Origin of the sequence: Streptomyces sp. NPDC050535 (assembly GCF_044457665.1) — a bacterium.
Taxonomy (GTDB): Bacteria; Actinomycetota; Actinomycetes; order Streptomycetales; family Streptomycetaceae; genus Streptomyces.
On record NZ_JBITHE010000001.1, the window covers coordinates 230,686 to 288,356 of the forward strand.

The 57,671-nt window shown below is 70.1% G+C and carries 47 protein-coding genes (2 of these 47 only partly in view); 21 read left to right on the plus strand and 26 right to left on the minus strand.

Translation table 11 applies throughout. The features are described 5' to 3' along the window. Nucleotides 1-3,155 carry the 3' portion of a GH92 family glycosyl hydrolase gene (locus ACIBLC_RS00955; RefSeq protein WP_399208448.1) on the plus strand. The gene continues 121 nt to the left of window position 1, outside the view, so the window shows 3,155 of its 3,276 coding nt (coding positions 122-3,276); its start codon lies off the left edge, out of view; it ends in the stop codon at nucleotides 3,153-3,155. 76 nt (nucleotides 3,156-3,231) lie between these two features. On the opposite strand, the gene ACIBLC_RS00960 is transcribed toward ACIBLC_RS00955, so the two are convergent. Beyond that, complete coding sequence (locus tag ACIBLC_RS00960) at nucleotides 3,232-7,056, minus strand: GH92 family glycosyl hydrolase (RefSeq protein WP_399208449.1); 3,825 nt, start codon at nucleotides 7,054-7,056, stop codon at nucleotides 3,232-3,234. 486 nt (nucleotides 7,057-7,542) lie between these two features. Here ACIBLC_RS00960 and ngcE point away from each other — a divergent pair, with 486 nt between their 5' ends. The 10 genes from ngcE to ACIBLC_RS01010 all read left to right on the plus strand — a co-directional run bounded on the left by ngcE (nucleotide 7,543) and on the right by ACIBLC_RS01010 (nucleotide 21,206). After that, complete coding sequence (gene ngcE / locus ACIBLC_RS00965) at nucleotides 7,543-8,988, plus strand: N-acetylglucosamine/diacetylchitobiose ABC transporter substrate-binding protein (protein ID WP_399208450.1); 1,446 nt, start codon at nucleotides 7,543-7,545, stop codon at nucleotides 8,986-8,988. A gap of 33 nt (nucleotides 8,989-9,021) precedes the next feature. Next, the gene (locus ACIBLC_RS00970; RefSeq protein WP_399208451.1) at nucleotides 9,022-9,954 is read left to right on the plus strand and encodes a carbohydrate ABC transporter permease; all 933 of its coding nucleotides are present in this window, start codon (nucleotides 9,022-9,024) and stop codon (nucleotides 9,952-9,954) included. Between the two features lie 14 nt (nucleotides 9,955-9,968). Continuing rightward, nucleotides 9,969-10,907: a carbohydrate ABC transporter permease gene (locus tag ACIBLC_RS00975; RefSeq protein ID WP_399208452.1), complete on the plus strand. Its 939-nt coding sequence runs from the start codon at nucleotides 9,969-9,971 to the stop codon at nucleotides 10,905-10,907. Nucleotides 10,908-11,148: 241 nt separating this feature from the next. After that, nucleotides 11,149-12,348 (plus strand): ROK family protein, encoded by a 1,200-nt coding sequence (locus tag ACIBLC_RS00980; RefSeq protein ID WP_399208454.1) that lies wholly within the window; start codon nucleotides 11,149-11,151, stop codon nucleotides 12,346-12,348. A gap of 133 nt (nucleotides 12,349-12,481) precedes the next feature. Further along, entirely contained in the window at nucleotides 12,482-13,579 is a 1,098-nt protein-coding gene (locus ACIBLC_RS00985) for a sugar ABC transporter substrate-binding protein (protein WP_383681513.1), read from the plus strand. 182 nt (nucleotides 13,580-13,761) lie between these two features. After that, entirely contained in the window at nucleotides 13,762-14,556 is a 795-nt protein-coding gene (locus ACIBLC_RS00990; RefSeq protein WP_399208455.1) for an ATP-binding cassette domain-containing protein, read from the plus strand. Then, nucleotides 14,553-15,845: a sugar ABC transporter permease gene (locus tag ACIBLC_RS00995; protein ID WP_399208456.1), complete on the plus strand. Its 1,293-nt coding sequence runs from the start codon at nucleotides 14,553-14,555 to the stop codon at nucleotides 15,843-15,845. Before ACIBLC_RS00990 ends, ACIBLC_RS00995 begins: the two co-directional genes overlap by 4 nt. Nucleotides 15,846-16,069: 224 nt before the next feature. Then, on the plus strand, nucleotides 16,070-18,001 hold the full coding sequence (dxs, locus tag ACIBLC_RS01000; RefSeq protein ID WP_399208457.1) for a 1-deoxy-D-xylulose-5-phosphate synthase: 1,932 nt from the start codon (nucleotides 16,070-16,072) through the stop codon (nucleotides 17,999-18,001). Nucleotides 18,002-18,143: 142 nt separating this feature from the next. Next, nucleotides 18,144-19,667: an amino acid permease gene (locus tag ACIBLC_RS01005; protein WP_399208458.1), complete on the plus strand. Its 1,524-nt coding sequence runs from the start codon at nucleotides 18,144-18,146 to the stop codon at nucleotides 19,665-19,667. 81 nt (nucleotides 19,668-19,748) lie between these two features. Next, the gene (locus ACIBLC_RS01010; protein WP_399208459.1) at nucleotides 19,749-21,206 is read left to right on the plus strand and encodes an ArnT family glycosyltransferase; all 1,458 of its coding nucleotides are present in this window, start codon (nucleotides 19,749-19,751) and stop codon (nucleotides 21,204-21,206) included. Nucleotides 21,207-21,319: 113 nt separating this feature from the next. Here the strand turns inward: ACIBLC_RS01010 and ACIBLC_RS01015 are convergent, their stop codons facing one another. The 4 genes from ACIBLC_RS01015 to ACIBLC_RS01030 all read right to left on the minus strand — a co-directional run bounded on the left by ACIBLC_RS01015 (nucleotide 21,320) and on the right by ACIBLC_RS01030 (nucleotide 26,753). Continuing rightward, entirely contained in the window at nucleotides 21,320-21,685 is a 366-nt protein-coding gene (locus ACIBLC_RS01015) for an NTP pyrophosphohydrolase (RefSeq protein ID WP_399208460.1), read from the minus strand. Nucleotides 21,686-21,773: 88 nt separating this feature from the next. Then, complete coding sequence (locus tag ACIBLC_RS01020; protein ID WP_399208461.1) at nucleotides 21,774-23,900, minus strand: 3-hydroxyacyl-CoA dehydrogenase NAD-binding domain-containing protein; 2,127 nt, start codon at nucleotides 23,898-23,900, stop codon at nucleotides 21,774-21,776. Further along, nucleotides 23,897-25,123: a thiolase family protein gene (locus ACIBLC_RS01025; RefSeq protein ID WP_399208463.1), complete on the minus strand. Its 1,227-nt coding sequence runs from the start codon at nucleotides 25,121-25,123 to the stop codon at nucleotides 23,897-23,899. Before ACIBLC_RS01025 ends, ACIBLC_RS01020 begins: the two co-directional genes overlap by 4 nt. Before the next feature lie 352 nt (nucleotides 25,124-25,475). Beyond that, nucleotides 25,476-26,753 (minus strand): HRDC domain-containing protein, encoded by a 1,278-nt coding sequence (locus ACIBLC_RS01030; protein ID WP_399208464.1) that lies wholly within the window; start codon nucleotides 26,751-26,753, stop codon nucleotides 25,476-25,478. 359 nt (nucleotides 26,754-27,112) lie between these two features. Here ACIBLC_RS01030 and ACIBLC_RS01035 point away from each other — a divergent pair, with 359 nt between their 5' ends. After that, nucleotides 27,113-28,351 (plus strand): exo-alpha-sialidase, encoded by a 1,239-nt coding sequence (locus ACIBLC_RS01035; protein ID WP_399209240.1) that lies wholly within the window; start codon nucleotides 27,113-27,115, stop codon nucleotides 28,349-28,351. A gap of 75 nt (nucleotides 28,352-28,426) precedes the next feature. Here ACIBLC_RS01035 and ACIBLC_RS01040 read toward each other — a convergent pair whose 3' ends face one another. Together ACIBLC_RS01040 and ACIBLC_RS01045 are read right to left on the minus strand one after the other, a co-directional pair. Beyond that, entirely contained in the window at nucleotides 28,427-29,089 is a 663-nt protein-coding gene (locus ACIBLC_RS01040; protein WP_385735459.1) for a LuxR C-terminal-related transcriptional regulator, read from the minus strand. 273 nt (nucleotides 29,090-29,362) lie between these two features. Then, nucleotides 29,363-30,031 (minus strand): DUF3000 domain-containing protein, encoded by a 669-nt coding sequence (locus ACIBLC_RS01045; protein WP_399208465.1) that lies wholly within the window; start codon nucleotides 30,029-30,031, stop codon nucleotides 29,363-29,365. 203 nt (nucleotides 30,032-30,234) lie between these two features. Here ACIBLC_RS01045 and hemE point away from each other — a divergent pair, with 203 nt between their 5' ends. Further along, nucleotides 30,235-31,302 (plus strand): uroporphyrinogen decarboxylase, encoded by a 1,068-nt coding sequence (hemE, locus tag ACIBLC_RS01050; RefSeq protein WP_399208466.1) that lies wholly within the window; start codon nucleotides 30,235-30,237, stop codon nucleotides 31,300-31,302. Between the two features lie 10 nt (nucleotides 31,303-31,312). Here the strand turns inward: hemE and ACIBLC_RS01055 are convergent, their stop codons facing one another. Then, nucleotides 31,313-32,128 (minus strand): rhomboid family intramembrane serine protease, encoded by an 816-nt coding sequence (locus ACIBLC_RS01055; RefSeq protein WP_399209241.1) that lies wholly within the window; start codon nucleotides 32,126-32,128, stop codon nucleotides 31,313-31,315. A gap of 267 nt (nucleotides 32,129-32,395) precedes the next feature. Here ACIBLC_RS01055 and ACIBLC_RS01060 point away from each other — a divergent pair, with 267 nt between their 5' ends. Beyond that, a complete protein-coding gene (locus tag ACIBLC_RS01060; protein WP_399208467.1) occupies nucleotides 32,396-32,737 on the plus strand; it encodes a hypothetical protein in 342 nt (113 codons plus the stop codon). Nucleotides 32,738-32,785: 48 nt separating this feature from the next. On the opposite strand, the gene ACIBLC_RS01065 is transcribed toward ACIBLC_RS01060, so the two are convergent. Both ACIBLC_RS01065 and ACIBLC_RS01070 read right to left on the minus strand, forming a co-directional pair. Beyond that, complete coding sequence (locus tag ACIBLC_RS01065) at nucleotides 32,786-34,198, minus strand: FAD-dependent oxidoreductase (RefSeq protein ID WP_399208469.1); 1,413 nt, start codon at nucleotides 34,196-34,198, stop codon at nucleotides 32,786-32,788. Nucleotides 34,199-34,225: 27 nt separating this feature from the next. Then, nucleotides 34,226-35,209: a DUF4349 domain-containing protein gene (locus ACIBLC_RS01070; protein WP_399208472.1), complete on the minus strand. Its 984-nt coding sequence runs from the start codon at nucleotides 35,207-35,209 to the stop codon at nucleotides 34,226-34,228. A 159-nt stretch (nucleotides 35,210-35,368) separates the two neighbouring features. Between ACIBLC_RS01070 and hemG the strand changes: the two genes are divergently transcribed. Together hemG and hemQ are read left to right on the plus strand one after the other, a co-directional pair. Next, nucleotides 35,369-36,880 carry a protoporphyrinogen oxidase gene (gene hemG / locus ACIBLC_RS01075; protein ID WP_399208473.1) on the plus strand — a complete coding sequence of 504 codons (1,512 nt, stop codon included), beginning with the start codon at nucleotides 35,369-35,371 and terminating at the stop codon, nucleotides 36,878-36,880. A 4-nt stretch (nucleotides 36,881-36,884) separates the two neighbouring features. After that, nucleotides 36,885-37,604: a hydrogen peroxide-dependent heme synthase gene (hemQ, locus tag ACIBLC_RS01080; protein WP_399208474.1), complete on the plus strand. Its 720-nt coding sequence runs from the start codon at nucleotides 36,885-36,887 to the stop codon at nucleotides 37,602-37,604. Nucleotides 37,605-37,628: 24 nt separating this feature from the next. Here the strand turns inward: hemQ and ACIBLC_RS01085 are convergent, their stop codons facing one another. The 6 genes from ACIBLC_RS01085 to ACIBLC_RS01110 all read right to left on the minus strand — a co-directional run bounded on the left by ACIBLC_RS01085 (nucleotide 37,629) and on the right by ACIBLC_RS01110 (nucleotide 45,049). Then, on the minus strand, nucleotides 37,629-39,302 hold the full coding sequence (locus tag ACIBLC_RS01085) for an alpha/beta hydrolase (RefSeq protein ID WP_399208477.1): 1,674 nt from the start codon (nucleotides 39,300-39,302) through the stop codon (nucleotides 37,629-37,631). Between the two features lie 120 nt (nucleotides 39,303-39,422). Further along, nucleotides 39,423-40,211: a TIGR04222 domain-containing membrane protein gene (locus ACIBLC_RS01090; RefSeq protein ID WP_399208478.1), complete on the minus strand. Its 789-nt coding sequence runs from the start codon at nucleotides 40,209-40,211 to the stop codon at nucleotides 39,423-39,425. 99 nt (nucleotides 40,212-40,310) lie between these two features. Next, on the minus strand, nucleotides 40,311-41,078 hold the full coding sequence (locus ACIBLC_RS01095; protein ID WP_399208479.1) for a DUF4142 domain-containing protein: 768 nt from the start codon (nucleotides 41,076-41,078) through the stop codon (nucleotides 40,311-40,313). A 249-nt stretch (nucleotides 41,079-41,327) separates the two neighbouring features. Next, nucleotides 41,328-42,755 (minus strand): DUF692 domain-containing protein, encoded by a 1,428-nt coding sequence (locus ACIBLC_RS01100; RefSeq protein ID WP_399208480.1) that lies wholly within the window; start codon nucleotides 42,753-42,755, stop codon nucleotides 41,328-41,330. A 186-nt stretch (nucleotides 42,756-42,941) separates the two neighbouring features. Next, complete coding sequence (locus tag ACIBLC_RS01105) at nucleotides 42,942-43,730, minus strand: DUF4142 domain-containing protein (RefSeq protein WP_399208481.1); 789 nt, start codon at nucleotides 43,728-43,730, stop codon at nucleotides 42,942-42,944. A 371-nt stretch (nucleotides 43,731-44,101) separates the two neighbouring features. Beyond that, complete coding sequence (locus ACIBLC_RS01110) at nucleotides 44,102-45,049, minus strand: LysR family transcriptional regulator (RefSeq protein WP_399208482.1); 948 nt, start codon at nucleotides 45,047-45,049, stop codon at nucleotides 44,102-44,104. A gap of 113 nt (nucleotides 45,050-45,162) precedes the next feature. Here ACIBLC_RS01110 and ACIBLC_RS01115 point away from each other — a divergent pair, with 113 nt between their 5' ends. Further along, nucleotides 45,163-46,056, plus strand: coding sequence for an NAD(P)H-binding protein (locus ACIBLC_RS01115; RefSeq protein ID WP_399208483.1), 894 nt, complete (start codon nucleotides 45,163-45,165; stop codon nucleotides 46,054-46,056). Nucleotides 46,057-46,164: 108 nt separating this feature from the next. Further along, the gene (locus tag ACIBLC_RS01120) at nucleotides 46,165-46,530 is read left to right on the plus strand and encodes a darcynin family protein (protein WP_399208484.1); all 366 of its coding nucleotides are present in this window, start codon (nucleotides 46,165-46,167) and stop codon (nucleotides 46,528-46,530) included. A 39-nt stretch (nucleotides 46,531-46,569) separates the two neighbouring features. Here the strand turns inward: ACIBLC_RS01120 and ACIBLC_RS01125 are convergent, their stop codons facing one another. The 10 genes from ACIBLC_RS01125 to zapE all read right to left on the minus strand — a co-directional run bounded on the left by ACIBLC_RS01125 (nucleotide 46,570) and on the right by zapE (nucleotide 55,838). After that, nucleotides 46,570-47,325: a peptidyl-tRNA hydrolase gene (locus ACIBLC_RS01125; RefSeq protein ID WP_399208485.1), complete on the minus strand. Its 756-nt coding sequence runs from the start codon at nucleotides 47,323-47,325 to the stop codon at nucleotides 46,570-46,572. A gap of 112 nt (nucleotides 47,326-47,437) precedes the next feature. Next, on the minus strand, nucleotides 47,438-47,614 hold the full coding sequence (locus ACIBLC_RS01130) for a hypothetical protein (protein ID WP_399208486.1): 177 nt from the start codon (nucleotides 47,612-47,614) through the stop codon (nucleotides 47,438-47,440). Between the two features lie 31 nt (nucleotides 47,615-47,645). Further along, nucleotides 47,646-48,491 carry a polysaccharide deacetylase family protein gene (locus ACIBLC_RS01135; protein ID WP_399208487.1) on the minus strand — a complete coding sequence of 282 codons (846 nt, stop codon included), beginning with the start codon at nucleotides 48,489-48,491 and terminating at the stop codon, nucleotides 47,646-47,648. Between the two features lie 74 nt (nucleotides 48,492-48,565). Next, on the minus strand, nucleotides 48,566-49,507 hold the full coding sequence (locus ACIBLC_RS01140; RefSeq protein WP_399208488.1) for a PPK2 family polyphosphate kinase: 942 nt from the start codon (nucleotides 49,505-49,507) through the stop codon (nucleotides 48,566-48,568). 86 nt (nucleotides 49,508-49,593) lie between these two features. Next, nucleotides 49,594-50,997, minus strand: a complete 1,404-nt coding sequence (locus tag ACIBLC_RS01145; RefSeq protein WP_399208489.1) for a PhoX family protein — start codon at nucleotides 50,995-50,997, stop codon at nucleotides 49,594-49,596. Between the two features lie 109 nt (nucleotides 50,998-51,106). Next, a complete protein-coding gene (locus ACIBLC_RS01150) occupies nucleotides 51,107-51,967 on the minus strand; it encodes a slipin family protein (protein WP_399208490.1) in 861 nt (286 codons plus the stop codon). A gap of 112 nt (nucleotides 51,968-52,079) precedes the next feature. After that, entirely contained in the window at nucleotides 52,080-53,546 is a 1,467-nt protein-coding gene (locus ACIBLC_RS01155; protein ID WP_399208491.1) for a SulP family inorganic anion transporter, read from the minus strand. Then, nucleotides 53,543-54,121, minus strand: a complete 579-nt coding sequence (locus ACIBLC_RS01160; protein ID WP_399208492.1) for a carbonic anhydrase — start codon at nucleotides 54,119-54,121, stop codon at nucleotides 53,543-53,545. The genes ACIBLC_RS01155 and ACIBLC_RS01160 overlap by 4 nt, the downstream gene beginning before the upstream one ends. 73 nt (nucleotides 54,122-54,194) lie before the next feature. Then, the gene (locus tag ACIBLC_RS01165) at nucleotides 54,195-54,542 is read right to left on the minus strand and encodes a hypothetical protein (protein WP_399208493.1); all 348 of its coding nucleotides are present in this window, start codon (nucleotides 54,540-54,542) and stop codon (nucleotides 54,195-54,197) included. Nucleotides 54,543-54,698: 156 nt separating this feature from the next. Then, entirely contained in the window at nucleotides 54,699-55,838 is a 1,140-nt protein-coding gene (gene zapE / locus ACIBLC_RS01170) for a cell division protein ZapE (RefSeq protein ID WP_399208494.1), read from the minus strand. On the opposite strand from zapE, the gene ACIBLC_RS01175 reads away from it, so the two are divergent. From ACIBLC_RS01175 to murC, 3 genes are all read left to right on the plus strand, one after another. Beyond that, a complete protein-coding gene (locus tag ACIBLC_RS01175; RefSeq protein WP_399208495.1) occupies nucleotides 55,837-56,631 on the plus strand; it encodes a pyrimidine reductase family protein in 795 nt (264 codons plus the stop codon). The genes zapE and ACIBLC_RS01175 overlap by 2 nt on opposite strands. Nucleotides 56,632-56,764: 133 nt before the next feature. Beyond that, nucleotides 56,765-57,238: an indole-3-glycerol phosphate synthase gene (locus ACIBLC_RS01180; protein WP_399208496.1), complete on the plus strand. Its 474-nt coding sequence runs from the start codon at nucleotides 56,765-56,767 to the stop codon at nucleotides 57,236-57,238. A gap of 222 nt (nucleotides 57,239-57,460) precedes the next feature. Further along, nucleotides 57,461-57,671 carry the 5' portion of a UDP-N-acetylmuramate--L-alanine ligase gene (gene murC, locus ACIBLC_RS01185; RefSeq protein WP_399208497.1) on the plus strand. Its footprint extends 1,184 nt past the window's final position, so 211 of the gene's 1,395 nt are visible here — the first part of the coding sequence; the start codon lies at nucleotides 57,461-57,463; its stop codon lies beyond the right edge, outside the window.

The window sequence follows — 57,671 nt, forward strand, 5'->3', positions numbered from 1 at the left end:
ACCCGCTCATCGGCACCAGGAACGGCGGCAATGTCTTCCCCGGCGCCGTCGTGCCGTTCGGCATGCTCTCCTGGAGCCCCGAGAACACCCGCGGCAACGCCACCAGCACGGCCGCGCCCGGCGGTTACCAGTACGACGCCACCCGCGTCCGGGGCTTCAGCCTCACCCACATGTCCGGCACGGGCTGCGCGGGCGGCAGCGGGGACATCCCGTTCTTCCCGTACGCCGGTGAGGTCACCTCCTCCCCGGCGAGCGACACCAAGGACGCGGTGTACGCCGCCGACTTCGCACACGCCGACGAGAGCGCGGAGCCCGGCCACTACAAGGTGGGCCTCGCCTCCGGTGTGACCGCCGACCTCACCGCGACCACGCGCACGGGCTCCGGCCGCTTCACCTACCCCGCCGACAAGCCCGCCTCGCTGCTGATCCGTACCGCCAACTCCGAGGTGGGCTCGACGACTTCGGACGTCAGCATCGACCCGGCGACCCGTACGGTCTCCGGTTCCGTCACCTCCGGGAACTTCTGCGGATACCTCGACCCGGAAGGACAACGCGCTTACTACACCCTCTACTTCACCGCCAGCTTCGACCGTGACTTCAAGGCGACCGGCACCTGGCAGGACGACAGGCTGAGCCCGGGGTCCACGGAGGCGAGCGGTGGCACCGGCGGATTCGCCACCGGCGGCCGTCCCGTCGCGGGCAAGGGCGCCGGCGGCTATGTGGAGTTCGAGCCCGGTAGCGGCCCCGTCAACGTCAAGGTCGGTATCTCCTACGTCAGTCGGGCGGGCGCCGAGGCCAACCTCGCGGCCGAGAACCCGCCGTCCCGCTCCTTCGCCTCGGTTCAGGACGCCGCCCACCGGGCCTGGCGCGACCGGCTCGACGCGATCAGGGTCGGCGGCGGCACGGACACCGACCGCACCACCTTCTACACCGCGCTCTACCACGCCCTCCTGCACCCGAACGTCATCAGCGACGCCGACCGCAGATACCGGGGCAGCGACGACAAGGTCCACACCGTGAGCCGGGGCCACCGGGCCCAGTACGGCACCTTCTCCGGCTGGGACGTCTACCGCTCCCAGGTCCAGCTGCTGACCCTGCTCAGCCCGGACACCGGCTCCGACATCGCGCAGTCGCTGCTCGAACTGGCCCGGCAGAACGGCGGAGTCTGGGACCGCTGGCTGCACGGCGCGAGCGGCACGCACGTCATGAACGGCGATCCCTCACCGGCCGCGCTCGCCGGCATCCGCGCCTTCGGCGGCACGGACTTCGACCTGCGCGGTGCCCTCGACTCGCTGGTCCGGGCGGCGACGGTACCCACCGAGCAGGATCTCTCGTCGGCGGGCAAGCCGGTGCTGTCGGTGGGCCAGCGCCCGTCGCTGGACAAATACCTGGAACAGCACTACATGCCGTCCGTGTCCAACGCCTGGGGCGGCGCCGCCGAGACCCTGGAGATGTCCGGCGCCGACTTCGCGATCTCCCAACTGGCGTCGGCGGCAGGGCGGAAGAAGACCGCGGCCGACTTCGCCACCCGCTCCCAGTGGTGGCAGAACAACTTCAACATCGCCGCCGATCCGACCGGCGGCTACATCGCCAACCGCAAGGCTGACGGCAGTTGGGTCACCGGCTTCACCCCGGCGACCGGCAACGGCTTCGTGGAGGGCACGGCGGCCCAGTACACCTGGATGGTGCAGCACAACCCCGCCGGCCTCTTCGCGGCCATGGGCGGCCGGGACAAGGCCCTGGACCGCCTGGACACCTTCTTCCACAACGCGGACGGCAGCTGGGCGTTCACGGGCAGCGGCGGCGACAAGTCGGAACTCGACAACGAGCCGTCGACCAACGTGCCGTACCTGTACGCCTACGCGGGCGCGCCCTACAAGACGCAGGAGACGGTCCGCGCGGCCATGAACCAGCTCTGGTCGACCCAGCCGGGCGGCATCCCCGGCAACGACGACCTCGGCGCCATGTCGTCCTGGTACGTCTTCTCGGCGCTCGGCATGTACCCCCAGGTGCCCTCCCGCGCCGAACTCACTCTGTCCTCCCCGCTGTTCCCGAGGGTCGAGATCGACCGCCCGGGCCGCGCCGACATCAGGATCCGCGCGACGGGCGCGTCCGCCGACACTCCGTACGTCCAGTCGCTGAAGGTCAACGGCCGCGCGAGCGACCGCGCCTGGCTCCCGGCGTCCTTCGTCCGCGACGGCGGCACGCTCGACTACACACTCGGTGCCGCCCCCGACAAGCGGTGGGGCAGCGGTGCGGCCGCCGCCCCGCCGTCCTTCCGCCAGGGCGAGCAGCCCTACCAGATCGGAGTGGGTCCCACCACGGCCACTCTCGCGCCCGGCGGCAGCACGAAGCTCGACATCCGTGCCCTCGCCCTGAGCGGCGGCGCCGGACCCGAGGTGCGCTTCCACGTCGACGTGCCGGAAGGAGTGACGGCGACCCCTGCCGAGGGCACGGTGGTCGACGGCACCCAGTCGATCACCTTGACCGCCGCCCCGGACGCCAGGCAGGGCTTCTACGACGTCAAGGTCACAGTGACCTCGGCCGACACGTCCTACGAACAGCCGGTGTCCCTCACCGTCGCCGCTCCAGGCTCCCTCCTCGCCGCGTACAACAACACCGGTGTCTCGGACGACGTCGGCGACCACGACGAGGCCGACTACGACGGCGGCGGCTGGAGCTACTCCCGGCAGGCCCTCGCCGCCGCCGGGCTGCCCCCCGGCCACCAGGGCACCCTGTCCGGCGGTCTCGCCTACACCTGGCCCGACTCGCCGTCCGGCCGTCCCGACAACGCCACCGCGACCGGTCAGACCATCGAACTCGCCGAGCCCGCGCAGCGGTTGTCCTTCATCGGCAGCGCGGTCAACGGCAACCAGCAGACCAGGGCGACCGTCACCTACGCCGACGGAAGCACCGACGCCGTCGACCTCGCCTTCACCGACTGGACCGTCGGCGGCGGGGGCGGCACCGTCCAGTACGGCAACGAGACCGTCGCCGTGGCCGCGTACCGCAACGTCGCGGGCGCCGACAAGGACCCGGTGAAGACGTACGTCTTCGCCACCAAGCCCTTCGAGGCTCCCTCGGGCAAGACCGTCACGAGCGTGAAGCTGCCCGACAACGCGGACCTCCACGTCTTCACCCTCGCGGTGAACTGACCCCGGGAGAAGGGGAAACACGGCGGGCGGGCGTGGAGTCGAACTCCACGCCCGCCCTTTCCCATGGGGGTGTCCGTCAGGACAGCAGCTCCACCTCCGCCAGCGTCGCCTCACCGCTGAGGACCAGGCGGTAGTGCGCGTACGAGCCCGGCTTCGCCACGGAGAACGCCCGGGTCTGCTTGTCCCAGGTGAAGGACTCGCCGGAGCGTTTGTCCAGGTCGGTCCAGCGTGTGCCGTCGGACGAGCCCTGGAGGACCCAGCCGGTCGGCGCCGTCGTGTGGTCCGACGACGTCAGCGTGTACTGGACTCCCTTGGTGGCCGCCGACGTCGGCAGCTCGACCGACGCCACGCTCGCCGCTGTCGCCGACGTGTTGTCGAACAGCGCGCCGGCACCCTTCAGGGTGTCCGTGCGCGGCGTGGCCACCTTGTCGTCCTGTGTGATGGACACGGGCGCCGCCTTCTTGCCCGTGCCCCAGCCGGACGGCTTCGGACCCATGTCGAACTCCAGCACCGCGCCCTTGGAGATGAGCGAGTGGGGGAGCGAAGTCGACGTCCACTTCTTGCCGTTGACCTTCAGCCCCTGCACGTACACGTTCTTCGTGCTGTTCTTCGGGGCCTTGACGACGAGGTCCCTGCCGTTCTCCAGGTGGACCGTCGCCTTGGTGAACAGCGGGGAGCCGACGGCGTATTCACCGCTGCCCATCACCAGCGGGTAGAAGCCGAGCGAGGAGAAGAGGTACCAGGCCGACTGCTCGCCGTTGTCCTCGTCGCCGTGGTAGCCCTGCCCGATGTCGCTGCCCGTGTAGAGGCGTGAGAGGACCTCACGCACGTTCTTCTGCGTCTTCCAGGGCTGGCCGGCCGCGTCGTACATGTAGTTCACGTGGTGGGCCACCTGGTTGGAGTGCCCGTACATGCCCATCCGTACGTCACGGGCCTCCGTCATCTCGTGGATGACCCCGCCGTAGGAGCCCACGAATTCCGGCCCGGCCGTCTCGGGTGTCGCGAAGTACGTGTCGAGCTTCTCCGCGAGGCCGCTCCGTCCGCCGTACAGGTTGGCGAGACCACGTGAGTCCTGCGGCGCGGTGAAGGCGTACCCCCAGCCGTTGGTCTCGGTGTAGTCGTAACCCCACACGCGCGGGTCGTACTGCGACGACTCGACGCGCCAGTCGCCGCCCGCGTCCTTGCCCTGGAAGAAGCCGGCCTGCGAGTCGAACAGGTTCACGTAGTCCTGCGCCCGGTTGAGGAAGTACGCGGCCTCCTCCTTGTAGCGCTTCTTGCCGGTCTCCCTGTAGAGGGCCTCGCCCATCTTCGCGATGCCGTAGTCGTTGAGATAGCCCTCCAGGGCCCACGAAAGGCCCTCGTGCGTGTCGGTGCTCGTGTAGCCGAGGAAGGGCGAGGTGGTCATGCCCTTGCGGCCCACACCGGAGGACGGCGGGACGACGGTGGCGTTCTTGACCGCCGCGTCGTACGCCGACTTCGCGTCGAAGTCGACACCCTTCACGTACGCGTCCGCGAACGCCACGTCCGAGGACGTGCCGGTCATCAGATCCGCGTACCCGGGCGAGGACCAGCGCGAGGTCCAGCCGCCGTCCTTGTACTGCTGCACGAACCCGTCGACCATCTCGCCCGCCTGACTTGGAGTCAGGAGCGAATAGGCGGGCCAGGTCGTCCGATAGGTGTCCCAGAAGCCGTTGTTGACGTACACCTTGCCGTCGACGATCTTCGCGCCGGTGTGCGTCGGGGTGTCCGGGTTCGGCATCGGCGAGAACGGCGAGGCGTACTGGTACTTCGAACCGACCTTCTCGAAGCCGGAGTTGGGGTACAGGTACAGCCGGTACATGCTGGAGTACAGCGTGGTCAGCTGGTCCGGCGTGGCGCCCTGCACCTCGACCGTGCCGAGGATGTCGTCCCACTGCTGCTGTGCCCGCGCCTTGACCTTCCCGAAGGAGGTGCCCTCGGGGATCTCCTGGCGGAGGTTGTCCTTGGCCTGGTCGACGCTGATCAGCGAGGTGGCGAGACGCAGGGTGACCGTGCGGTCGTCGCCGGCGTCGAACTTCAGGTAGCCCTTGACCCCGGCCGAGGACCCCTCCGTCACCGGCGCGTCGAACACCCCGTACACGAAGAGCCGCGTCGCCCCCGTGGACAGCCCGGACTTCACGTCCGAGTACCCGGTGACGATCCCGTTCTCCTTGTCGAGCGTCAGCCCGGCCTGGTCGGTGACGTTGTCGAAGACCACGCTCGCGTCGTCACCGGGATAGGTGAACCGCAGCGCCGCCGCGTGGTCCGTGGGCGCCATCTCGGCCTTGAGGCCGTTCTCGAAGGTGACGCCGTAGTAGTAGGGGCGCGCGGTCTCGTTCTTGTGCTCGAAGGCGAGTTCGCGGGCGTCGCGGCCGGTGTCGGGGGTGCCGGACGCCGCCGAGGGCATCACCTGGAAGGTCTGCCGGTCACCCATCCACGGGCTCGGCTCATGGCTCGCGCTGAACGCCTGGATGGTGGGCAGGTTGTCCGCGTTGTTCGCCCGCGCGTAGTCGTAGAGCCAGCTCAGCGAACCCGCGTTGGTCACCGGCGTCCAGAAGTTGAAGCCGTGCGGGACGGCCGTCGCCGGGAAGTTGTTGCCACGAGAGAAGCCGCCGCTTGAGTTGGTGCCGCGGATGGTCGAGGCGTAGTCGGACAGGTGCGACTTCGGCTTCTCGGGCGCGACGCTCTTCAGCGTCACGTCGTCGAGCCAGCCGCGGAACTTCGCCGGCCCCTTCGGGGAGTCGTACCCGACCAGGATCCGGTCCACGGTCTTGCCCGCCGCGACCGAACCGATCCGCGAGGCGACGCTGTTCCACTGGTTGACGTAAAGGATCTTGGAAGCGCCCTGCCCCTGCGGTGTCAGCGCGAACCCGTGCTGGTCCAGGGCCTTGAGGCCGCTCAGATAGGTGCCGTCCGTGAAGACGAGGTCCACGGCCACGTTCGTGGCGTCGTAGTCCAGATCGCCGTCCGCCATCGACGGGAAGATCTTGTACGACAGCTGCGTGTCGCGGCCGACGGCCACGTTCACGTCGAAGACCTTGTTGTACGAGTACGCGCGGCCGTCGGGCTTGTGCGTACCGGCGTACCGCAGCGCCCGCTTGCCGCTGAAGCCCGCGCCCGCCTTCGCGGTCGGGGAGCCGCTCGGACCGCGGTCCACCAGCGAGAGCATGTCCTGGGGCGTCGGCTCGTCGACGGCACCGGTGGAGAACTGCACGTCGGCGAGCTGAAGGATGTCGCCGCCGTTGTTCTTGGTGATGTCGAGCCGGAAGTGCTGGTACTCGACGGGACTCGTGATGTCGTACGACTTCGTCTGGAAACGCTCGCCGAAGGACTCGCCGGAGCGGGTGTCGAGGGTCTTCCAGTCCTTGCCGTCCGTGGAGCCCTGAAGGGTCCAGGCCTGCGGGTCGCGCTCGTCGTGGTCGTTGGCCGAGGTGAGCGCGTACGTCACCACCTTGACCGGGGCGTCCAGGTCGAACTCCGCCCAGGCGGTGGGCTCGAACACCAGCCACTTGGTGCTCGACTCGCCGTCGACGAGGTTCTCCTTCACCTCGCCCCCGCCGGTGTTCTCGCCACTGGCCCGGACATCCGAGACGTGGTCGGTCACATTGCCGGGGATTCCCGTGGTGTAGCCGCCGTCCACCCCGGACGATCGTTTCGTCCCCTGAGGTGTCGTATCAACCGTGTTCAGCCAGGTCGGTACGGGATCGCCCGACTCGAACGAGGAGGCGAACTCCCTGTCGGCGGCGGCCGCCTGGGCGGGCAGGGCGACCGCGGCGCCCTGTGCGGCGACCAGCAGGCAGAGGGCTGAGACCCCCACCGTCGTGGCACGGCCCCAGCTGTACCTAGTCGAGGAACTCCGTCTGTATCGAGCTCTCTGCTGCATGCGCGAGCACCCTCCCAGCGTCCGGACAACGTTGTCAAATTCGCTGCGCAAAGACCAGTAGGGAGTCAAGTTGTGAGCGATGTCAAGGGTGTTGAATGTGGCGTCCGGGGCGAATGCCGCGCGACAAGCCGCGCATTACTCCCATCGTGGGAGGTTGGCACCTTGTGGATCTTCTTCGGGGTAACGCGTGGTCCCACCATATTTCCGCGAGGTCTCAACTCGGAAAAGACCGACTGCCAAACCTGCATTCGATCTTGCTCCATTGGCGGGAAGTGGACTATACCTGTCGGCGTCTGCCCAGCCGTTCTACGGCTGTGTACAGGCGCGACCCGGGGGGAAAATCTGGAGGCGGCGGACCGTGTCATATACACAGACCACCGCGTCGTTCCACTGAAACCCTCACGTACGACCCCAGCTTGACCCAACCGCGGTGCCGGGGAGGATCCGGTTCACCGCCTGAGTCCTGAAGAAGGCGAGGACTTGAGCATGGGATCCACTTCCGCCGAGAACAGCAACACCGAGGGTGTCGGACGCCGCGCTCTGATGAAGCGGTCGGCAGCACTTGCCCTGATTTCCGTACCGACGATGAGCTTCCTGTCGGCCTGTGCCAGCGGCGGGGGCGACGACAGTTCGGACGATACGAACAAGGGCGAGACGAGCGCGGAGAACCCCTTCGGGGTGGCGAAGAGCAGCGCGCTCGACGTCGTCATCTTCAAGGGCGGTTACGGCGACGACTACGCCAAGGCCTGGGAGGCCGCCTTCGACAAGAAGTGGGGCACCAAGAGTGCCCACACGGGCACCCAGGAGATCACCGGCAAACTCCAGCCGCGCTTCAACAACAACACCCCGCCGGACGTCGTCGACGACTCGGGCGCCCAGCAGATCAAGCTGGACGTGCTCTACAAGAACGGCCAGCTCCTCGACCTGGCCGCGGTGCTCGACGCGCCTTCGCTCGACGACCCGAGCAAGAAGGTCCGCGACACCCTGATCCCCGGCACCCTCGACCCGGGCCTCCAGGGCGGCAAGAACGTCGCCCTGCCGTACGTCTACACGGTGTGGGGCCTCTGGTACTCGGGCAAGCTCTTCGCGGACAAGGGCTGGGAGGCGCCGAAGACCTGGGACGAGTTCCTGGCCGTGTGCAAGGCGGCGAAGGCCGACGGCATCGGGGGCCTGGCGCACCAGGGCAAGTTCCCGTACTACATCAACGTCGCCATCATGGACCTGATCGCCAAGAAGGGCGGTCTCGAGGCCATGAAGGCGATCGACAACCTCGACCCGAAGGCGTTCGTCGGCAACGACGCCGCCGCGGCGGCCATCGAGGCGATCTACGAGGTCGTGGAGAAGGGCTACCTGATGGCCGGCACCAACGGCCTGACCCACACCGAGTCACAGACCCGCTGGAACCAGTACAAGGCCGCTTTCATCACCTCCGGCTCGTGGCTGGAGAACGAGCAGCTCAAGCAGACCCCGGACGACTTCGACATGAAGTTCCTGCCGATGCCGAACCTGCCGGACAGCCAGCTCCCGTTCGAGGCGATCCGGGCCGGCTCGGGTGAGCCCTTCATCATCCCGGCGAAGGCCAAGAACCTGGCCGGAGCACAGGAGTTCCTGCGCTCCATGCTCTCCAAGGAGTGGTCGACGCTCTTCGCCCAGCAGGCGAACTCGCTGAGCATCCTCAAGGACGGCGTCGACTCCGGCGTCGAACTGCGCCCCGGCACCCAGTCCACGGTCGAGGCGTCGAAGGCCGCGGGCGACAACACCTTCAACTTCCTGTACCCGAACTGGTACAGCGAGATGGACGTCTCGATCCAGAACGCTTCGAACGAACTGATGGCCAAACGAATTCAGCCCGCGGAATGGCTGAAGCGCGCCCAGGCGGCAGTCGACAAGGCGGCCAAGGACCCGGAGTCCAAGAAGAACCACCGCGACTGACCGAGCATTTCGGAACACCAGGGGCAGGATGCCATGCGAAAAGGGCAGTACCGGTTTGTCGCGGGGTTTCTCCTCGCACCATTGGCTCTGTATCTGATCTTCGTGATCTGGCCGTACATACAGACCATCGGATACTCCTTCACCGACTGGCAGGGGCAGTCGCAGACATTCAGTTTCGTCGGCCTGGACAACTACAAGGAGTTGTTCCAGGACGACATCTTCCTGGGTGCGATCTGGCACAACGCCCTGTTCCTGGTGTTCATCCCGGTGCTCACCATCCTGCTCGCCCTGTTCTTCGCCTTCATGGTGAACGCGGGCGGGCGGGGCGGCGCCGGCGGTGTGCAGGGCGTCTCGGGTTCGGGCTTCTACAAGATCGTCTACTTCTTTCCGCAGGTGCTTTCGCTGGCGATCCTCGCGGTGCTCTTCGGGGCGGTCTACCGGAGCGACGAGGGCGGTCTGCTCAACGGGGTCCTGGTCAAACTCGGCCTGGTGGACGCGAACAGCCCGATCGAGTGGATGAACGAGCCCAACATGGTCCTGTGGTGCCTGATGGCGGTGGTCGTCTGGCACGGCGTCGGCTTCTACCTGGTGCTGTTCTCGGCGGCGATGCAGTCCGTCCCCAGGGACATCTACGAGGCCGCGCTGCTCGACGGCGCGGGCCGCTCGCAGACCTTCTTCCGGGTGACCCTGCCGCTGCTGTGGGACACCGTGCAGACCGCCTGGGTCTATCTCGGCATCATCGCGATGGACATGTTCGTCCTGGTCTCCACCATGACCTCGGGCACCGGCTACGGCGGCGGCCCCGACCACCACAGCGACGTCATGGCGAACGTGATGATGCGCAACTTCCTCTACTTCGGAAAGAGCGGCTACGCCTGCGCGATGGGCGTGATCATGCTGCTCCTCACCCTGATCCTGTCCGTGGTCACGCTGCGCGCCACCCGCCGCGAGCGCATCGAGTTCTGAGGCGGAGACAGAAAATGAGCGCACCCATCAAGGAGCCGACGCGGACCGGCGACGGCATCCCCGCCCAGCGATCGGCCGACAAGGCCCCACCACGTCCGGGTGGCGCCGGCCGCGGTGAGGGCGTCACCCTCAACGTCTTCTCGCACGCCTTCCTCGTCCTGTGGGCCGTGCTGATCGTCCTGCCGCTGCTCTGGCTGGTTCTGAGCTCCTTCAAGACCGACGCGCAGATCGGCGGTTCGGCCCTGAGCTGGCCCTCGAACTGGCAGCTCGACGTCTTCAGCAGGGCCTGGGACAAGGGCATCGGCGACTACTTCACGAACACGATCATCGTGCTCGTCTTCTCGGTGCCGCTGACCATGCTCCTCGGCTCGATGGCGGCGTACGTGCTGGCCCGCTACGAGTTCCCGGGCAACCGCCTCATCTACTACTTCTTCGTCGGCGGGGCGATGTTCCCCGTGTTCCTCGCCCTGGTGCCGCTGTTCTTCATGGTCAAGCGTCTCGAGATGTTGAACACGTACCAGGGTCTGATCCTGGTCTACGTCGCCTACTCGATGCCGTTCACCGTGTTCTTCATGCACGCCTTCTTCCGGACGCTGCCGACGGCGGTCTTCGAGGCGGCGGTGCTCGACGGCGCCTCGCACACCCGGGCGTTCTTCCAGGTCATGCTGCCGATGGCCAAGCCCGGCCTGCTGAGCGTCGGCATCTTCAACGTGCTCGGCCAGTGGAACCAGTACATCCTTCCGTCCGTCCTGATGCAGCCACAGAAGGGCGGCGATCCGGAGCGATATGTCCTGACCCAGGGCCTCATCCAGCTTCAGCAGCAGCAGGGTTACGCCACCGATCTCCCCGTCCTCTTCGCCGGCGTGACCATCGCGATGATTCCCATGCTCGTGGTGTACCTCTCCTTCCAGCGCCAGGTCCAGGGAGGCCTCACCTCGGCCACGCTCAAGTAGCGCCCGACCTCGCCGACGGAAGTCGCCGGCCCGCACCCGGGGTGACGGTCGCGTGTCCGCGGGGTGACGGAAACGGAACGCGCCCGAAGCCTCCGATTTTTCGTCAAGGACTTGACTGCGGTAACCCGTTCAGCGGAGCTTGGAGTTCACAACTTGTAAGTGACCCGGGTTCCGCTGCTGTGACCCGGGTCACATGGGCGGCATCGGGGCCGTCCGGCTGAGGGCAGGAGTGGATGAGTCGATGGAGACTCCGGGGTCGCAGTCTTCGCTGCACCGAGCCAATCTGGAGCGCGTCGTACGTGCGGTGCGCCTCGCAGGTTCGCTCACGCAGGCGGAGATCGCGCGCACGACGGGCCTGTCCGCCGCGACCGTTTCCAATATCGTCCGGGAGCTCAAGGACGGGGGAACGGTCGAGGTCACACCCACTTCGGCGGGGGGCCGCAGGGCCCGCAGCGTCAGTCTGAGCGGGGACGCGGGCATCGTCATCGGGGTCGACTTCGGGCATACGCATCTGCGTGTCGCCATCGGGAACCTCGCCCATCAGGTGCTCGCCGAGGAGTCCGAGCCGCTCGACGTGGACGCCTCCGCGGCGCAGGGCTTCGACCGGGCGGAAGAGCTGGTCAGCCGTTTGATCGCGGCCACAGGGGTGGACCGGTCGAAGATCGCGGGGGTGGGCCTCGGGGTGCCGGGGCCGATCGACGTCGAGTCGGGAACCCTCGGCTCGACCGCGATCCTGCCGGGCTGGACCGGTACGAAGCCCGCGGAGGAGCTGGGCGGGCGGCTCGGGGTGCCCGTGCAGGTGGACAACGACGCCAATCTGGGCGCGCTCGGGGAGATGGTCTGGGGGAGCGGGCGCGGGGCCAGGGACCTGGCGTACATCAAGGTCGCGAGCGGTGTCGGCGCGGGTCTGGTGATCAACGGCAAGATCTACCGCGGCCCAGGTGGCACAGCGGGAGAAATCGGGCATATTACTCTTGATGAATCCGGCCCCGTCTGCCGCTGTGGCAACCGGGGCTGCCTGGAGACCTTCACCGCCGCGCGCTATGTCCTGCCACTCCTTCAGTCCAGTCACGGCACGGATCTGACCATGGAGGGCGTCGTCAGGCTGGCGCGGGACGGTGACCCGGGCTGTCGTCGGGTGATCGCCGACGTCGGCCGACACATCGGCAGTGGAGTCGCGAATCTCTGCAATCTGCTCAACCCGAGCCGGGTGGTCCTCGGCGGCGATCTCGCCGAGGCCGGAGAGCTGGTTCTCGGGCCCATAAGGGAGTCTGTCGGCCGTTACGCGATCCCCAGCGCGGCGCGTCAACTCTCGGTGTTGCCAGGGGCCCTTGGCGGCCGTGCGGAGGTTCTCGGAGCACTCGCTCTCGCGCTCAGCGAGATGGGTGATTCGACCCTTTTGGACGGATCGCTGACTGCCGCGAGTCCCGCCTTCACTTAGAGAACGCACGACGCCGTTGCCATCTCGTTAAGTATTTACTTCTTGACGTCGCACGTACGGCCGAGTTGACTTCGAGCCACCTCGGCCGCAACGACGCGGCCTCGTCAGGGAGGTTTGTTTAGTGAACACGCGTATGCGTCGTGCTGCTTTCGCCGTTGCCGCTGGTGCGATGGCCGTTTCGCTGGCCGCTTGTGGCAGTGCCGCGGAGTCCAAGGACAGCGACGAGAGCTCGGCCGCTGCCAAGGGTGACGACATCAAGGTCGGTCTGCTTCTCCCCGAGAACCAGACCGCGCGGTACGAGAACTTCGACAAGCCCTTGATCGAGAAGAAGGTCAAGGAGCTCACGAACAACAAGGGCGAGGTCATCTACGCCAACGCCAAGCAGGACGCCAGTACGCAGAACCAGCAGGTCGACACGATGATCACCAACAAGGTGGACGTGCTGATCGTGGACGCTGTGGACTCCGCGGCCATCAAGAGCTCGGTCCAGAAGGCCAAGGACGCCGGCATCCCGGTCGTGGCCTACGACCGTCTGGCGGAAGGCCCGATCGACGCCTACATCTCCTTCGACAACGAAGAGGTCGGCCGGGTCCAGGGCGAGGCCCTGCTCAAGGCTCTCGGCGACAAGGCTTCCAAGGGCGACATCGTCATGATGAACGGGTCGTCCACCGACCCGAACGCCGCACTCTTCAAGAAGGGCGCGCACTCCGTCCTCGACGGCAAGGTGACCGTCGGTAAGGAGTACGACACCAAGGAGTGGAAGCCGGAGAACGCCAACGCCAACATGGAGGGCGCCATCTCCGCCCTCGGCAAGAGCAAGATCGTCGGCGTCTACTCCGCCAATGACGGCATGGCCGGCGGTATCATCACCGCCCTCAAGGCCGCCGGCATCGACAACATCCCGGTCACCGGCCAGGACGCGGAGCTCGCGGGTGTGCAGCGCATCGTCGCCGGTGAGCAGTACATGAGCGTCTACAAGCCCTACCCGCAGGAAGCCAACGTCACGGCCGAGATCGCCGTCGCGCTCGCGCAGGGCAAGTCGCTCGACTCCCTCGCCAAGACCAAGGTCGACAGCCCCACCACCAAGGGTGTCCCGTCGGTCCTCGTCCCGGTCGTCTCGCTGACCAAGGACAACATCAACGACACCGTCCTCAAGGACGGCATCTACACCGTCGCCGACATCTGCACGAGCGCCTACAAGGCCGACTGCGACTCGCTCGGTCTCAAGTAGGTCTCCGCAAGTCTCTTTCCACGTACGGGAATTCGTCACTGAATTCCCGTACGGACTTGCGTACTCCAAAGCCTCTCCGGCGCTCCGCATCCATCAGCCCCGCAAGCTAGGGCGGGGCGCCGGAAGGAACCCCCCTCCGCATCTTTCTGCACAACCTCCCGCCGGGTCAGGCGGCGAAGGAGATGATTAACGTGTCCGCTACGCCTGTTCTGGCGTTGCGCGGGGTCTCCAAGCGATTCGGTGCCGTCCAGGCGCTCACCGATGTTGAGCTTGAGGTCCACGCCGGCGAAGTGGTCGCCCTGGTGGGCGACAACGGCGCCGGCAAGTCCACGCTGGTGAAGACGATCGCCGGCGTGCACCCCATCGATGAGGGCGTCATCGAGTGGGACGGCAAGGCCGTCCAGATCAACAAGCCGCACGACGCGCAGGCCCTCGGGGTCGCGACCGTCTACCAGGACCTCGCGCTCTGCGACAACATCGACGTGGTGGGCAACCTCTACCTCGGTCGCGAGCTGAAGAAGCGCGGCATCCTCGACGAGGTCGAGATGGAGCGCCGTTCCCGCGAGCTGCTGGACACCCTGTCCATCCGCATCCCCAGCGTCCGTATCCCGATCGCCTCGCTCTCCGGCGGTCAGCGCCAGACGGTGGCGATCGCCCGTTCGATGCTCGGCGAGCCCAAGCTCGTCATCCTCGACGAGCCCACCGCGGCCCTCGGTGTCGAGCAGACCGCCCAGGTCCTCGACCTGGTCGAGCGGCTGCGCGAGCGCGGCCACGCGGTGCTCCTCATCAGCCACAACATGGCTGATGTGAAGGCCGTGGCCGACAAGGTCGCCGTCCTGCGCCTGGGGCGCAACAACGGCATCTTCGAGGTCAAGTCGACCTCTCAGGAAGAGATCATCTCCGCCATCACGGGTGCCACGGAGAACGCCGTGACCCGTCGTGCGGCGCGCAGCAGCAATGGGGAGGCTCAGAAGTGAGCATCGACAAGACCTCCGCGACCCCCGAGGACCACGCGGTGGCGAACCCCGAGGCCGCCGCCGCGGCGAGCACCGTGGTCGACCCCCGGCTCCTCGTCCGCGAGCAGGGCCTCGCGGGCTACGCCTCCGAGTTCAAGCGCAAGATGAAGGCGGGTGACCTGGGTTCCATCCCGGTCGTCCTCGGCCTCGTCATCATCTGGATCATCTTCCAGAGCCTGAACTCGAACTTCCTCACCGCGGGCAACCTGTCCGACATCTCCGTCGCCATGGTCGGCACGGGCATGATCGCGGTCGGCATCGTCTTCGTGCTGCTGCTCGGTGAGATCGACCTGTCGGTCGGTTCGGTCTCCGGTGTCGCCGGCGCCGCCTTCGCGGTGCTGAACGTCACGCACGGCATGAACCAGTGGCTGGCCTTCATCCTGGCCATCCTCACCGGCACGGCCGCGGGCGCGATCCACGGCTTCGTCTTCGCGCGCATCGGCGTGCCCGCCTTCGCCGTCACCCTGGCCGGTCTGCTGTTCTGGAACGGCTTCATGCTCCAGATCCTGGGTGACAACGGCACCATCAACCTGGATAGCGAAGGCATCGTCGCCAAGCTGACCAGCTACTACTTCACCGATGTGGCCGCCGCCTACGCGCTGGCGATCGTCGTGACCGCCGGGTTCTTCGTCAGCTCCTTCTACGGCAACCGCCGGCGCGAGGCCGCCGGTGTCCCGTCGCAGCCGCTGAGCGAGACCATCCTGCGGACGGCGCTCCTGGGCATCCTCGCCTTCGCCGTCGCGATCGTCTACAACCAGTACAAGGGCCTGCCGCTGGCCGTGGTGATCTTCATCGCGGTACTGCTGCTCACGGACTTCGTGCTGCGCCGTACCGCCTACGGCCGGAAGATCTTCGCGCTCGGCGGCAGCGTCGAGGCCTCCCGGCGTGCCGGTATCAACGTGGAGATGGTCCGGATCTCGGTCTTCGCGATCGCCGGTACCTTCGCCGCGATCGGCGGTCTGTTCATCGCCTCGAAGATCGCCTCCGCCAACCAGGGCGCCGGCGCCGGTGACCTGCTGATGAACGCCATCGCGGCGGCCGTCATCGGTGGCACCAGCCTCTTCGGTGGCCGTGGCCGCACCTGGAACGCGCTGCTCGGTGTGCTGGTCATCGTCTCGATCCAGTACGGGCTCGCCCTCCAGGGCATCGCCTCGCCGATCCAGTACATGATCACCGGTGGTGTTCTGCTCGCGACGGTCGTCATCGACGCCGTCACCCGCAAGACCCAGAAGACGGCGGGCCGCGCCTAGCGAACCCGGCCCCTTCAGGCCATTGGACGAAGTGCCCGGTACCGACGGAGGTACCGGGCACTTCCATGTCCAGGAGACAAATCCGGTAAGGGAACAAGCGTGCGGATTATTTACAGCCGTTCGCGTGATGTACGACGCACAACCCGGACGCCGCCCCGAAAGACGGAACATTAGACTCGACAGACCCGGCAAAGCTCGAACAGCTCTATCGCAAGGAGGCACGGGTGCCGCTGCTGACCCGCATCAGGGGACCGCGCGATCTGGACCGGCTCAGCCTGGAGCAGCTCGACCAGCTGGCCGGTGAGATCAGGACCTTTCTCGTCGACGCGGTCTCCAAGACCGGCGGCCACCTCGGCCCGAACCTCGGCGTCGTGGAGCTCACCCTCGCTCTGCACCGCGTCTTCGAGTCGCCCAAGGACAGGGTGCTGTGGGACACGGGCCACCAGTCCTACGTCCACAAGCTGCTCACCGGCCGTCAGGACTTCTCGAAGCTGAAGATGAAGGGCGGCCTCTCCGGCTACCCCTCACAGGCCGAGTCCGAGCACGACGTCATCGAGAACTCGCACGCCTCCACGGTCCTCGGCTGGGCCGACGGCCTGGCGAAGGCGAACCAGGTCCTGGAGCGCGATGACCACGTGGTCGCGGTCATCGGCGACGGCGCCCTCACCGGCGGCATGGCCTGGGAGGCGCTGAACAACATCGCCGACGCCAAGGACCGCCCCCTGGTGATCGTCGTCAACGACAACGAGCGCTCGTACGCCCCCACCATCGGCGGCCTCGCGAACCACCTGGCGACCCTGCGCACCACCGACGGCTACGAGCGCTTCCTGGCCCGCGGCAAGGACCTCCTGGAGCGCACCCCGGTCGTCGGCAGGCCTCTCTACGAGACCCTGCACGGCGCCAAGAAGGGTCTCAAGGACTTCATCGCCCCGCAGGGCATGTTCGAGGACCTCGGCCTCAAGTACGTCGGCCCGATCGACGGCCACGACATCGAGGCCCTGGAGTCGGCCCTGATCCGTGCCAAGCGCTTCGGCGGCCCGGTCATCGTGCACTGCCTCACCGAGAAGGGCCGCGGCTACCAGCCCGCCCTCCAGGACGAGGCTGACCGCTTCCACGCCGTCGGCAAGATCCACCCCGACACGGGCCTGCCGATCGCCTCCTCCGGCGCCGACTGGACCTCCGTCTTCGGCGAGGAGATGGTCAAGCTCGGCGAGGAGCGCAAGGACATCGTCGCCATCACCGCCGCGATGCTCCAGCCGGTCGGCCTCGACAAGTTCGCCAAGGCCTTCCCCAAACGGGTGTACGACGTCGGAATCGCCGAGCAGCACGCCGCCGTCTCCGCGGCCGGCCTCGCCACCGGCGGACTGCACCCCGTCTTCGCCGTCTACGCGACCTTCCTCAACCGGGCCTTCGACCAGGTCCTGATGGACGTGGCCCTGCACAAGTGCGGTGTCACCTTCGTCCTCGACCGCGCGGGCGTCACAGGCACCGACGGCGCCTCGCACAACGGCATGTGGGACATGTCGATCCTCCAGGTCGTGCCGACCCTGCGGCTGGCCGCGCCGCGCGACGCGGACCAGGTCCGTGCCCAGTTGCGCGAGGCCGTCGAGGTCACCGACGCGCCGACCGTGGTCCGCTTCTCCAAGGGCGCGGTCGGCCCCGCCGTACCCGCCGTGGGCCGGGTCGGCGGCATGGACGTGCTGCGTGAGCCGGGCACCGACACCCCGGACGTGCTGCTCGTCTCGGTAGGCGCCCTCGCGCCGATGTGCCTGGAGATCGCCGGCCTCCTCGACAAGCAGGGCATCTCCACGACCGTCGTCGACCCGCGCTGGGTCAAGCCCGTCGACGAGGCCATGGCCCCGCTCGCCGAGCAGCACCGCGTGGTCGTCACCGTCGAGGACAACTCCCGTGTCGGCGGCGTCGGTTCGACCATCGCGCAGGCGCTGCGGGACGCGGGCGTCGACGTACCGCTGCGCGACTTCGGCATCCCGCCGCGCTTCCTCGACCATGCCTCCCGCAAGGAGGTCATGACGGAGATCGGCCTGACCGCGCCGGACATCGCCCGCCAGGTCACCGGCCTGGTGTCCCGGCTCGACGGACGGTTCGAACGCACCACCGCGGCGGCCATGGACGCGGTGGAGCCCGCCCGCGACTGACGTACCCAGGTCCGCCGGGCCGGTTTCTTCACTCTGAAGGGGTGGCGGAACCGGCCCATTCGCGTGAACCTGTCCGCGCCGGGGCATGCGCAGCACACGCCCCCTCGATCATGTCGAGGACGTCAAGCGTGGAGGTACACCCGTGAGTAGCACTCTCTTCAGAACGAAGAAGGTCGAACAGTCGATCTCGGACACTGAGGAGCCGGAGCACGCACTCAAGAAGTCGCTGTCCGCTCTGGATCTCACCGTCTTCGGCGTCGGAGTGATCATCGGCACCGGCATCTTCGTGCTCACCGGCACGGTCGCCAAGAACAACGCCGGACCCGCCGTCGCCCTCGCCTTCGTGGTGGCCGGGGTCGTCTGCGCGCTTGCCGCGATCTGTTATGCCGAGTTCGCGTCGACGGTCCCGGTGGCGGGCTCGGCCTACACCTTCTCGTACGCCTCGCTCGGTGAGCTGCCCGCCTGGATCATCGGCTGGGACCTCGTACTGGAGTTCGCGCTTGGCACGGCGGTGGTCGCCGTCGGCTGGTCCGGGTACGTCGCCTCGCTGCTCGACAACGCGGGCTGGCACCTGCCGGAGGCGCTCAGCGGGAGGGAAGGGGCCGACGGCTTCGGCTTCGACATCCTGGCCGCCGGCCTGGTGCTGGTGCTCACCGGCATCCTCGTGCTCGGCATGAAGCTCTCCGCGCGGATCACCTCGCTCGTCGTCGCCATCAAGGTGGTCGTCGTCCTCGTCGTGATCGTCGCGGGCGCCTTCTTCATCAAGGGCGACAACTACGACCCGTTCATCCCGAAGGCGCAGCCCGTGGAAGCCGGCGCCGGTCTCCACTCCCCGCTGATCCAGCTGATGTTCGGCTGGGCGCCCTCCAACTTCGGCGTGCTGGGCATCTTCACCGCAGCCTCCGTCGTCTTCTTCGCCTTCATCGGTTTCGACGTCGTGGCCACGGCCGCCGAGGAGACGAAGAACCCGCAGCGCGACATGCCCCGCGGCATCCTGGGCTCCCTGATCATCTGCACCACCCTCTACGTCGCCGTGTCGATCGTCGTGACCGGCATGCAGCACTACACCAAGCTCTCCGTGGACGCCCCGCTCGCCGACGCCTTCAAGGCCACCGGGCATCCCTGGTACGCGGGCTTCATCAGCTTCGGCGCCGCCGTCGGCCTGACCACGGTCTGCATGATCCTGCTCCTCGGCCAGACCCGGGTCTTCTTCGCGATGAGCCGCGACGGACTGCTGCCCCGCTTCTTCTCGCGTGTCCACCCGCGCTTCAAGACCCCGCACCGGCCGACCATCCTGCTCGGTGTGATCATCGCGATCCTCGCGGGCTTCACCAGCCTGAGTGAACTCGCCGAACTGGTGAACATCGGCACCCTGTTCGCCTTCGTCGTCGTCGCGATCGGTGTGGTCATCCTGCGCCGCACCCGCCCCGATCTGCCCCGTACCTTCCGCACCCCGCTGGTGCCCTACCTCCCCATCGTCTCCGTCCTGGCCTCGCTGTGGCTGATGCTGAACCTGCCCGCCGAGACCTGGCTGCGGTTCGGTATCTGGATGGTGATCGGCGTCGTCATCTACTTCCTGTACGGGCGTTCGCACAGCCGTCTCGGCCTTCAGTCGGAGGCGACGGCGGGCGGAGTGCCGAGGCCGCAGGGTGGCGACACCAAGTAGCCGCCTTCCCCGACCCGTTGATGATCCGGCCCCGTATGTCCCGTTTCGGCGGAGACTGCGGGGCCGGATAGCGTGCACCGTATGCTCGCCGAGCTCCTGGAATCACCTCGCTCCACAGCCGAGCCGCGAGGATCGGACCGCGGCTACTGGAGACGGCTCCTGCCCGTGCTGGCGCTGCTCGCCTGCGTCACCCGGGCCCCCTCCTTCCTGCACCCGCTGTGGAACCCGGACGAGGGCTATCTCGCCGTACAGGCCCGCATACTGGCGAACGGGGGAGAGCTCTACGAGACGGTCGTGGACCGCAAGCCACCGCTCGTGCCGTGGCTGTACGAGGCGGCCTTCGAGGTGTCCGGCTCCGGCTCGCTGACCTCGGTCAGGGTTCTCGCGGTGGTGGCCCAGCTGTCGACCGCCGTCCTGCTCGCGTCGCTGGCCCGGCGCCGCTGGGACGACCGGGCGGGGCGCACGGCGGGCGTGCTGTATCTGCTGGTCTCCGTCGGGCTCAACCCCGAGGACGCGCAGGCCGCCACCTTCGAGGTGTTCATACTGCCGTGCACGGCCGCGGCGATGTGGTGCGCGGACAGGCGCCGTTGGGGCGCGGCCGGGGCGGCCGTCGCGTGCGCCTTCCTGGTGAAGCAGACGGGCGGAGCGGTGCTGGTGCCGGTGGTGTGGCTGCTGTACCGGCACGGCGCACCGCGAACGGACCTGGTAAGACTGGCAGTCGGAGCGGCCCTGCCCGTCCTCTGTGCCGCGCTGCTCACCGACCCGGCGGGCTTCCTGTTCTGGACGGTCACCGGATCAGGCGCGTACGCCTCCTTCACCGGATCCGAACTCCATGTCCTCGGCAGGGGGTTGGCCAACAGCGCGATCCTGACGGTGGCCTGCGCGGGCCTGATCCCTCCGGTGGTACGGGTCCTGCGCATCGCCCGTACGGGTTCGGCGGAGCTCTGGCTCTGGCTGGCCTCCTCGGCGGCCGCGGTACTCCTCGGCTTCCACTTCTTCGGCCACTACTACCTGCAACTCATCCCGCCCATCGCCCTGTTGGCGACGGCCGCACTCCAGATCCTGCCCGGCGAACGGCTGGCGAGGGCCGTACTCACCTCCGCCTGCTGCTGCACCCTGTTCCTCGCCTGGGGCCTGCTCGCGCCGCGCCCCGACCTCGCACACGCCCAGCGCCTGGCGGCCGCGGTGGCCCACCGCACGGAGCCAGGCGACCGGGTCCTGGTGTGGGGCATACACCCCGAGATCTACTGGCTGGCCGACCGCACCCCAGCCAGTCGCTTCCTCACCGCCGGCCTGCTCACCAACTACAGCGGCGGCCGCAACGGCCCCCAGGTGGGCGAGAAGTACGCCGTGGCCGGAGCCTGGCCGGCGTTCCGCGCGGAGACGGCGGCCCATCCGCCGGCACTCGTCGTCGACGACTCCCGCGACAAGCCGTACGCGCCACGGCGAGTGCCGTCGCTGCGGCGGCTGTTGGCGGGGGGATACGAGGAGGCGGGAACGGTGGACGGGGCGGTGCTGTACGTGAGGGAACGAGGCTGATCGCTTTCAGCCCGTCCGGCGCTTGAGGACGAGCGCGTCAGCGCGACAGGGGGGTCCGGGGGCGCAGCCCCCAGGAACGGGACGGGAAGGGGCGGAGGGGGCGAGAACCATCCTCAGGCGTCCCCCCGTACCGCCCGAGGCCCCGCCACCTCCGCTCCGAACGCACTCACCCTGCGCCGGAGTTCACGGTCCGCCGTCACGACGAGACACGGCTGCCCGGCCGCGGCGGCGGCCAGTTCGGCGATCCGGTCGTCCCCACTGCCGGGTGCCGACTCCACCCGTACACCCGGCACGGACTCCACACCCCGGGCGGCCCCCTCGACCACGAGGACGATTTCCACGGGACCCTCGCGCCCGGGGACGCCGTCGGCGGCGAGCCGGTCCCGCAGCCGCTCCGCGGCCCCCCGCCGGTCGCGCCACCAGCCGTCGGGGACGGAGCCGACGACGTTGGCGGCGTCGATGATCACGAGTGTCGTCACGGCGATTCCTCCCGGTGTCCTGGGCCGACTGAAGCACGAAGAGGGCCCCCGCCGCGGCGGAGGCCCTCACACGCGCTCAGGAAGACGGTTACGCGGGGACCGAAGCCACCCCGGCCGCCAGGAACCGCTTCCCGTTCACCCGCTCGGAGACACCCTCACGGTCCAGGTAGGGAGTGATCCCGCCCAGGTGGAAGGGCCAGCCGGCACCGGTGATCAGGCAGAGGTCGATGTCCTGCGCCTCGGCGACGACACCCTCGTCGAGCATGAGCCCGATCTCCTGGGCGACGGCGTCGAGGACCCGGTCGCGGGTCTGCTCCTCGGTCAGGACGACGTCGCCCTGCTTCAGGAGCGCGGCGACCTCGGGGTCCAGCTCCGGCTTCCCGCTGTCGTACACGTAGAAGCCGCGCTTGCCCGCCTTGACGACGGCCGCGAGGTTCGGGGAGACCGTGAAGCGGTCGGGGAAGGCCCGGTTGAGGGTCTCCGAGACGTGCAGACCGATCGCGGGGCCGACCAGCTCCAGGAGCACCAGCGGCGACATCGGCAGGCCCAGCGGCTCGACCGCCTTCTCGGCGACCTCGACCGGCGTGCCCTCGTCGATTACGTTCTGGATCTCGCCCATGAAGCGGGTGAGGATGCGGTTGACGACGAACGCCGGGGCGTCCTTCACCAGGACCGCCGTCTTCTTCAGCTTCTTGGCGACACCGAAGGCCGTGGCCAGGGCCGCGTCGTCGGTCTGCTCGCCACGGACGATCTCGAGCAGCGGGAGGATCGCGACAGGGTTGAAGAAGTGGAAGCCGACGACCCGCTCGGGGTTCTTCAGCTTCGACGCCATCTCCGTCACCGACAGCGAGGAGGTGTTGGTGGCGAGGATCGCGTGCGCCGGAGCGACCGCCTCGACCTCCGCGAACACCTGCTGCTTGACGCCGATCTCCTCGAAGACGGCCTCGATGATGAAGTCGGCGTCGGAGAAGCCCTCGGCCTTGTCGAGCACGCCGGTGACCAGGGCCTTGAGACGGTTGGCCCTGTCCTGGTTGACGCGCCCCTTGAGCAGCAGCTTGTCGATCTCGGCGTGGACGTAGCCCACACCCTTGTCGACGCGCTCCTGGTCGATGTCGGTCAGCACGACCGGCACCTCCAGGCGGCGCAGGAAGAGCAGGGCGAGCTGCGAGGCCATCAGGCCCGCGCCGACGACGCCCACCTTGGTGACCGGACGCGCGAGGGACTTGTCCGGGGCACCCGCCGGACGCTTGCCGCGCTTCTGGATCAGGTTGAAGGCGTAGATACCGGAGCGCACCTCGCCGCCCATGATCAGGTCGGCGAGCGCCAGGTCCTCGGCGTCGTACCCCTTCTGGAGGTCGCCGTCCTTCGCCCCGGCGATGATCTCCAGCGCGCGGTAGGCGGCCGGGGCGGCCCCGTGCACCTTGCTGTCGGCGATGAACCGGCCGCGCGCGACGGCCTGGTCCCAGGCCTCGCCACGGTCGATCTCCGGACGCTCGACGACGATCTCGCCCTTGAGGACGGCGGCCGTCCACACCAGCGACTGCTCCAGGAAGTCCGCGCCCTCGAAGAGCGCGTCGGCGATCCCGAGGTCGTAGACCTGGCCGCCCTTGAGCTGCTTGTTCTGGTTGAGCGAGTTCTCGATGATCACCGAGACGGCCTTGTCGGCGCCGATCAGGTTCGGCAGGATCGTGCAGCCGCCCCAGCCGGGGACCAGACCGAGGAAGACCTCGGGCAGCGAGAAGGCGGGCAGGGACGCGGAGACGGTCCGGTACGCGCAGTGCAGACCGACCTCGACGCCACCGCCCATCGCCGCGCCGTTGTAGTACGCGAAGGTCGGGACCGCCAGGGCCGCGAGCCGCTTGAAGACCTCGTGGCCTCCCTTGCCGATGGCGAGCGCGTCCTCGTGGTTCTTCAGGAGCTCGACGCCCTTGAGGTCCGCGCCGACCGCGAAGATGAACGGCTTGCCGGTGACACCGACACCGACGATCTCGCCGGCCGCTGCCTCCGCCTCCACCTGGTCGATGGCCGCGTCGAGCTTCGCCAGCGAGGCCGGGCCGAAGGTCGTCGGCCTGGTGTGGTCGAAGCCGTTGTCGAGGGTGACGAGCGCGAAGCGCCCGGCGCCGAGGGGCAGGTCGAGGTGGCGTACGTTCGCGGACGTCACGACCTCGTCGGGGAACAGCTCGGCCGCGCCCTTCAGGAGTTCAGCGGTGGTCACTTGTCGCCTCCGGCGTCCTTGTGGTGCGGGTTCTCCCAGATCACCGTGGCGCCCATGCCGAAGCCGACGCACATGGTGGTGAGGCCGTAGCGGACCTCGGGCTGCTCCTCGAACTGGCGGGCGAGCTGAGTCATCAGACGGACACCGGAGGAAGCGAGGGGGTGGCCGTAGGCGATGGCGCCGCCGTACTGGTTGACGCGCGCGTCGTCGTCGGCGATGCCGTAGTGGTCGAGGAAGGCCAGGACCTGGATCGCGAAGGCCTCGTTGATCTCGAAGAGGTTGATGTCCTCGATCGACAGGCCGGCCTTGGCGAGGGCCTTCTCGGTCGCCGGGATCGGGCCGTAGCCCATCACCTCGGGCTCGACGCCCACGAAGGCGTAGGAGACCAGGCGCATCTTCACGGGCAGGTCGTGCTCGCGCGCGAATTCCTCGGAAGCGATGATCGACGCGGTGGCGCCGTCGTTCAGACCGGCCGCGTTGCCTGCGGTGACCCGGCCGTGCACACGGAACGGCGTCTTCAGACCGGCCAGGTTCTCCAGCGTGGTCCCCGGGCGCATCGGCTCGTCGGCGGTGACCAGGCCCCAGCCCGTCTCGCCGACCTCCGCGTTGGTGTTGCGTACCGAGATCGGCACCAGGTCCTGCTGGATCTTGCCGTTGGCGTACGCCTTGGCGGCCTTCTCCTGCGAGCGCACGGCGTACTCGTCGGCGCGCAGCTTGGTGATGTGCGGGTAGCGGTCGTGCAGGTTCTCCGCGGTCATGCCCATGAACAGGGCGGACTCGTCGACCAGCTTCTCGCTGACGAAGCGCGGGTTCGGGTCCACGCCCTCGCCCATCGGGTGGCGGCCCATGTGCTCGACACCACCGGCGATGACGGCGTCGTACGCGCCGAACGCGATCGAACCGGCCGTCGTGGTGACGGCGGTCAGCGCGCCCGCGCACATGCGGTCGATGGAGTAGCCCGGAACCGACTGGGGGAGACCGGCGAGGATGCCGGCCGTGCGGCCGAGGGTCAGACCCTGGTCACCGATCTGGGTGGTCGCGGCGATGGCGACCTCGTCGATCTTCTTGGGATCGAGACCGGGATTGCGGCGCAGCAGCTCCCGGATGGCCTTCACGACGAGATCGTCGGCCCGGGTCTCGTGGTAGATGCCCTTCGGGCCCGCCTTGCCGAACGGGGTGCGGACGCCGTCGACGAAGACGACGTCCCTGACGGTACGAGGCACGATGGCTCTCCTCCAGATGCGGGATGGCACTGCTGCGCGACACACACGCCTGAGCGCGCGCTCACTTCTCATGCTACTTGCGGGTAACCATGCTGCCCAGTCCCGTGGGCGGGAGCGGCGAAGGTCACACCCGGGATCAGCCGCTGAAGGCCGCGGTCCGTACCGGCCGCTGCCCCGTTCCCTCTGCTGATCTTGGCCTGATCTCGCCGGTGTGGTGCCACCGCGGACGGCGGAGACGGTTCCGGCCGGCACGGCGGGTGCCGTTCGCGCGGCCTTGACCGTCCCCTCCACCGAAGCCGCCGAGGTCCTCGAAGCGCCGAAGCCGCGGAAGCCGCCGAGGTCCTCGAAGCCGTCAGGCCTTGGCCGGGGTGAGTGCCGAGACGAGCACCGGGGTGACCTGCTCGACCTGCCAGGGCCGTGCCCCGTACCCGGTGAGCGCCGCGGCCACGGACTCCGTGTCCGGCACGGTCGGCGGCTCCCAGCACACCCGCCGCACGGTGTCCGGGGTGATCAGGTTCTCCTGGGGCATGTTCAGCTCTTCGGCGAGCGCCGAGACCGCGGCACGCGCGGCGGAGAGCCGGGCCGCGGCGGCCGGGTCCTTGTCGGCCCAGGCACGCGGCGGCGGGGGACCGGTCACCGGCTGGCCCGGCTGCGGCAGCTCGGCGTCCGGCAGCGCCTTCGCGCGGTCGACGCAGGCCTGCCACTGATCCAGCTGACGGCGTCCCATGCGGTGCCCGAAGCCGTTCAGCGCGGACAGGGCGTGCACATTCGCCGGCAGGGCCAGCGCCGCCTCGACGATCGCCGCGTCGCCGAGCACCTTGCCCGGCGAGATGTCCCGGCGCTGCGCGATCCGGTCTCGGGCCTCCCACAGCTCCCGTACGACGGCCATCTGCCGACGCCGGCGCACCTTGTGCATCCCGGACGTGCGCCGCCAGGGGTCCTTGCGCGGCGGCGCGGGATCGGCCTGCGCGATCGCGTCGAACTCCTGCCGGGCCCACTCCAGCTTGCCCTGCCGGTCCAGCTCCTTCTCCAGCGCGTCGCGCAGGTCGACCAGGAGCTCGACGTCCAGCGCCGCGTACCGCAGCCACGGCTCGGGCAGCGGGCGTGTCGACCAGTCGACCGCCGAGTGCCCCTTCTCCAGTACGAAGCCGAGCACGCTCTCGACCATGGCGCCGAGGCCCACCCGGGGGAACCCGGCGAGCCGTCCGGCCAGCTCGGTGTCGAAGAGGCGGGAGGGGATCATGCCTATCTCGCGGAGACAGGGCAGGTCCTGGGTGGCGGCGTGCAGCACCCACTCCACGTCGGAGATCGCCTCGCCGAACCCGGAGAGGTCGGGACAGGCCACGGGGTCGATCAGTGCGGTGCCCGCGCCGTCGCGGCGCAGTTGCACCAGGTAGGCGCGCTGGCCGTACCGGTATCCGGACGCGCGTTCGGCGTCGACGGCGACGGGGCCCGAACCCGCGGCGAAGGCGGCGATCACCTCGGCGAGCGAGGCGTCGTCGGTGACGACGGGCGGAATTCCGTCGCGGGGCTCAAGCAAAGGGATCGGCGCCGGTTCGACGTCGTCCGGAGGGGCGCCTCCGGTGGTTCGCAGTGAGCTGTCTTCTGCGGTCTCTTGGGCGTCGGTCACCTGTCAAGGGTATCGGGATGTTCGAGCGGCTGACCTGCATCTTCCAGTCATTGGTCGGTTCACCTGCGAAAACACCGCTCAAGTGGATCTCGTGGCCGCCAGGTGCCTCCCGGCCGAATGCCGTACGCGCCGCGATCACGCTTCCGCGCCGCCCGTGATGACCTGATTACCGGCCTGGCCGGGAGCCCGCGAGCACCGCGGAGAGGCCGGTTCCGGATCCCGGTGGGCCTGTCGCCCTTTCACCGGGCTTTTGCCCCAAGGGAGTTGCCGCGCCCCGGGGACGCCTCTAGGTTCACGTGGGTTGTCCCAGGTCGGCCGCCGCCGATCCTCCTCCACGCCGGGGAAAGACCTTGAACCGTATGTTCCTGAACCGCCGCGTCACCGCTCTCGGCACCGCCGCGGTCGTCGTCGCCGCACTGGTGGTGGCCGCCCGGCCCTGGGCGGACGAGGCCGACAGCGCGAACGCGGATGCGAAGCACGGCTGCGCCTCGTCGGTTCCGTACGTGTCGGGCACCGGTGGTTATGCCACCTACCGCATACCCGCCCTCGTCCGGACCCGGGCAGGCACCCTGCTGGCCTTCGCCGAAGGACGGGTCGGCGGCAGGCACGACAGCGGCGACATCGACGTCGTGCTCAGACGGTCGCTCGACGGCGGCTGCACCTGGGGCCCGCTGCGGGTCGTCACGGCGGGCAAGGGCGATACCCGGGGGAACCCGGCGCCGGTCGTCGATCCCGGGACGGGACACGTCGTGCTGGTGACCTCGTACAACAGCGGCGACGTCACCGAGGCGCAGATCCTGCGCGGCGAGGCCACCGAGGAGCAGGGCAGGCGGGTGTTCGTGCAGCGGAGCCGGGACGACGGACTGTCCTTCTCGGCACCGACGGAGATCACCTCGGCGGTGAAGCGGCCCGGCTGGCGCTGGTACGCGACGGGGCCGGGCCACGCCATCGCCCTGACCCGCGGTGAGCACCCGGGCCGGCTGGTCGTCCCCGCCAACCACTCGGCCGCCCCGCCCGAGGGCTCCACGGACACCGGACAGGAACCGAGGTACTTCGGGGCCCACGCGATCTACAGCGACGACGGCGGCCGGTCCTGGCAGCTCGGTTTCGCGGACGACGCCTACGAGGGCGTGCACAACGCGAATGAGTCGACCGTCGCCCAACTGCCCGACGGGCGGCTGTACTTCAGCTCGCGTAATCAGAAGGGCACGAGCGTCGGAAACCGCCTCGACGCGTATTCCAGCGACGGCGGCAGCACGCTCGACCAGGACTACGACGAACAGCACTCACTCGACGACGTACCCCTGGTGCAGGGCACCCTGCTGCAACTCACCGGCGATCAGGGGGAGTTGCTGTTCTCGGCGCCTTCGGTGCCCACCGACCGCGCGGCGATGGCGATCTGGGGAAGTACGGACGGAGGCCGCGCCTTCCGGAAGGTGCTGACCCTCTCCGAGGCCAAGGCCGCCTATTCGGATCTGGTGCAGACCGACGCCCGGACGGTGGGGATCCTGTACGAGACGGGAGCCGAAACGGCTTACGAGGAGATCGAGTTCCGCCGGATCCCGCTGCGCGAGCTGTGGAAAGCGCCCGCCGACTGAGGTTCGGTCGACGGGCGCCGGAGTCGTGAACCAGCCAGCTCGGGAAGTCGCTGGTTCAGGGGTGAGCGGTGGGGGTCAGTGGATGATTCCCGTGCGCAGGGCCACCGCCACCATCCCGGCGCGGTCGCCCGTGCCGAGCTTGCGGGCGATACGGGCGAGGTGGCTCTTGACGGTCAGTGCGGACAGGCCCATCGAGACGCCGATGGCCTTGTTCGACTGGCCCTCCGCGACCAGCCGAAGCACCTCGACCTCTCGTCCGGAGAGCTCGCGGTAGCCACCCGGGTGGCTCGGGGAACCCGGGGGGCGGCGGTGCATACGGGCGGCGGCCGAACCGATCGGCGCGACGCCGGGCCGGGTGGGGAGCCCGACGTTGTTACGGGTGCCGGTGACGACGTAGCCCTTGACGCCGCCCGCGAGGGCGTTGCGCACGGCGCCGATGTCGTCGGCTGCGGAGAGGGCGAGGCCGTTGGGCCAGCCCGCGGCACGGGTCTCGGACAGCAGGGTGAGCCCGCTGCCGTCGGGAAGATGGACATCGGCCACGCAGATGTCGCGTGGACTGCCGATTCTGGGACGTGCCTCCGCGACGGACGACGCCTCGATGACGTCGCGCACTCCGAGCGCCCACAGGTGGCGGGTGACGGTCGAGCGGACCCGGGGGTCGGCCACGACCACCATGGCAGTCGGCTTGTTCGGGCGGTAGGCGACCAGGCTTGCGGGCTGCTCGAGGAGAACGGACACCAGGCCTCCTGGGGGGTGCGTGACGGTGCCGGCTCTGGGGATGAAGCCGGGACGAACCGTCTTTCAAGGTCACAGACGTCTTCGGCATCAAACCCGTCGGCCTTTAGAGAATGATCACGATTTGGTGAGTAACAATCCGTGCAATTCGGACACGCGATCGATCATCCGAAGATCGAACCGAGTCGCTCGGCGTCATTCCGCGTCAATACGCGGCCGAAAGTTGGCGTATCGACAAAGAAGCATCGTGAACTGTGCCTTGCGCGGACCGCTTGCTCAGCGGGACTGCGGCCCCCGGCGCTGCGGCAGGCTGACCACCGACGCCTCGCCCGGCGTCACCGGCGGCAGCCCGGCGACCTGGCACAGCAGATCGCACCAGGCGGCGAGATGCGTGGCCGAGTCCGGCACACCGCCCAGGCCCTCCCGCGGCGTCCACGAGGCCCGGATCTCGATCTGGGAGGCGGAAGGGCGCTCCGTGAGACCGCCGAAGTAGTGCGAACTGGCGCGCGTCACGGTGCCGCTCGGTTCGCCGTACGACAGACCGCGGGCCTGGAGCGCGCCGGTCAGCCACGACCAGCAGACCTCGGGAAGCAGCGGGTCGGCGGCCATCTCCGGCTCGAGCTCCGCGCGGACCAGGGTCACCAGACGGAAGGTGCCCTGCCAGGCGTCGTGCCCCGCCGGGTCGTGCAGCAGCACGAGACGGCCGTCGGCCAGATCCTCGTCGTTCGCGACGACCGCCGCTTCCAGCGCGTGCGCGTACGGGGCCAGGCGCTTGGGCGCGGGCGTCGGGTCGATCTCGATCTCCGGCCGCAGCCGCGCGCCCTTCAGCGCGTCGACGGCGGCCCGGAAGGGTGGCGGAGCCGTCGCCATCGCATCTCGGTTCCCCTCCTTCGCGTCATCCGTTCCGCCAGCGCCGTCCGACAGTCGTCCCTGAGCCGCAGCCATGCCGGGAAGATTAAGGGGAACAGAGCCTCCGCGCAGGGAGAGACACCCGTGCGTGGGGCCACTGTCCGGATCGTGCCGATTGATCGCGCCGGTGACCGCCCCGCGCGAACGCCGACGCCGAGGGCTCCGCGGGGCTCCCGGAGCCTGTCCGGCTCCGGGAGCCCGGGACTTGGCGGGCGCCGGGCCGTGCGAGACTTTCCGTCGTGAGTGCCAACGACCGCCCCGACGGGCAGCAGCCGCCAGCCACCTACGAATCCGCCTTCCTCAAGGCGTGCAGGCGTGAGCCCGTGCCGCACACGCCGGTGTGGTTCATGCGGCAGGCGGGCCGCTCGCTGCCGGAGTACCTCAAGGTGCGCGAGGGCATCGCCATGCTCGACTCCTGTACACGGCCCGAGCTGGTGGCCGAGATCACCCTCCAGCCGGTGCGCAGGCACAACGTGGACGCGGCGATCTACTTCAGCGACATCGTCGTACCGCTGAAGGCCATCGGTATCGACCTCGACATCAAGCCGGGCGTCGGTCCGGTCGTCGAGAACCCGATCCGCACCCGCGCCGACCTGGCCCAGCTCCGTGATCTGACCCCCGAGGACGTCTCGTACGTCACCGAGGCGATCGGCCTGCTCACCGCCGAACTCGGCCCCACCCCCCTCATCGGCTTCGCGGGTGCGCCTTTCACCCTCGCGAGCTACCTCGTGGAGGGCGGCCCGTCCAAGAACCACGAGCACACCAAGGCGCTCATGTACGGCGACCCGCAGCTGTGGGCCGACCTGCTCGACCGTCTCGCCGAGATCACCTCCGCCTTCCTGAAGGTGCAGATCGAGGCGGGCGCCAGTGCCGTCCAGCTCTTCGACTCCTGGGTCGGCGCGCTGGCACCGGCCGACTACCGGCGCTCGGTGATGCCGGCGTCCACGAAGGTCTTCGAGTCGGTGGCGTCGTACGGCGTTCCGCGCATCCACTTCGGCGTCGGCACCGGTGAGCTGCTCGGGCTCATGGGCGAGGCGGGCGCGGACGTGGTCGGTGTCGACTGGCGTGTCCCGCTCGACGTGGCCGCCACGCGTGTCGGCCCGGGCAAGGCTCTGCAGGGCAACCTCGACCCCGCCGTCCTGTTCTCCACGACCGAGGCCGTGGAGACCAAGACCCGCGAGGTGCTCGACGCGGCCGCCGGTCTCGAGGGCCACATCTTCAACCTCGGCCACGGCGTCCTGCCGGCCACCGACCCGGACGCGCTGACCCGGCTCGTGGACTACGTGCACAACCACACCGCGCGCTGAGGCCTGGGCGTCAGGTGTGCCGCGCCTGCCTGCCCCACAGCAGGCGGCGCGGTTCCGGCGGTGGCGGGGTGCCCGCGCGCAGCGGCCAGGCCAGCAGCATTCCGGCTAGGAAGCCGACGACATGGGCCGCGTACGCCACCGTCCCGGCGTCGGCGACACCCTCGCCGGACGAGTACACCGCCTGGAGGACGAACCAGAAGCCCAGCACCATCCAGGCGGGCAGCCGCAGCGGCAGGAAGACCAGGAACGGCACGAGGACCCACACCCTGGCCTTCGGATAGAGCACCAGGTACGCGCCCAGCACCCCGGCGATCGCTCCGGAGGCGCCGATCAGCGGGTCGCCCGAGTCGTTGTTCAGGTACGCGAAGCCGTAGGACGCCGCGTAGCCGCAGATCACGTAGAACAGCGTGAACCGCACGTGTCCCAGCCGGTCCTCGATGTTGTTTCCGAAGATCAGCAGGAACAGCATGTTGCCCAGCAGGTGCAGCCAGCTGCCGTGCAGGAACATCGCCGTCAGCACCGACAGCGCCGGCGACTTGTCGTAGTCCGGCGCGGCCACCACACAGCCCGTTCCCTGCGGGCCGACGCCGACTTCTCCCGTGGGCACAAGACCCGGCATCCGGTGGTGGATCAACTCCTGCGGCACCGCGGCGTAGTGATCCAGGAACGCCTGGAGGTGGCAGAGCCGCGCCACCCCGCTCTCGCCCGCCACGGAGTCGGCGACGCCGGGCGTGCCGAGGAAGACGAGCACATTGACGGCGATCAGCGCGTACGTCACATAGGGCGTGTGCCGTGCCGGATTCACGTCATGGACGGGGATGACCACAAGGAAGTACTGCCCGCGATGGGGCGGCGGAATCCGCGCGTCGGCCTGCGGCACGTGAGCGTGACCCGCCCGCCGCCGTCGGCTCGCACCGGGCGCTCGCCGCACCCGTCACGCCCCTCGCGCGCGCCACACGCCCGGGCCGGGCTCCCCGTACGCCCCACGTGCGTCCCGAGTCGCTGAACGTCTCCGCGCCCCCGTGCGTATGTCTCCTCAACCGCCCGAGCCGCGACGAAGACGTGGCGCGAGGAAGACGTGAGGACACAGGCGATGAACGACCGAGTTAATCCTCCGATCCATGCCCTCCCCGATGGCGAGGCGGAGATCGCCCTGGTGCTGCACCTGCCCTGGGAAGATGTCGCCGCGCTCGGCCAGGAGGCTGGCCGGCTGGCGGCGCGGATGCAGCGGCCGGTGACCCTCGACGAGGCCGTCAGCCACCGGCTGCGCTCCACTCGTCCCGCCGCGCACGCGAAGCCCCCGGCGGCGCAGCCCGCGGCCGTCGCCCCCTCGGCCTCCGTCTCCTCGCTGCCCGCGCGGCCGCCCGCCGAGCAGGCCCGGCAGGCCATAGACCGCATCACCGGGTCGAACGCGACCGGCCACGAGACGGCGTAGCACGAGCCGCCAGGGTCGGAGGCGCGCCACCCGGGTCAGGGCCGCCGGTCACGCGCCACGCGCGCGTACCGCCATGACCGCCTTGCGCGCCGCCACCAGGATGGGGTCCCACACCGGTGAGAACGGCGGCGCGTAGCCCAGGTCCAGGGTTGTCATCTGCTCCACGGTCATACCCGCGGTCAGCGCCACGGCGGCGATGTCGACGCGTTTCGCGGCGCCCTCCCGGCCGACGATCTGCACGCCGAGCAGCCGTCCGGTGCGGCGCTCGGCGAGCATCTTCACGGTCATGAGGTCCGCGCCGGGGTAGTAGCCGGCGCGGTTGGTCGACTCGATGGTGACTGCCTCGAACTGGAGGCCGGCCCGGCGCGCGTCCTTCTCGCGCAGTCCGGTGCGGGCGATCTCCAGGTCGCACACCTTGCTCACCGCGGTGCCGACGACGCCGGGGAAGGTGCCGTAACCGCCGCCCACGTTGGCGCCGATGACCTGCCCGTGCTTGTTGGCGTGGGTACCCAGCGGGATGTGCCGTTCGCTGCCCGACACCAGGTCGAGCACCTCGACGCAGTCGCCGCCCGCCCAGATGTTCTCGTGCCCGCGCACCCGCATCGCGAGGTCGGTGAGCAGCCCGCCGTGATCGCCCACGGGCAGCCCGGCGGCCCTCGCGAGGGTCGTCTCGGGGCGCACGCCGATGCCGAGTACGACCACGTCCGCCGGGTACTCCGCGTCCTCGGTGACGACCGCGCGCACCCGACCGTCCTCGCCGGTGAGCAGCTTGGTGACCTCGGCGTCGTTCACCATGGTGATGTCCAGGCCCTCCATGGCCGTGTGTACCAGGCGGCCCATGTCGGGGTCGAGCGTCGACATCGGCTCCTTGCCGCGGTTGACGACCGTCACCTCGTACCCGCGGTTGATGAGCGCCTCGGCCATCTCCACGCCGATGTAGCCCGCGCCGACGACCACCGCGCGGCGGCCCTCCGTCGCGGCCAGCGTGTCCAGGAGGGCCTGCCCGTCGTCCAGGGTCTGCACGCCGTGCACGCCCGGCGCGTCGGCGCCCGGCAGGTCGGGGCGGATCGGGCGCGCGCCGGTCGCGATCACGAGTTTGTCGTACGAGGTCCACAGCTCGGCCCCGGAATCGAGGTCCCGGGAGCGGACCCGGGTGCCCGCGACGTCGATCTCCGTGACCTCCGTACGCATCCGCAGGTCGATGTCGCGCTCCCGGTGCTCCTCGGGTGTCCGCGCGATCAGCTCGTCCCGCTCGGCGACGTCGCCGCCCACCCAGTACGGGATGCCGCACGCCGAGTACGAGGTGAAGTGCCCCCGTTCGAACGCCACGATCTCCAGTTCGTCCGGCCCCCGCAGCCGGCGCGCCTGTGACGCGGCGGACATGCCCGCCGCGTCACCGCCGATCACGACCAGTCGTTCCTTCGCCCCGCCGGGGGTACCGCTCGTCCCGTTCATGCTCATACGAACACGCTACGGGGGCGGCGCATTTCAGTCCTGCTCGCGTCCCTCCTCCCGCTCCCGCACGGGCGGTGCGACCGGCAGTGTGCCGGCCGGGGAAGCCGCGGCCGGGGCCGGCCGGCGAGGCGTGCGGGTGCGCAGGAGACGCGCCCACAGCACCCACAGCGCCAGGAGCAGCGCCGCGCCCGCCGCGAACGGGAGGATCGCGCCGAACGCCACGGCGATCCAGCGCAGCATCGTGACGAACGCGTCCCAGCCGCCCGCGAGCGCGTCCGTGAAGCCCGGATCGTCGTCCTTCTTCTCCGCCTGCTTCACCGGGGTCTGGGACAGGGTCAGGGTGATGGTGGCCAGGCTGGTGCGGTCCTCCAGGGAGGCCTGCTGCGCGAGCAGGGACTCGAGGTCGGCCTGACGGGAGCTCAACTCGCCCTCCAGGGTGACCACATCACCGAGCTTGGTGGCCTGGTCCATCAGCTCACGGATCCGGGCGACGCTGGCGCGCTGCGTCTTGATGCGGCTCTCCACGTCGACGACCTGCTCCGTGACGTCCTGTGCCTTGGCCGTACGTTCGAGGAGCTTGCCGGTGCCCTCCATGCCGGCGAGCACCGCGTCGTACTGGGCGGTCGGCACGCGCAGGACCACCCGCGTGTGCTCGTGGCCCTTCTCGTCCCGGGTGGTGGTCTCGTCGCCGACGAAGCCGCCCGCGTTCGCGGTGATGGTGCGGGCCTCGTCGAGGGCGTCGGGGACGTCCTTGACCTGCACGGTCAGCGAGGCGGTGCGGATGATCCGGTTCGCGGAGAGGTCCGGGGCCTTCGTCGCGAACTCGCTGCCGCTCCTGCCGCTGTCCCCGGCGCCCGCGGCGTCCTGGGCTTCCGGAGCGGCGGCCTTGTTGTCCGCGTTCGAGCCGCTGGAGGAGGTGTCGTTGGCACCGCCGCTGCAACCCGCCAGCGCGAGGGTGGCGGCGAGCAGGATCCCGGCCAGGGCCGGTACGGATCGTGTGGAGCTTCGTGTGCGCATGTGGGCATCCCCCCGAGGGTCGCGACGGCTTACGCTCCTTCGACGCCCGGCGGGGCCCCGACGTTGGACGGATCCGGTCCCGATGCGGTCACGGTCAGGACTCGCGGAGGACACCGGGGGACCGGCGGGAGCGTCAGTGGGGTCTGCGAAAGTGGAGGGATGCGCGAACAGGACACTCGTACGGGTAAGCGACACGTCGTGGTCATCGGGGGCGGGATCGCGGGTCTGGCCGCCGCCCACCGGTTGCTGGACCGGGGCGCGCGCGTGACCGTCCTGGAGGCGTCGGACCGTCTCGGCGGCAAGCTGCTGCCCGGTGAGATCGCCGGCGCGCGCGTCGACCTGGGCGCCGAGTCGATGCTCGCGCGCCGCCCCGAGGCGGTCGCCCTGGCCCGCGAGGCGGGGCTCGCCGACCGCCTCCAGCCGCCCGCCACCGCGTCGGCCTCGCTCTGGACCCGGGGCACCCTGCGCCCCATGCCCAAGGGGCACGTCATGGGTGTGCCCGGCACCGCGGCCGCGCTCTCCGGCGTCCTCTCCGACGAGGGCCTGCGCCGTATCGAGCGGGACGCCGAACTGCCCCGCACGGAGGTCGGCGACGACGTGGCGGTGGGGGAATTCGTGGCCGCCCGCCTCGGCCGGGAAGTGGTCGACCGCCTGGTCGAGCCGCTCCTCGGCGGGGTCTACGCGGGCGACGCCTACCGCATCTCGCTGCGTTCCGCCGTCCCCCAGCTCTTCGAGGCCGCCCGCACCCACGACTCCCTGACGGAGGCGGTCCGCGAGATCCAGGCCAGGGCCGCCGTCCACCAGCAGACCGGCCCGGTCTTCATGGGCATCGAGGGCGGCGTCGGCCAACTGCCGCTCGCGGTGGCGGAGTCGGTCCGCGCGCGGGGCGGCGAGATCGTCACGCGGGCACCGGTGACGGAGCTGCGCCGGGTCGACGGCGAGGCAGCCGCGGGTGCCCCGCAAGCGGGTGCGGAAGAAGGCGCCGCGGCCGCGCGGTGGCGGGTCGTCGCCGGAGGCCAGGCCCTCCGGGCCGACGCCGTGGTCCTCGCACTGCCGGCCTCCGCCGCCGCCGCCCTGCTGCGCGCCGAGGCGCCCGCCGCCGCGGCCGAACTGGCCACCGTGGAGTACGCGTCCATGGCGCTGGTCACCCTCGCCTACCGGCGCGACGGGATCACCCTCCCCGAAGGGAGCGGTTTCCTCGTGCCGCCCGTCGACGGGCACACCATCAAGGCCGCCACCTTCGCCTCGCGCAAGTGGGGCTGGCTCGCCGACGAGAACCCCGGCCTGCTCGTCCTGCGGACCTCCGTGGGGCGTCACGGCGAGACCGAGGTGCTCGGCAGGGAGGACGCCGGCCTGGTCGAGGTGTCCCGGCACGACCTGCGCGAGGCCACCGGCCTGGACGCCGTCCCCGTCGAGACCCGTGTGACGCGCTGGCACGAGGGGCTGCCGCAGTACCCCGTCGGGCACCACGCGCGGGTGGCCCGCGTCCGCGAACACGTCGGCGGACTGCCGGGGCTCGCGGTCTGCGGCGCGGCCTACGACGGGGTCGGTATCCCCGCGTGCGTCGCGAGCGCGTACGCGGCGGTTGACCATCTCGGCGGCGACCGCGGCGGACTGGACGCGCTCAGCACCAACCCGGTGCAGAGCCTGCACGGCGGCGCGGGAGAATAGCCCCATGAGTGACGACGCCCCCGCCAAGATTCCGAACGCCGGCAAGAAGGCCAAGGACCTCAACGAGGTCATCCGCTACACCCTCTGGTCCGTCTTCAAGCTGAAGGACGCGCTGCCCGAGAACCGGGCCGGTTACGCCGACGAGGTCCAGGAGCTCTTCGACCAGCTCGCCGCGAAGGATGTCACCGTCCGCGGCACGTACGACGTGTCGGGGCTGCGCGCCGACGCCGACCTCATGATCTGGTGGCACGCCGAGACCGCGGACCAGCTCCAGGAGGCGTACAACCTCTTCCGCCGCACGAAGCTGGGCCGCGCCCTGGAGCCGGTCTGGTCGAACATGGCGCTGCACCGCCCCGCCGAGTTCAACCGCTCGCACATCCCGGCGTTCCTCGCCGACGAGACGCCGCGCGACTACATCAGCGTCTACCCGTTCGTGCGCTCCTACGACTGGTACCTGCTGCCCGACGAGGACCGCCGCCGCATGCTCGCCGACCACGGCAAGATGGCTCGCGGCTACCCGGACGTGCGCGCCAACACCGTCGCCTCGTTCTCCCTCGGCGACTACGAGTGGATCCTCGCCTTCGAGGCCGACGAGCTCTACCGCATCGTCGACCTCATGCGCCTGCTGCGTGCCTCCGAGGCCCGGATGTACGTCCGCGAGGAGGTCCCGTTCTACACGGGCCGCCGCAAGGATCTCTCCGAGCTGGTCGCCGGCCTCGCCTGAGCGGACCGGTGGCGCCGGGCGGACTCAGGAGGCCTTCTTCACGTCTTCCTTCACGTCTTCCTTCACGTCCTTCTTCCGGTCCTTCCCGCCCTTCGAGCGACTGCCCGGCGCCACCGGCTTCGGCTCCGCGTGCGGCGCGCACTCCGCGTGCCGCACCGGGAGCCTGCCCTCCAGGAGGTAGGCGTCCAGGTAGCCGTTGACGCACTTGTTGGGCCCGCCCCCGATGCCGTGCGTTCCGGCGTCCTCCTCGGTCACCAGCACTGAACCGGACAGCCGCCGGTGCAGCGCCACCGCACCCTCGTACGGCGTCGCCGCGTCCCGCTCGGCCGCCAGGATCAGGGTCGGCGGCAGCGCGCCGGGCAGCGTCCACACGTCCAGCGGCCGCTGCCGCGGCACGGGCCAGTAGGCGCACGGCAGGTTCATCCACACGTTGTCCCACGTCTCGAACGGCGCCTTGCGGGCCAGCCGCGTGTTGTCGCGGTCCCAGGTGCGCCAGTCCGTCGGCCAGGACGCGTCGTTGCACTCGACCGCCGTGTAGACCGCGTTGCCGTTCTCCTGCTCGGCCGCCGCCTCCGGATACGGCCCCGCCTGCTCGATCAGCGGCTTCGGATCGCCCTTCAGGTATGCCGACAGGGCCTGGGCGCGGTGCGGCCAGTAGTCGTCGTAGTACCCGGCCTGGAGGAACGCGCCCTGCAACTGCCCGGGCCCCACCTTGCCGCCCGCGGGCGAGTGGGCGAGCCGCGCCCGCGCCCGCTCGTAGCTGTGCAGCACCTCGTCGGGCGTGGCACCGAGCCCGTACACGTCGTCGTGCCGGGCGATCCAGGCGCGGAAGTCCGCCCAGCGGATCTCGAACGCGGCGGACTGGTCGAGGTTGTTCCGGTACCAGATCTGTTCGGGGTCGGGGTTCACCGCCGAGTCGAAGACCATCCGCCGTACGTGGGAGGGGAAGAGCGTCGCGTACAGAGCACCGAAGTACGTGCCGTACGAGGCGCCCATGAAGGTCAGCCGCCGCTCGCCGAGCGCGGCCCGCAGCACGTCGAGGTCGCGCGCGTTGTTGAGCGAGGTGTAGTGCTGGACGGCCTTGCCGGAACGCCTGAGGCAGCCGCGCGCGTACGCCTTCGCCTCCGCGATGCGCTCCTGCTTGTACGACTCCGAGGGGAAGGTCGGTGACTGCGTCGGCCCCTTCCCCAGCTGCTTCGGGTCCTCGCATGAGAGGGGGGCGGAGCGGCCCACTCCGCGCGGGGCGTAGCCGACGAGGTCGTACGCCGCCGAGAAGCGCTTCCACTCGGGCAGGAACCCGATCAGCGGGAAGTACATGCTGGAGGCGCCCGGGCCGCCGGGGTTGTAGACCAGGGCGCCCTGGCGCGGGACCTTCCGCTTCGAGTTCTTGGCGTCCTTGCCGGTGGCCTTCACCCGGCTGACGGTCAGCTTGATCTGCTTGCCGTCGGGATCCGCGTAGTCGAGGGGCACCGTGACCGTGCCGCAGCGGACGTTGTCCGGGAGATCCTCCACCTTGGCGCAGGTGCCGAAGCGGACACCGGCGGCCTCGGCACGCTGGGCGGCGACGGCGGTGCCGCGCGTGTCGGCGCCTGGCCCGAGAGGCTCGCCGGGCCACTGGGGATCGCCCCCCGCGGGGACGGTGACGAGGGCGGACAGGAGCAAGGATCCCGCTGTTCCGTAGAGGACGGCAGCTCTCATCGCGTATCCCTTCAGCGCACGGCAGCGACAGAGGGGATGTTTCGTCCGGCGGTGGGTGAAGTAAAGGACCGGGCCGCAGTGTCGGCTCCAATGACCCCGATGCGCCCCCCGGCGCGCCGGTCAGCCCCTCCGGCCCACGCTTCGGTCGCGGTGGGTGAAGGCCGCCCGCAGGTCCGGCTCGCCGATCGCGCGGATGCCGCGTACGGCGACGGAGGTGAGGTACGTACGGTCGTCGCCCGTGCCGTCGGGGTGCCGGGCCAGCGTGCCGAGCAGCCGCTGGCCGGCCGGGGACGCCCAGCGCGAGTACGGGTGCACCTCGATACGGGTGATCGCGAGGCAGCTCAAGGTGAGGATGAGCGGCAGCGAGAACCAGACGGCGACCGGCACCTCGTACCGGGCTTCCGGAGCCTGCGCGGGCATCAGCAGGGCCACCGCGCCCAGGACGAGGACGGCCGCGGCGGCGGTCTGGACCTGGCGGACGGCGCCCGCGATGGTGCCGCGTTCGCCGTCGGGCACCGCGAGGCCCGCGGCGACGAGACGGTCGGCGAGGCGGTGCACGGAGTCCGCGGTGGCCGCGGTCGCCCGCACGGGCGCTATCCGGGACTGCCCCTCCGGGCCGATCGCCCCGATCACCGAGCGCTCCATCTCGTCGTGCCCGCGGGGGTCCACGACTGTCGCCCAGCCCGTGTGCGCGAGCAGCAGACGGCGTTGGCGGGCCATCGACACCAGGGTCAGTTCGGCGACCCGGGCCGGGCCGCCCGACAGGAACGCCGCCTCGTACAGCGTGAGGCTGTGGTCGCGGGCCGCCGTAGCGTCGACGGCCGCAGCGCGGACGGCCGCCAGGCACAGCCGTACGCAGGCGGTGCCGGCCACGGCCCAGGCCGACAGCAGGAGAAGTACCCAGAACATGGCGTTTTTCTATGCGATGGACGGGGTGAGCGCCATGGCTTATTCACATGATGGACGGAGCGTTGCCGGTATGTGATGCTCCGCTCGCCGCTCGTGCGACTAGGGGATCGAGGACGAGTTGTCGCGTGAGGCCGCCGGGGGGAGGGTGTAGCCCGGTGACGGGAGCACCGGGATCGGTGGGTCCGGGGACCGGGTGGGGCCGGGCGGTGCCGGGGTGTAGGTCATCGGGGGCGGGGCGGCGCTCGCCGCGTCCTGGGCGAGAGCGTCGAAGTCGACGTATCCGGTGGCTTCGAGGACCTTGATGTGGTCGAGCACGGTGGTGTTCGCGTCGTCGGCGAGATCACGTACGAGCGAGTTGCGGGTGTTGGCGCGGACCTGGGCGACGACGGCGAAGACCTTGCCGTGCGCCGCGCGGAGGATGTTCGCGAACTCGCGGTCGTAGTCGACGCCGTGCGCCGCGTCGAGCGTGGCCAGCCACTGGCGCTGCTGATCGCTGGGCTGGTTGGGCAGTTCGAGGCCGAGGCGCGCCGCGACGTTGCGGACGCGGGCGTCCAGGAACGCGTGGCCCGCGATGAGATGCTCGCCCGCGGTCCGTACCGCCTCGGTGGTGCCGCGCTGCTGCGCCTGCTGGCCCGCGGGCAGCTCCCACAGCCCGGCCAGCCGGACCTTGGTGATGAACTCCCGGTCCAGCGCCGACAACGGGCCGAACTGCGTCGACACGGTCTGGGCGTTCAGAGTGTCCAGGCCGGTCCCTGAGCGGTCCGCGTACGACCAGATCGGGAAGGCCAGTGCTGCCAGGGTGGCCGTGAGGGCCGTGACGATGAGCCCTGTTCCACTGACCAATCCGGTGCGGTTGATGGATCGCATGGTGCCTCCTGTTGCGGCACAGCACATAAGTGCGCTCCGCGTGCAGATTGGCATGCTACTGCGGGTGCTGTGCCAACTGCCGTACAGGAAAACAGGGTTGAGGGGTGGGTGGAACGCGCGGGATGTGGGGGTTCGGGCGTACGCCAGACCGCCGCAAAGGCGCGGAAACAGGGCGCGCACATCGCCTTCACAGGGGGCCGTGTTAACCCGCGCACACTCCGCGGCGCCTCGGGGCGCCGCCGTGCTTGCTCAGCGTCGCAGCAGTACCCGACGGGTGGCGCGGGCGAAGCGGGCCGCGGGGTGCGCCGAGAGCGGGGCCGGGCCCGAGCGCTCCAGCCACCAGTCGCGCAGCAGCCGCCGGGTCTCCGCGTCCTCGGGGCGGCCCGCGAGGAGCAGGTGCTCGGCGAAGTCCAGCGCGTCGCGCCGGTAGCCGCCGGCCATCGGATGCCTCTGCGCGTACGCGAGAAACGCGGGCCGGTACTCCCGCGCCAGGATCTCCGGCAGTTCCTCCGCCAACTTCGCCACGACGTCCGCCCGCTTGGCGGCCAGCGCCCGCGCCTGCACTCCGAGCCGCACGCGGTCGAACCCCTCGGGCACGGGGGTTCCCGCGACGAGGGCGGAGAGCAGCGAGGTCTGCGCGAGGGCGAGGCGCTGGCGGGCGGGGGCGGTGTCCGCGGGGGCTTCTGTCTCGGCGCCCACTTCGCTGTCCACGGCGGCTCCCGTTTCGGCGTCCGCGGTGGTTCCCGCTTCGGGTTCGGCTGTGGTTCCCGTTTCGGTTTCGGCGGGGAGCGGGGGCGGGGCGGCACCGGCGGTCGTCACGGTGGCCCGCGCCTTCTCCAGCCTGCCGCGGATCGCCGCCTTCTCCAGCGTCCCGCGGATCGCCGCCAACTCCCGCTCCAGCTCGCCCGGCTCCGGGAAGTTCTCGTCCCGCTCCAGCAGGACTCCCGGCGGGGTCACCCGGGAGGCGAGCTCCGACAGGATGTCGAGGACCGGCCGCGGGACGGGGTGGGCGTGGCTGTCGTGCCAGACGCCGTCCCGTTCGAAGCCGCCGGCGACGTGGACGTAGGCGATGGCTTCGACGGGGAGCTCGTCGAGGGCCTTCACCGGGTCCTCGCCGCGGTTGACGTGGTTGGTGTGGAGGTTGGCGACGTCGATGAGCAGGCGTACGCCGGTGCGGTCGACCAGCTCGTACAGGAACTGGCCCTCCGTCATCTCCTCGCCGGGCCAGGAGAGCAGCGCGGCGATGTTCTCCACCGCGAGCGGAACGGGCAGCGCGTCCTGGGCGATACGGACGTTCTCGCACAGGACGTCGAGGGCGTCCCGGGTGCGGGGGACCGGCAGCAGGTGCCCCGCCTCCAGTTGTGCGGAGGCGGTCAGGGGCCCGCCCGCGCGGACGAAGGCGATGTGCTCGGTGACGAGCGGCGAGGCCAGCGCCTCGGCCCGCTCGGACAGGGCCGTCAGGCGGGCCTCGTCGGGCCGGTCCGCGCCGCCGAGGCCGAGGGAGACGCCGTGCGGGATCACCGTGACGCCGCGTTCCCGCAGGCGCAGCAGTGACTCGGGGAGATGGCCTGGGCAGAGGTTCTCGGCCACGGCCTCGACCCAGTCGATGCCCGGCATGCGTTCCACGGCGTCCGCGATCTCCGGCCGCCACCCGATACCTGTCCCCAGTCGCTCCATCGTGTCCCCCTCCTCCACCCCACCCGCACGGCTTCACCGGGCATCGGCTGTGCGTCCCCTTCGACGGCCCGCTGCTCCGGTGTGACCGAGGTATGGCCCCCGCGCCCGGGTCCGAACCCCGTGCTCCGCACGTTCAGAGCAACATTTGAGGTTCGGAACCCGGGCGCGGGCGGGCTCAGCGGCCGGTTATCCCAGCACGCCGTCCGAGTCCACCGGATCCGGCCGGGCCGTGGTGACCGTGCCAGGCGCGCCGGGCGAGGGCTTGGACGTGGTCGAGACGTCGCCGGTCGCCTCGGCGACCGGCGCCGAGGGCGCGACCTGACCGGGCAGTGGTGCCGCGGGACCGGTCGGGCTGGCGGTGGCACCGTTCGCCGCGGTGTTCGCGATGGCGTCGAAGTCGACCTTCCCGGTCTTCTCCAGCACCGTGATGTGGTCGAGCACGGTCTGGTTGGCGTCCGAGGCGAGCTGGCGCACCAGGGTGTTCCGCGTGGTGTTCCGGATGGCGCCGATGGCCGGGAAGATGGTTCCGTGCGCGGCCCGCAGCAGGTTCACGAACTTGTACTCGTAGTCCGCGCCGGTCGCCGCGGTCATCTCCTTGAGCCAGCCGGTCTGCAGTTCGTTCGGCTGGTTCGGCAGTTCGACGCCGAGCTGTGCCGCGACGATCCGGACCCGCTTGTCGAGGTCGGTGTGGCCGACGATGAGGTGGTCGGCCACCTCCTTGATCGCCTCGGAGGGCGCGCGCTCGAGCGCCTGCTGGCCCGCGGGGAGTTCCCACAGACCGGCGAGCCGTACGCGGACGATCAGGTCGCGGTCCTGGGCGGTCAGCGGACCCCAGCGGGTGTTCACCGTGCCCGCCGCCAGGTTCGCCTGCCCGGTCCCCGAGCGGTCCGCGTAGGACCACACCGGGAACGCGAGCGCGCCGACGGTGGCGACAAGTGCCGCCAGGACGAGAGCAGTACCGTTGATGCGCCGCATGATGAGCCTCCCGGGAACTCAACAGGTCGTTGAGTGTCTGTACTTGACCAGCGTCAGGAGGTACGTGCGGGACGGATGCGTTGTTCAGCCTCCACTCAAACCTCTTTGCGACTCCCTGTTCGGTCGGGCACTTCCGGCGTCGTCGGCGGCCACTTCTCCGGGTCGCGTCCCAGCAGCCGTAGCGTCTCCTCCAGCGGGTCCGGTTCTGCCGGTACGCCGAGAGCCGGTGCGAACGCGAATCCCGGCCCCCGGGTCGCCGGATCGGCGGGCACCCGCCGGGCGACGGCCGCCGCCGTGTCCAGGACGTGCCCGGAAGGTCCGGTCCGACGCCGGGAGCCGCCGCCGCTCCCCGGCAGGTCCGTACCGGCCGCTCATGTCCTTCGGTTCGCCCCGGGGCGAAGGGTGCGGCGGACGGCGTCGCGGAGCCAGTGGTGGCCCGCGTCGGCCGCGTGCCGGGGGTGCCATGCCATGCCGATGGCCAGTGGCGGCAGGGGCAGCGGAATGTCGAGAAGCCGCAGACCGAGGGTGGCGGCGACTTCGGTCAGGGGAGAGGGTGCGGAGCCCGGGAGCGCGGTCGGGATGAGGCAGACCGCATCGCTATCCGCGGCGAGGGTCATCGCCGCCAGGTGGCTGGGGAGGACGACGGTGACCCGTCGGCGCAGGTTCCGCTCGGCCAGGGCGGTGTCCAGGGGGCCGGTGAACCGGCCGCGGCGGCTCACCACGACGTGTTCGGCGGCGGCGAGCCGGTCCGGGGTCAGGGGCCCTTCGGCGAGGGAGTGGCCCGACCGGACGGCCGCCGCCATCCGGAGGGTGACCAGTTCCTCCACCCGCGTCTCGGGGTCGACGTGGTCGATGGATCCGACCTCCAGGTCGATCCGGCCCTCGCGCAGAGCCGGTCCGGCCTCCAGGTCCTCGGCCCGGAACCGCAGCGAAACCCCGGGCGCCTCCTGCCGGGCCAGCCGCAGCAGCCCGGGGGCCAGCGCCGCGCCGACCAGGTCGGCCGCCTGGAGGGTGAAGGTCCTGCGCAGGTCGGAGGGGGCGACACCGGTGCCGGGGGCGAGCAGTGCTCCGAGGCCGCGCACCACCGCGGCGGCCTCCTCGCGCAGGGCCTGGGCGCGCGGGGTGGGGACCATGGTCTGGCCTGCCCGGACCAGGAGGGGGTCCTGGAGGACGCGCCGGAGGCGGCCGAGCGTGCGGCTCATGGCGGCGGGGGACGTGCGCAGGCGGGCGGCTGCGCGGGTGACGCTCTGCTCGGCCAGCAGAGCGTCCAGGGCGACGGCGAGATTGGCGTCGAGGACAGGCTCTGGACTGCTGCTCATTGGCGTAATTCCATTTCAGGCAAGTATCCCGTGCTGAAGTTCCCATTGTGGCAACACCGTGGTCCTCCGCAGGATGAGGGACGTACCCATCCGGCACGACCCACGAGGTTTTCATGATCGTCATCACCGCTCCCACCGGGAACATCGGCCGCCACCTGCTGTCCCTGCTCCTGGAGTCCGCTCCCGCCCACGACGAGGAACTGCGCGTGATCGTGCGCGACCCCGCCCGGCTTCCCGACGCGGTACGCGAACGCGCCGAGGTGATCACGGGCTCGCACGGCGACGCCAAGGTCCTCGACCGGGCCTTCAAGGGTGCGGACGCCGTGTTCTGGCTCGTCCCGCCGGACGCCTCCCTGACCCCGCGGGACGCCTACAGCGGTTTCACCCGCCCCGCGGCGGAGGCTTTCACCGCGCACGGCGTCGGCCACGTCGTCGGCGTCTCCGCGCTCGGCCGCGGCACCCCGGTCGCCGACCGCGCGGGACTCGTCACCGCTTCCCTCGCGATGGACGACCTGATCGCCGAAACCGGTGTCGCGTACCGGGCCCTGGCCAACCCGTCGTTCTTCGAGAACCTCCTGGAGGAGGCCGGCTCGATCCGCGAGAAGGGCGTCTTCACCGACGCGGCCGAGGCCGACCGCAGGGCCCCACTCGTCGCCGTCGCCGACATCGCGGCCGTCGCCGCCGGCCTGCTGCTCGACCGCTCGTGGACCGGCACGGACAGCGTCCCCGTCCTCGGGCCGCGGGATCTGTCTCCCGACGACCTGGCCCGCATCATGACCGAGCAGCTCGGCCGGCCCGTCCGTTACGAGCGCCAGCCGCTCGAGGAGCTCCGTACCACCCTCGTCGGTTACGGCCTCAACGAGGCGTTCGTCCAGGGCATCGCCGACATGAAGCGGGCCAAGGACGAGGGCCTCGACGCGGGCGTCGCCCGCGCCCCGGACACCGCCTCCCCCACCACCTTCGAACAGTGGTGTGCCCAGACCCTCCGGCCCGCCGTCCTCTCCTGAAGGCACACCGTCCCATCACCGGAACTCAAGTCACCGGAGCACAAGATGCCCGCCGCACCGAAGCGATCCGCCGCACCTATGAAATCCGCTACTCCGGAGGCGCCCGTCATGTCCGTTGAGGAAACCGCCCCGGCGGTCACCGCGTTCATGCTCATCAAGACCCGGCCCGAGTGGCTCGCCATGACCCCCCAGGAACGGATGAACGCCTTCGCCACCCAGGTGGTCCCCGCGATCAGGGCCAGGACCGCCGGCGTCCGGTCACGCTTCTACGACACGGAGTTCTACTCCACCCGCGTCACCGACGTCTGGGTCTGGGAAGCGGACGACCATGCCGCCTACCAGCTCCTCGTCGACGCCTTGCGCGAAACCCCGTTCTGGGACCGTTACTTCGAGGTCGTCGACCTCCTCGTCGGCGTCGAGAACGGCTACGCCCGTACCTACGGGTTCGACCCTCTCGCCACCATCAGCACCTGATACACCGCCCGCGAGGTGGCAGTCCGCCTGTGGACGTGGTCAGCGGGAGAGAGACCTGACGCGGTCCACGCCCTCGACCGCGACGGTCAGCCCGGGGGCGATCTCCGTGAAGCCCGCGTCGCGGACCAACGGGATCGCGGAGGCGGTGAGTTCACGCCAGCGGGCCGGGGCGGCGGTGCGGACGGCGAGCGGGAAGCCGGCGTCGCGCCAGGCCGCGCGCTCCTCGTCCGACAGTTCCCACCAGGCGAGTTGGGCGCCGTGGCCCGTCTGCGCCATCGTCTTGCCCGCCGACATGTCGAGGTCGGGGTTGAGCCACAGCACGGGCGCCGTCAGGTCGGCGTCCATCGGCGGCTCGGGGTCGTCGAGGTCGGTGCCGGAGACCTGGAGCTTGGCGAGTTCCTTGGGCCAGCCGTCCAGCGGGACCGGCGGGAACACCCGTACCTCGGCGGACTTCCCGGTCACGGTGATCCCCGGCAGGGCCTCGGCCCGCCGCCATTCGGCGCCACGAGCCCGCCGTACGACCTTGCGGATCCGGGCGTCCTGCCAGTCCCGGATCGCCTGCGCCCACTCGCCCGCGCTCTCGCCCTCCCCGAGCGACCGTTCGTCACTGAGGATCGTCAGCACCGCGCGGGCCGCGGTCTCCAGCGCGTCGGTACGGGCCGGGGGTGCGGCCTTCTCGATCCGCACGACCAGGGGCAGCACGAACTGCGGTGCCTCGTCGCGCACGGTGCGCTCGGAACGGAAGGGGCTGTCGCCCTCGGGGGCCTGATCGACTGCGGTCGGGTCGCTGCTCACGCCGTCCAGTCTGCCAGGCCGAAGATCGGTTCATCCGGCGCCGCCGGTACGTCCCTGGCGGGGCCCGGGGCAGGCCTTCGAGCTCCGGGCCGCACGGCGGCACCCCGGCCGGTCAGCCCGAACAGGCGGTGCGCTGTGCCTCCTGCCACTCGCAGACGGGGCACAGGGTGATCCCCTTGTGCGACTCCGGGTACTCGGTCGGCTTCCGGCACAGCACGCACTCGGCGAACGGCGGTCCCTCCTCGGCGGGGGCCGGGTCCGCACGGGTGCCGCGGTAGTCGTCATTCATGATTCCAGCGTAGGACGGACCGCCCGGCTTCCTACCGGTGGCGGGTCGCCGTCCCGACGAGCTCGGACACCTTGACGAAACGGAAACCCCGCTTCCGCAGCTCGGGCACGATCGTCCGCAGCGCCCGCTCGGTCACCGGAGCCGCGCTCCGCGTGCAGTGCATGACGACGACGGAACCGGGCCGCACGCCGTCCAGGACCTGCTGGGCCACGGCCTCCGCGTCCGTGGCGAAGGCGTCCCCGCTGACCACGTCCCACTGCACCGCGGTGACGCCGGCCGCGCTCAGCGTGCGCAGCGCCCGCTGGTCGTAGCACCCGCCCGGGAAACGGAAGTAGGGCATCGCGCGGGGCACGCCCGCCTTCCTGAAGGCGGCGTACGCCCGCTCCACGTCCGCCCGCATCCTGTCCTCGGGCACGGTCGGCAGGCCGTAGCAGTCGTCCGTGAAGGCGTAGTGGCTGTACGAGTGGTTGGCCACCTCGAAGAGGGGGTCCCGCCCGATGGACCCGGCCTCCCGCGGATACTCCTCGGCCCAGCGTCCCGTCATGAACACGGTGGCCGGGACCTTGGAACTCCGCAGGGTGGCGATGAGCCCCGGGTTGTCGAAGTGCTCCCCTGCCGCCGCCCTGGCCCCCTGATCCGCGGTCATGTCCGCGTCGAAGGTCAGCGCGACGGTCTTGTCACCCGTACGCGCGCCGTTCCTGAAGACGGGGGTCAGCCCGGCGGGGCCCGGGGCGAGCGTCGGCGGCTGTGACGGCGCGGTGCCGGCGGCCTTGGCGCGTTCCGGGCGGGCGGCGGGCGGGGCGTCGGGCGCTCCGCAGGCGGCGAGCACAGCGCCCAGGGCGCAGACCGCGGCGAATCGTGCTGCTGGAGTGATCACCGGATGAAGATATAGGCGCAAATATGACTATTTGATCTCTATCTGTACGTGCCGCGCGGTCGTGCCCCCCGAAGTCACCCGCCCAGAGCCGTGCGCGTGCCGCCCTCGGGTGTCTGCGCGAGCAGCAGCTTCCGGCTCTCCTCCACGTCGAAGTCGGCCTTCGGGTACTGCGGGTCAAGGGCTTCGAGGTGCTCCAGGAGGAGCTTGCTGACGGCCCAGTTCCGGTACCACTTGCGGTCGGCGGGGACCAGGTACCAGGGCGCCTCGGGTGTGGAGCAACGGTCGAGGGCGATCTCGTACGCCTTCTGGTACTCCGGCCACAGCGCGCGGGCCTCGATGTCGCCGACGTTGAACTTCCAGTGCTTGTCGGGGTTGTTCAGACGTTCGAGCAGACGACGGCCCTGCTGTTCGTAGGAGATGTGGAGGAAGACCTTCACGACGGTGACGCCGTCTTCCGTGAGCGACTTCTCGAACCGGTTGATCTCGCCGTAGCGGTGGTTGATCTCCTTGTGCGGGGCCAGTTCGCGCACGCGTGCGATCAGGACGTCCTCGTAGTGCGAGCGGTCGAAGATGCCGATCTCGCCGGCCTCGGGGAGAGCCCTCCTGATCCGCCAGAGGAAGGGGTGCTTCCGCTCCTCGGACGTCGGTGTCTTGAACGCCCGGATACGGCAGCCGGAGGGGTTGAACTGCCCGATGACATGCTTGACCGTGCCGCCCTTGCCGCTGGTGTCCATGCCCTGGAGAACCAGCAGGACGCGCCGCCGGTCGCCCGCCGTGCCCGCGGCCCACAGTCGTTCTTGCAGGTCGGCGAGGTGTACGCCCATTCGGGCGCTGTCGGCGAGAGCGGCGGCCTTGTCGGGCGGACCCGCGGGCGTGGCGTCGGCCGGGTAGGAGGACAGGTCGACCCCGGCGCCTCCGGGGACGCGGAGGCGGTCGCGGAGCGGGGCGGGCGGCTCGTCTCCGCTCCGCCGCCCGCCGTGCTTCTTGCCGTTTCCCTTGACGTCCTTCTTTGCCACCGTGCGCCCCTTCCGGCCGTGTCCCTCGATGGTGCGGCCGGGGACCAGGAGCCGCTACTCGCGGTCAGCCATCTTCATGACGCCGATCAGGTGACTGCCGACTGGGTCCGAACCCCCGGGGCGAGTGCCCGCCAGGGCCCCGTCACCGCGAACGTCGTCCCCGGTGTGTAGCAGTTCACGTACATCGTCTCGCCGTCCGGGGAGAAGGTGACACCCGCGAACTCACCCCACTCCGGGGCCTCCGGCGTGCCGATGTTCTGCGCGCCGCGCGCCATCGCGTACACCTCGCCGCGCCGGGTCACGCCGTACACGTGCTGCGCGCCGCTGCCGTCCTCGCAGACCATGAGGCCGCCGCTGGGGGCGAGGCAGATGTTGTCAGGGGACTCGCCGGGGAGTTGGACGTCGGTGTCGGGGCCGAAGACGATGACGAGGGTGAGACGCCGCGCAGAGGGGTCGTAGCGCCAGATCTGGCCGTAGTGGTCGCCGGCCGAGCCCTCCACGCTGTGCGCGAAGGAGGAGACGAAGTACACGGACGTACCGCCCCAGTAGCAGCCCTCCAACTTCTGCGCGTGCGTGATGCCCTTCGGCCCGAAGTCCTGGAGGCGGATGGGGGTTTGGGCCGCGAGCGGATCCGGTACGTCCACCCACTCGACGCCGTCGAAGGACGCGCCGATCTCCTGGACGGAGGAGAGGTCCGGTACGCCGGGGACGCGCATCGCCTGGAGTCTGCCTCCCGCGCGCAGCGAACCGACGCCGCCCTTGGGCCTGTTGGGCAGGAAGCGGTAGAAAAGGCCGAACGGCTTGAGGAACGCGTCCTCCGTCTCGTAGACGACGCCTCGCCTCGGGTCGACGGCGATCGCCTCGTGCTGGAAGCGGCCCATCGCGGCCAGCGGGACCGCCCCCGTGCGGTGCGGGTCGACCGGGTCGACCTCGAAGATGAAGCCGTGGTCCTTGGTGTAGCCGTTCGTGCCCGCCTTGTCCTCGGTCTCCTCGCAGGTCAGCCAGGTGCCCCAAGGGGTGGGCCCGCCCGCGCAGTTGACAGCTGTTCCGGCGATCGCGACGCGCTCGGACAGAACGTGGTTGCGGCTGTCGAGGGTGAGGGACGTACAGCCGCCCTCGCCCATCGGGTCGTACGTCAGGCCTGCGATCGTCGGGACCGGAATCCTCGCGGCGACGCGGTTCTCGTGGTTGCGGACCAGGTGGACGCGGCCGTGTCTGCCGGCGAAGGCGGACATACCGTCGTGGTTGCTGGGCACCGGACCCTCGCCGGAGCGGAGCCGGTCGCCCTCGCGGGACAGAACTCGGTAGCGGAAACCCTTGGGCAGGTCGAGCAGTCCCTTCGGGTCGGTGACCAGGGGGCCGTATCCGGTGTGGCCGAGGCTCTGCGCGGCGGCGCTGCCCGCGAAGAGCTCGGTGAGGTTTCCGGCGAAGGCGATCGAAGCGCCCAGCACACCTGTGCGGGCAAGCATCTGACGTCGCGTTGCGGACATGGGGCAACCTTCCTGTTGGCGGACAGGAGTGTGAATTGCCCGGTGTATCACGGGGTCCGCGCCACGGGAACCACGCGCGTAGCTTCTATCACCTGTTACTCGTCACCCGTCACTCGTCGGTATCGGGCTCCGCGTCGGGCTCCGGCTTCGGCTTATCGGGCAACGGGGGCGCCGACCCCGCTGCCTCGGGCTGCCCCTGTGGGACCTGTTGGATCTGCGCGCGTTCCAGGAACCGCAGCAGTTCGACCGGGAAGGGCAGTACGAGTGTGGAGTTCTTCTCGGCGGCGACCGCCACCACGGTCTGGAGGAGGCGGAGTTGGAGCGCGGCGGGTTGCTCGGACATCACCCCGGCGGCTTCCGCCAGTTTCTTGGACGCCTGGAGTTCCGCGTCGGCGTTGATGATCCGCGCCCGGCGTTCGCGGTCGGCCTCCGCCTGCCGGGCCATCGACCGCTTCATCGTCTCCGGCAGGGACACGTCCTTGATCTCGACGCGGTCGATCTGCACACCCCAGCCCATCGCCGGGCTGTCGATCATCAACTCCAGGCCCTGGTTGAGCTTTTCGCGGTTGGACAGGAGATCGTCGAGATCGCTCTTGCCGATGATCGAACGGAGCGATGTCTGCGCCATCTGCGAGACCGCGAAGCGGTAGTCCTCGACCTGGATGACCGCGTCCGCGGCGTCGATCACCTTGAAGTAGATGACCGCGTCCACCCGGACCGTGACGTTGTCCCGGGTGATGCCGTCCTGCGCCGGCACCGGCATCGTCACGATCTGCATATTGACCTTACGCAGCTTGTCCATGCCGGGCACGACCATCGTGAACCCCGGGGAACGAACCTCTCCCCGCAGCCGCCCGAGCCGGAGGACCACACCCCGCTCGTACTGCTTGACGACCCGGGCCGCCATCCCGGCGTACACCAGACCCGCGGAACCGACCGCCACACCGGCGATCAGCAGTTCCTGGAGCATGACGACCCCCTTCCGAGCCGCCCACTATGAGCAATATGTCCACTGTACGTCCAAGGGCTGGACCCGCGGTGAGCGAGCCCAGCCCTTGTCCGAGAGGGATTCCGCCCCCGCTTCAGGACCTCGACGTGACCTTCACCGGTTCGGTCCCGGCCGCGCTGTGCCGTGCCGACCAGTTCTCCAGCGCCATCCGGCAGGCGTGGTCCAGGTGGTGCAGACCGGAGACGTCCAGCTCGACGGGCCGGTCCTGCGGCAGTGCCTCCAGGCTGTCGAGGATCTTCGGGAGCCGAAGGAAGGTCGCGTTGCCCGACAGATGTGCCTGGACCGGCCCGGCGCCCTTGTCCACGACGTCGAGGCGCACATGCGAGGCCTCCCACGCCGTCTTGGCGACGGCCAGCGCCAGCCCGATCAGAACGCCCTCGAACATGCTGACCGCGACGATCGACAGCGCGGTGACGACGAGGATCAGCGCCTCGCCCCGGTGCTCACGCCACAGCGAGACGATCTCGCGCAGCGGGATCAGCCTCCAGCCCGCGTGCACCAGGACGCCCGCGAGCGCGGGCAGCGGAATGACGCCGAGCGCGGCGGGCAGCAGCGCCGCGAACAGCAGCAGCCAGGCGCCGTGCAGCACCCGGGACGCCTTCGTCCGCGCGCCCGCCTGAACGTTCGCCGCGCTCCGGACGATCACCGCGGTCATCGGCAGCGCGCCGAGCAGCCCGCAGACGGTGTTGCCCGCGCCCTGCGCCATCAGCTCCTTGTCGTACTGGGTCCGCGGGCCGTCGTGCAGCCGGTCCACTGCCGCCGCGCTGAACAGTGACTCGGCGGACGCGATCAGCGTGAACGCGAGGACCGTGCCGAGCACCCCGGCGCTTCCGAGTTCCCCGAGGGCGTCGGCGGTCGGCAGGTGTATCGAGCCCAGCAGCCCCCGCACCTCGACCTTCGCCACGGGCAGTGCGAACCCCCAGGAGGCGAGCGTGGCCAGCGCGACCGCGGCGAGTGCTCCGGGAACCGTGCGGACCCGCCGCGGCAGCCGCTTCCACAGCACGAGGACCAGTACGGTCCCGGCGCCGAGCGCGACCGACGCGAGGGCCTCGGGGCTGCGCACGGCGTCGACGAGTGCCGCGGGCAGCCCGGCGAGCTTGTCCAGCCCGGAGGCCGGAGCCTTCAGGCCCGCCATCGAGTAGAGCTGGCCCGCGATCAGTACGAGACCGATGCCGGCCAGCATGCCTTCGACGACGGCCACCGAGATGGCCCGGAAGTAGCGCCCCAACTTCAGCGCGCCCATGAGGAGTTGAAGGACACCCGTGGCGAGCACGACGACTCCGAGGACGGCGAGGCCGTACTCCCGCACTGCCTCGAGGACCAGCACGGTCAGACCGGCGGCCGGCCCCGACACCTGGAGGCTGCTGCCACGCAGCGACCCGGTGACGAGACCGCCCACGATGCCGGTGACCAGGCCGAGTTCGGCCGGGACCCCGGAGGCGACGGCGACGCCCACACACAACGGCAGGGCGACGAGGAAGACGACGACGGACGCGGCGAAGTCCTGCCGCAGATCGGCGAGTTTCGTCGCGCGGCTCACAGTGCCTCGAAGGTGCCGGTGTCCGCCCGGTGCGCCTGTACGGCGCCGGTGTGGACCTCGTAGTACCAGCCGTGCAAGCGCAGTCGGCCCGCCGCCAGGGCCCGTTCCACACACGGATAGGCGCGGAGCCTGAGCAGTTGGGCGCGGACGTGGTCGCGCACCGGCTCGGCCACCGCAGGGTTGTTGTCCGGTGCGTCGGACGGGGGTTCGGCCTGGGCGAGCCAGTCGCGCACGGCGGGTACGGCGGTCAGGTCGTCGCCGCGCACCAACGCGCCGACTGCACCGCAGTGCGAGTGACCGCAGACCACGATCTCGGTGACTCCGAGCACGTCCACCGCGTACTCGACGGTGGCGGCCTCGGCGGTCGGCCGTCCGGGGACGTAGGGCGGGACGATGTTGCCCGCGGTGCGCAGCTCGAAGAGCTCACCGGGGCGGGCGCCGGTGATCAGCGCGGGGACGACCCGGGAGTCGGAGCAGGTGATGAACAGGACCTGGGGGGACTGGCCTTGGGCCAGCTGGGCGAACCGCTCGGGGCGCTGTCCGTGCGCGCGTGCGTGATCGATGAGGGGCTGCATGTGTCAGTGCCTCCTGGCGCGCCTCAAGGGCGCGTCGGCCTACAAGAACGAAGCGTGGGGGGAAGTGCTCGGCTCAGCAGCGGAAGACCTGAAGTACGGCAGGGGAACGATCGGTTGAGGGTCTGGAGTGGTGGACGGAGGCGGCACCGGGCGGTCGGAGGGGGTGACCGGCCGCCGGGTCGCTCGCCAGCAGGGCGCGGGAGGGCGCGTCGGGTACGAGGGCGTCGTCACGGCTCCGGTCGCGGGACCGGAGCGGCGGTGCCGCCTTCTGCTTCTGCGGTTGCTCGGACTCGCCGCAGGCGACGACGACCTCACTCTTCTGCGCGGAAGCGAACGCCTGTGTGGGAGCAAAGAACTGAAGGCTCATCAGGACGGCGGCGAATGCCACGAACAGGGTCCGTGCCGTCTTACCTCGCGGCATGGGCCCCCTCCCGGCTGCTCACGCACGTCAACAGTCAGCGTCAAGATCTACGTTAACGCGACGCGTTGTTTGCAGGGTTAACTTTGTGTTTCACCCCGAAGTGAGCTGAAAAGCGAGGGGCGCGTGGCGTGATCCAGCCGCATGCGCGAGCCCCCGCTACTCCTTTACGAGCCCCTTGGCGTCGCGCGCCAGCGCGGTGAGCCGGGAGATCGCGCGGAAGTACTTCTTGCGGTAGCCGCCGTTCAGCATCTCCTCGCTGAACAACTGGTCGAAGGGCATTCCGGAGGCGAGGACCGGCACCTCGCGGTCGTACAGCCGGTCCGCGAGCACCACCAGCCGCAGCGCCGTCGACTGGTCCGGTATCGGCTGGACGTCGGTGAGGCAGACGGCGCTGAGACCGTCGGTCAGCGCGCCGTACCGGCTCGGGTGGACGCGCGCGAGGTGGTCGAGCAGGTGCGGGAAGTCATCGAGGGACGCGCCCTCCGTGGCGTACGCGGCCTTGGTGACCTGCTCGTCGGAGAACGGCGCCGGGGCCTCGGGGAGCCCGCGGTGGCGGTAGTCCTCGCCGTCGATGCGCAGTGGGCGGAAGCGCGCGGACAGGCCCTGGATCTCACGCAGGAAGTCGGCGGCGGCGAACCGGCCCTCACCGAGCTTGCCCGGCAGGGTGTTCGAAGTGGCGGCGAGTGCCACGCCCGCGTCGACCAGCTTCCCGAGCAGGGTGGACACCAGGACGGTGTCGCCGGGGTCGTCGAGCTCGAACTCGTCGATGCACAGCAGCCGGTGGCCGCTCAGCGTCCGCACCGTCTGCTGGAAGCCGAGCGCGCCGACCAGGTTCGTCAGCTCCACGAAGGTGCCGAAGGCCTTGAGCTCCGGCTCGGCCGGGGTCGCGTGCCACAGCGAGGCCAGCAGGTGGGTCTTGCCGACTCCGTAGCCGCCGTCCAAATAGACGCCGCGGGGGCCGGCGGGGGCCTGCTTGGCGGCCTTCCCGAAGCCGAACAGCCCGCGCCTGCCCGAGTTCTGGGCGTTCGGCGCGCCCAGACCGGCCGCGAAGCCGCTGAGGACGCGTACGGCCTCGGGCTGGCTCGGCTGGTTCGGGTCCGGGATGTACGTGGCGAAGCGGACCGAGTCGAAACGCGGCGGCGGCACCATCTCGGCGACGAGCCGGTCCGCGGGTACGCGCGGCTCGCGGGCGCACAGGGACAGCGGGGTCGCTTCGGCTATCGGACCGAACCCGGCGGAGCTGGTGGAGGTCGACACGGTCACCCACTCTACGGGCCGTGCCACACTGCACGTCATGCGACGCCTGTTCCCTGTGACCTACGAAACAGCAGCCCAGGCCCCCGGTGGGACGCCGGACGCGGAGGTGGCGGACCGGGAGTGGGAGCTCGAGGAGCTGGCGGAGGCCTACGCCTACCCCGACGTACGGGAGCCCTGGCTGCGCGCCAACATGGTGTCGACGCTGGACGGCGCCGCCCAGCACGACGGACGTTCCCGGCCCATCTCCAGCGCCACCGACATGCGGATCTTCGGTGTGCTGCGCGCGCTCGCGGACGTCGTCCTGGTGGGTGCGGAAACGGTACGCCAGGAGGGTTACCGTCCGGCACGCGCGCGTGAGGCCTTCGCACGGCGCAGGGACGCGGCCGGACAGGGCCCGGCGCCCGCGATCGCGATCGTGACCGCCGGTCTCGGCCTGGACTTCTCGCTTCCGCTCTTCGCCTCGCCGCTGGTGCCCACGCTGGTTCTGACCGGTGCCGGAGCGGCCCCGGACCGGGTCGCGGCCGCCGAGAAGGCGGGCGCGCGGGTCGTGATCGCGGGGGACGGGACGGGGGTGGACCCGGCCCGGGCCGTACGCGAACTCGGCGAGCTCGGTATGACCCGGCTGCTGACCGAGGGCGGCCCGCGCCTGCTGGGCCAGTTCATCGCGGTGGAGGTGCTCGACGAGCTCTGCCTGGCCCTCTCTCCGATGCTCACCGGGGGGGACGCACAGCGGATCGCCGGAGGGCCTACGATCGCTGTTCCGAAACGGTTCGAACTGACGTCCTTGCTGGAGGAGGCCGGGTTTCTCTACGGCCGATACCGCCGGTCCTGACAAGTCGGCGGAATACTCCGTTCCGTTTTTCTTCGGCTGGGCACACTAAATCTCGCAGACCCCGTGCGGTTACGGGGCAGGATGGTTTCCGCAGGGGCCTGGGAACGGCCCACGAAGGAGAAGGGCGCCTGTCGTGTTCACAAGCGTATTGATGATCGAGAAGGCCCTGACGACCGCCGACGTGGAATTCGTCACCACCTTGCACGGTGAGGAGACGGTCGCCTTCCACGTGCTGCTCCAGCCGCGCGGCGACCAGGCGGACCGGCTGCTGAGGGCCATCGACGACGTCGCGCTCGGCGAGCTGGACGAGGCGGCTCACGAGGACGAGACCCCCGAGGGCGACGAGGCGGCCGGGCAGGGGCAGCGGGCCCTGGACGTGTCGCTGGTCGCACTGCGCGCGACCGGCAGCCAGGCCGAGGGGCGGCTGATCGAGAACCACCCGCTGGACGCCCTGAAGGCGCTGGTCGCGGAGATCGACGCCGACGAGGTCATCGTGCTGACCGACCCGCACTACGTGGAGGAGTTCTTCCACCGCGACTGGGCCTCCCGGGCCCGCCACAAGGTGGGCGTACCGGTGCTCAAGCTGTTCTCGCACAGCAAGGCGTGACGGTTCGCCGCCGCCGGGCCCGGCCGTGGAGTGCTGTGGGAGTGGGGTGCTTCTCGGGGCGCGGGGGCTTCGGGGCCGGTCGCGCCCACACGGCGGAGCCGCGGAACGTCACGGCCCGCGCCCCTTCCCGGCATCGCCGCCGGCGCCCCTTGCGAGGTGCCGGGCGGTGTACGGAATAGGCTGGGGGCTCATCGCCGTACCGCATCTTGGGGAGACACACGCATGGCACCCGGCCTTCCTACCGCCATGGACCGACCGCACTTCATCGGCATCGGCGGCGCCGGAATGTCGGGGATCGCGAAGATCCTCGCCCAGCGCGGCGCCACGGTCGCGGGCAGCGACGCGAAGGAGTCCGCGACCGCCGAGGCGCTCCGCGCGCTGGGCGCGACGGTGCACATCGGGCACGCGGCCGGCCACCTCGCCACCGACGCCA

Coding starts and splice junctions, on each gene's coding strand:
- ACIBLC_RS00960 (WP_399208449.1), bottom strand. CDS start 7,056: ATGCAGCAGAGAGCTCGATACAGACGGAGTTCCTCGACTAGGTACAGC.
- ngcE (WP_399208450.1), top strand. CDS start 7,543: ATGGGATCCACTTCCGCCGAGAACAGCAACACCGAGGGTGTCGGACGC.
- ACIBLC_RS00970 (WP_399208451.1), top strand. CDS start 9,022: ATGCGAAAAGGGCAGTACCGGTTTGTCGCGGGGTTTCTCCTCGCACCA.
- ACIBLC_RS00975 (WP_399208452.1), top strand. CDS start 9,969: ATGAGCGCACCCATCAAGGAGCCGACGCGGACCGGCGACGGCATCCCC.
- ACIBLC_RS00980 (WP_399208454.1), top strand. CDS start 11,149: ATGGAGACTCCGGGGTCGCAGTCTTCGCTGCACCGAGCCAATCTGGAG.
- ACIBLC_RS00985 (WP_383681513.1), top strand. CDS start 12,482: ATGCGTCGTGCTGCTTTCGCCGTTGCCGCTGGTGCGATGGCCGTTTCG.
- ACIBLC_RS00990 (WP_399208455.1), top strand. CDS start 13,762: ATGATTAACGTGTCCGCTACGCCTGTTCTGGCGTTGCGCGGGGTCTCC.
- ACIBLC_RS01010 (WP_399208459.1), top strand. CDS start 19,749: ATGCTCGCCGAGCTCCTGGAATCACCTCGCTCCACAGCCGAGCCGCGA.
- ACIBLC_RS01035 (WP_399209240.1), top strand. CDS start 27,113: ATGTTCCTGAACCGCCGCGTCACCGCTCTCGGCACCGCCGCGGTCGTC.
- ACIBLC_RS01045 (WP_399208465.1), bottom strand. CDS start 30,031: ATGGCTGCGGCTCAGGGACGACTGTCGGACGGCGCTGGCGGAACGGAT.
- ACIBLC_RS01060 (WP_399208467.1), top strand. CDS start 32,396: ATGAACGACCGAGTTAATCCTCCGATCCATGCCCTCCCCGATGGCGAG.
- ACIBLC_RS01065 (WP_399208469.1), bottom strand. CDS start 34,198: ATGAGCATGAACGGGACGAGCGGTACCCCCGGCGGGGCGAAGGAACGA.
- ACIBLC_RS01070 (WP_399208472.1), bottom strand. CDS start 35,209: ATGCGCACACGAAGCTCCACACGATCCGTACCGGCCCTGGCCGGGATC.
- hemG (WP_399208473.1), top strand. CDS start 35,369: ATGCGCGAACAGGACACTCGTACGGGTAAGCGACACGTCGTGGTCATC.
- hemQ (WP_399208474.1), top strand. CDS start 36,885: ATGAGTGACGACGCCCCCGCCAAGATTCCGAACGCCGGCAAGAAGGCC.
- ACIBLC_RS01085 (WP_399208477.1), bottom strand. CDS start 39,302: ATGAGAGCTGCCGTCCTCTACGGAACAGCGGGATCCTTGCTCCTGTCC.
- ACIBLC_RS01090 (WP_399208478.1), bottom strand. CDS start 40,211: ATGTTCTGGGTACTTCTCCTGCTGTCGGCCTGGGCCGTGGCCGGCACC.
- ACIBLC_RS01095 (WP_399208479.1), bottom strand. CDS start 41,078: ATGCGATCCATCAACCGCACCGGATTGGTCAGTGGAACAGGGCTCATC.
- ACIBLC_RS01100 (WP_399208480.1), bottom strand. CDS start 42,755: ATGGAGCGACTGGGGACAGGTATCGGGTGGCGGCCGGAGATCGCGGAC.
- ACIBLC_RS01105 (WP_399208481.1), bottom strand. CDS start 43,730: ATGCGGCGCATCAACGGTACTGCTCTCGTCCTGGCGGCACTTGTCGCC.
- ACIBLC_RS01110 (WP_399208482.1), bottom strand. CDS start 45,049: ATGAGCAGCAGTCCAGAGCCTGTCCTCGACGCCAATCTCGCCGTCGCC.
- ACIBLC_RS01115 (WP_399208483.1), top strand. CDS start 45,163: ATGATCGTCATCACCGCTCCCACCGGGAACATCGGCCGCCACCTGCTG.
- ACIBLC_RS01120 (WP_399208484.1), top strand. CDS start 46,165: ATGTCCGTTGAGGAAACCGCCCCGGCGGTCACCGCGTTCATGCTCATC.
- ACIBLC_RS01130 (WP_399208486.1), bottom strand. CDS start 47,614: ATGAATGACGACTACCGCGGCACCCGTGCGGACCCGGCCCCCGCCGAG.
- ACIBLC_RS01145 (WP_399208489.1), bottom strand. CDS start 50,997: ATGTCCGCAACGCGACGTCAGATGCTTGCCCGCACAGGTGTGCTGGGC.
- ACIBLC_RS01150 (WP_399208490.1), bottom strand. CDS start 51,967: ATGCTCCAGGAACTGCTGATCGCCGGTGTGGCGGTCGGTTCCGCGGGT.
- ACIBLC_RS01160 (WP_399208492.1), bottom strand. CDS start 54,121: ATGCAGCCCCTCATCGATCACGCACGCGCGCACGGACAGCGCCCCGAG.
- ACIBLC_RS01165 (WP_399208493.1), bottom strand. CDS start 54,542: ATGCCGCGAGGTAAGACGGCACGGACCCTGTTCGTGGCATTCGCCGCC.
- ACIBLC_RS01175 (WP_399208495.1), top strand. CDS start 55,837: ATGCGACGCCTGTTCCCTGTGACCTACGAAACAGCAGCCCAGGCCCCC.
- zapE (WP_399208494.1), bottom strand. CDS start 55,838: ATGACGTGCAGTGTGGCACGGCCCGTAGAGTGGGTGACCGTGTCGACC.